Annotated in this window: 50 protein-coding genes (1 of these 50 running past the window's edge); 28 read left to right on the forward strand and 22 right to left on the reverse strand. The window is 64.9% G+C overall.

The features are described from left to right. Nucleotides 1-436: 436 nt before the first annotated feature. Nucleotides 437-643, reverse strand: coding sequence for a hypothetical protein (locus tag ACESNG_RS05330; RefSeq protein ID WP_373065254.1), 207 nt, complete (start codon nt 641-643; stop codon nt 437-439). 141 nt (nt 644-784) lie between these two features. Between ACESNG_RS05330 and hemH the strand changes: the two genes are divergently transcribed. Both hemH and ACESNG_RS05340 read left to right on the forward strand, forming a co-directional pair. Continuing rightward, the gene (hemH, locus tag ACESNG_RS05335; RefSeq protein ID WP_373068098.1) at nt 785-1,990 is read left to right on the forward strand and encodes a ferrochelatase; all 1,206 of its coding nucleotides are present in this window, start codon (nt 785-787) and stop codon (nt 1,988-1,990) included. A gap of 1 nt (nt 1,991) precedes the next feature. Next, nucleotides 1,992-3,197, forward strand: a complete 1,206-nt coding sequence (locus ACESNG_RS05340; RefSeq protein WP_373068100.1) for a hypothetical protein — start codon at nt 1,992-1,994, stop codon at nt 3,195-3,197. Between the two features lie 151 nt (nt 3,198-3,348). Here the strand turns inward: ACESNG_RS05340 and ACESNG_RS05345 are convergent, their stop codons facing one another. Continuing rightward, nucleotides 3,349-5,013 carry a GNAT family N-acetyltransferase gene (locus ACESNG_RS05345; protein ID WP_373068102.1) on the reverse strand — a complete coding sequence of 555 codons (1,665 nt, stop codon included), beginning with the start codon at nt 5,011-5,013 and terminating at the stop codon, nt 3,349-3,351. 113 nt (nt 5,014-5,126) lie between these two features. Beyond that, a complete protein-coding gene (gene lon / locus ACESNG_RS05350; protein WP_373065262.1) occupies nt 5,127-7,694 on the reverse strand; it encodes an endopeptidase La in 2,568 nt (855 codons plus the stop codon). Between the two features lie 345 nt (nt 7,695-8,039). Between lon and ACESNG_RS05355 the strand changes: the two genes are divergently transcribed. After that, nucleotides 8,040-10,145, forward strand: a complete 2,106-nt coding sequence (locus ACESNG_RS05355; RefSeq protein ID WP_373068104.1) for a serine/threonine-protein kinase — start codon at nt 8,040-8,042, stop codon at nt 10,143-10,145. A 12-nt stretch (nt 10,146-10,157) separates the two neighbouring features. After that, nucleotides 10,158-12,530, forward strand: coding sequence for a protein kinase domain-containing protein (locus tag ACESNG_RS05360; RefSeq protein ID WP_373065266.1), 2,373 nt, complete (start codon nt 10,158-10,160; stop codon nt 12,528-12,530). A gap of 251 nt (nt 12,531-12,781) precedes the next feature. Here the strand turns inward: ACESNG_RS05360 and ACESNG_RS05365 are convergent, their stop codons facing one another. The 3 genes from ACESNG_RS05365 to ACESNG_RS05375 form a co-directional block, all read right to left on the reverse strand. Next, nucleotides 12,782-13,063 carry a hypothetical protein gene (locus ACESNG_RS05365; protein WP_373068106.1) on the reverse strand — a complete coding sequence of 94 codons (282 nt, stop codon included), beginning with the start codon at nt 13,061-13,063 and terminating at the stop codon, nt 12,782-12,784. Nucleotides 13,064-13,156: 93 nt separating this feature from the next. Continuing rightward, nucleotides 13,157-14,011, reverse strand: coding sequence for an alpha/beta fold hydrolase (locus tag ACESNG_RS05370; protein ID WP_373065270.1), 855 nt, complete (start codon nt 14,009-14,011; stop codon nt 13,157-13,159). Nucleotides 14,012-14,188: 177 nt separating this feature from the next. After that, the gene (locus ACESNG_RS05375; RefSeq protein ID WP_373065272.1) at nt 14,189-14,587 is read right to left on the reverse strand and encodes a hypothetical protein; all 399 of its coding nucleotides are present in this window, start codon (nt 14,585-14,587) and stop codon (nt 14,189-14,191) included. A 329-nt stretch (nt 14,588-14,916) separates the two neighbouring features. Between ACESNG_RS05375 and ACESNG_RS05380 the strand changes: the two genes are divergently transcribed. Beyond that, on the forward strand, nt 14,917-15,978 hold the full coding sequence (locus tag ACESNG_RS05380) for a hypothetical protein (RefSeq protein WP_373065274.1): 1,062 nt from the start codon (nt 14,917-14,919) through the stop codon (nt 15,976-15,978). A 41-nt stretch (nt 15,979-16,019) separates the two neighbouring features. Beyond that, nucleotides 16,020-17,180 (forward strand): DEAD/DEAH box helicase, encoded by a 1,161-nt coding sequence (locus tag ACESNG_RS05385; RefSeq protein WP_373065276.1) that lies wholly within the window; start codon nt 16,020-16,022, stop codon nt 17,178-17,180. 15 nt (nt 17,181-17,195) lie between these two features. Here the strand turns inward: ACESNG_RS05385 and ACESNG_RS05390 are convergent, their stop codons facing one another. Further along, complete coding sequence (locus tag ACESNG_RS05390) at nt 17,196-17,627, reverse strand: Tfp pilus assembly protein FimT/FimU (RefSeq protein ID WP_373065278.1); 432 nt, start codon at nt 17,625-17,627, stop codon at nt 17,196-17,198. A gap of 305 nt (nt 17,628-17,932) precedes the next feature. Here ACESNG_RS05390 and ACESNG_RS05395 point away from each other — a divergent pair, with 305 nt between their 5' ends. Then, nucleotides 17,933-19,012, forward strand: coding sequence for a 6-phosphofructokinase (locus tag ACESNG_RS05395; RefSeq protein WP_373065280.1), 1,080 nt, complete (start codon nt 17,933-17,935; stop codon nt 19,010-19,012). A 327-nt stretch (nt 19,013-19,339) separates the two neighbouring features. Next, a complete protein-coding gene (locus ACESNG_RS05400) occupies nt 19,340-20,329 on the forward strand; it encodes a hypothetical protein (protein ID WP_373065283.1) in 990 nt (329 codons plus the stop codon). Between the two features lie 8 nt (nt 20,330-20,337). Here ACESNG_RS05400 and ACESNG_RS05405 read toward each other — a convergent pair whose 3' ends face one another. After that, nucleotides 20,338-20,910, reverse strand: coding sequence for a DNA-3-methyladenine glycosylase I (locus ACESNG_RS05405; protein WP_373065285.1), 573 nt, complete (start codon nt 20,908-20,910; stop codon nt 20,338-20,340). A 67-nt stretch (nt 20,911-20,977) separates the two neighbouring features. On the opposite strand from ACESNG_RS05405, the gene ACESNG_RS05410 reads away from it, so the two are divergent. Further along, nucleotides 20,978-23,662, forward strand: a complete 2,685-nt coding sequence (locus tag ACESNG_RS05410) for a DEAD/DEAH box helicase (protein WP_373068108.1) — start codon at nt 20,978-20,980, stop codon at nt 23,660-23,662. Between the two features lie 18 nt (nt 23,663-23,680). Here ACESNG_RS05410 and ACESNG_RS05415 read toward each other — a convergent pair whose 3' ends face one another. The 3 genes from ACESNG_RS05415 to ACESNG_RS05425 all read right to left on the reverse strand — a co-directional run bounded on the left by ACESNG_RS05415 (nt 23,681) and on the right by ACESNG_RS05425 (nt 27,760). Further along, nucleotides 23,681-25,939 (reverse strand): putative bifunctional diguanylate cyclase/phosphodiesterase, encoded by a 2,259-nt coding sequence (locus ACESNG_RS05415; RefSeq protein ID WP_373068110.1) that lies wholly within the window; start codon nt 25,937-25,939, stop codon nt 23,681-23,683. 2 nt (nt 25,940-25,941) lie between these two features. Beyond that, nucleotides 25,942-27,087 (reverse strand): FIST signal transduction protein, encoded by a 1,146-nt coding sequence (locus ACESNG_RS05420; protein ID WP_373068112.1) that lies wholly within the window; start codon nt 27,085-27,087, stop codon nt 25,942-25,944. A 70-nt stretch (nt 27,088-27,157) separates the two neighbouring features. After that, nucleotides 27,158-27,760 (reverse strand): GNAT family N-acetyltransferase, encoded by a 603-nt coding sequence (locus tag ACESNG_RS05425; RefSeq protein ID WP_373068114.1) that lies wholly within the window; start codon nt 27,758-27,760, stop codon nt 27,158-27,160. A 106-nt stretch (nt 27,761-27,866) separates the two neighbouring features. Here ACESNG_RS05425 and ACESNG_RS05430 point away from each other — a divergent pair, with 106 nt between their 5' ends. Together ACESNG_RS05430 and ACESNG_RS05435 are read left to right on the forward strand one after the other, a co-directional pair. Continuing rightward, nucleotides 27,867-28,484, forward strand: coding sequence for a TetR/AcrR family transcriptional regulator (locus ACESNG_RS05430; protein ID WP_373065295.1), 618 nt, complete (start codon nt 27,867-27,869; stop codon nt 28,482-28,484). A 103-nt stretch (nt 28,485-28,587) separates the two neighbouring features. Continuing rightward, a complete protein-coding gene (locus ACESNG_RS05435) occupies nt 28,588-29,262 on the forward strand; it encodes a sigma-70 family RNA polymerase sigma factor (protein WP_373065297.1) in 675 nt (224 codons plus the stop codon). A 24-nt stretch (nt 29,263-29,286) separates the two neighbouring features. On the opposite strand, the gene ACESNG_RS05440 is transcribed toward ACESNG_RS05435, so the two are convergent. Continuing rightward, nucleotides 29,287-29,946: a hypothetical protein gene (locus ACESNG_RS05440; RefSeq protein WP_373065299.1), complete on the reverse strand. Its 660-nt coding sequence runs from the start codon at nt 29,944-29,946 to the stop codon at nt 29,287-29,289. After that, complete coding sequence (locus ACESNG_RS05445; RefSeq protein WP_373065301.1) at nt 29,943-30,596, reverse strand: CGNR zinc finger domain-containing protein; 654 nt, start codon at nt 30,594-30,596, stop codon at nt 29,943-29,945. The genes ACESNG_RS05440 and ACESNG_RS05445 overlap by 4 nt, the downstream gene beginning before the upstream one ends. 96 nt (nt 30,597-30,692) lie before the next feature. Between ACESNG_RS05445 and yjjX the strand changes: the two genes are divergently transcribed. Next, nucleotides 30,693-31,265, forward strand: a complete 573-nt coding sequence (yjjX, locus tag ACESNG_RS05450) for an inosine/xanthosine triphosphatase (protein WP_373065303.1) — start codon at nt 30,693-30,695, stop codon at nt 31,263-31,265. Here yjjX and ACESNG_RS05455 read toward each other — a convergent pair. Then, nucleotides 31,250-32,155 carry a universal stress protein gene (locus ACESNG_RS05455; protein WP_373068116.1) on the reverse strand — a complete coding sequence of 302 codons (906 nt, stop codon included), beginning with the start codon at nt 32,153-32,155 and terminating at the stop codon, nt 31,250-31,252. The two genes, yjjX and ACESNG_RS05455, sit on opposite strands and share 16 nt — an antisense overlap. Nucleotides 32,156-32,234: 79 nt before the next feature. Between ACESNG_RS05455 and ACESNG_RS05460 the strand changes: the two genes are divergently transcribed. The 7 genes from ACESNG_RS05460 to ACESNG_RS05490 all read left to right on the forward strand — a co-directional run bounded on the left by ACESNG_RS05460 (nt 32,235) and on the right by ACESNG_RS05490 (nt 39,116). After that, entirely contained in the window at nt 32,235-32,696 is a 462-nt protein-coding gene (locus ACESNG_RS05460) for an acyl-CoA thioesterase (protein WP_373060618.1), read from the forward strand. Between the two features lie 9 nt (nt 32,697-32,705). Continuing rightward, a complete protein-coding gene (locus ACESNG_RS05465; RefSeq protein WP_373060617.1) occupies nt 32,706-33,941 on the forward strand; it encodes a 4-hydroxy-3-methylbut-2-enyl diphosphate reductase in 1,236 nt (411 codons plus the stop codon). Between the two features lie 88 nt (nt 33,942-34,029). Beyond that, on the forward strand, nt 34,030-34,398 hold the full coding sequence (locus tag ACESNG_RS05470; RefSeq protein ID WP_373060616.1) for a dienelactone hydrolase family protein: 369 nt from the start codon (nt 34,030-34,032) through the stop codon (nt 34,396-34,398). An 8-nt stretch (nt 34,399-34,406) separates the two neighbouring features. Next, nucleotides 34,407-35,963: a bifunctional UDP-sugar hydrolase/5'-nucleotidase gene (locus ACESNG_RS05475; protein WP_373060615.1), complete on the forward strand. Its 1,557-nt coding sequence runs from the start codon at nt 34,407-34,409 to the stop codon at nt 35,961-35,963. A gap of 7 nt (nt 35,964-35,970) precedes the next feature. Beyond that, nucleotides 35,971-36,798 (forward strand): SDR family NAD(P)-dependent oxidoreductase, encoded by an 828-nt coding sequence (locus tag ACESNG_RS05480; protein WP_373068118.1) that lies wholly within the window; start codon nt 35,971-35,973, stop codon nt 36,796-36,798. Then, nucleotides 36,795-38,021 (forward strand): acyl-CoA dehydrogenase family protein, encoded by a 1,227-nt coding sequence (locus ACESNG_RS05485; protein ID WP_373060613.1) that lies wholly within the window; start codon nt 36,795-36,797, stop codon nt 38,019-38,021. Before ACESNG_RS05480 ends, ACESNG_RS05485 begins: the two co-directional genes overlap by 4 nt. 6 nt (nt 38,022-38,027) lie before the next feature. Then, a complete protein-coding gene (locus tag ACESNG_RS05490; RefSeq protein WP_373060612.1) occupies nt 38,028-39,116 on the forward strand; it encodes a phosphotransferase family protein in 1,089 nt (362 codons plus the stop codon). Nucleotides 39,117-39,251: 135 nt separating this feature from the next. Here the strand turns inward: ACESNG_RS05490 and ACESNG_RS05495 are convergent, their stop codons facing one another. The 3 genes from ACESNG_RS05495 to ACESNG_RS05505 form a co-directional block, all read right to left on the reverse strand. After that, nucleotides 39,252-40,418: an acetyl-CoA C-acyltransferase gene (locus ACESNG_RS05495; protein WP_373060611.1), complete on the reverse strand. Its 1,167-nt coding sequence runs from the start codon at nt 40,416-40,418 to the stop codon at nt 39,252-39,254. Nucleotides 40,419-40,440: 22 nt separating this feature from the next. After that, nucleotides 40,441-42,753, reverse strand: a complete 2,313-nt coding sequence (locus ACESNG_RS05500; RefSeq protein WP_373068120.1) for a 3-hydroxyacyl-CoA dehydrogenase/enoyl-CoA hydratase family protein — start codon at nt 42,751-42,753, stop codon at nt 40,441-40,443. A 147-nt stretch (nt 42,754-42,900) separates the two neighbouring features. Beyond that, a complete protein-coding gene (locus tag ACESNG_RS05505) occupies nt 42,901-43,521 on the reverse strand; it encodes a lysophospholipid acyltransferase family protein (RefSeq protein WP_373068122.1) in 621 nt (206 codons plus the stop codon). Nucleotides 43,522-43,537: 16 nt separating this feature from the next. On the opposite strand from ACESNG_RS05505, the gene msrB reads away from it, so the two are divergent. Then, a complete protein-coding gene (msrB, locus tag ACESNG_RS05510; protein ID WP_373060608.1) occupies nt 43,538-43,939 on the forward strand; it encodes a peptide-methionine (R)-S-oxide reductase MsrB in 402 nt (133 codons plus the stop codon). Nucleotides 43,940-43,952: 13 nt separating this feature from the next. Here the strand turns inward: msrB and ACESNG_RS05515 are convergent, their stop codons facing one another. Together ACESNG_RS05515 and ACESNG_RS05520 are read right to left on the reverse strand one after the other, a co-directional pair. Continuing rightward, nucleotides 43,953-44,867, reverse strand: a complete 915-nt coding sequence (locus tag ACESNG_RS05515; protein WP_373060607.1) for a hypothetical protein — start codon at nt 44,865-44,867, stop codon at nt 43,953-43,955. Between the two features lie 105 nt (nt 44,868-44,972). Then, nucleotides 44,973-45,521, reverse strand: a complete 549-nt coding sequence (locus ACESNG_RS05520) for an RNA polymerase sigma-70 factor (RefSeq protein WP_373060606.1) — start codon at nt 45,519-45,521, stop codon at nt 44,973-44,975. Between the two features lie 172 nt (nt 45,522-45,693). Here ACESNG_RS05520 and ACESNG_RS05525 point away from each other — a divergent pair, with 172 nt between their 5' ends. Both ACESNG_RS05525 and ACESNG_RS05530 read left to right on the forward strand, forming a co-directional pair. Further along, a complete protein-coding gene (locus ACESNG_RS05525; protein WP_373060605.1) occupies nt 45,694-46,776 on the forward strand; it encodes a FecR family protein in 1,083 nt (360 codons plus the stop codon). An 18-nt stretch (nt 46,777-46,794) separates the two neighbouring features. Continuing rightward, a complete protein-coding gene (locus ACESNG_RS05530) occupies nt 46,795-49,497 on the forward strand; it encodes a TonB-dependent receptor (protein ID WP_373068124.1) in 2,703 nt (900 codons plus the stop codon). A 97-nt stretch (nt 49,498-49,594) separates the two neighbouring features. On the opposite strand, the gene ACESNG_RS05535 is transcribed toward ACESNG_RS05530, so the two are convergent. After that, the gene (locus tag ACESNG_RS05535) at nt 49,595-51,109 is read right to left on the reverse strand and encodes a S8 family peptidase (RefSeq protein ID WP_373060603.1); all 1,515 of its coding nucleotides are present in this window, start codon (nt 51,107-51,109) and stop codon (nt 49,595-49,597) included. A 281-nt stretch (nt 51,110-51,390) separates the two neighbouring features. Here ACESNG_RS05535 and ACESNG_RS05540 point away from each other — a divergent pair, with 281 nt between their 5' ends. The 4 genes from ACESNG_RS05540 (at nt 51,391) to ACESNG_RS05555 (ending at nt 54,596) form a co-directional block, all read left to right on the forward strand. Beyond that, a complete protein-coding gene (locus ACESNG_RS05540; RefSeq protein WP_373060602.1) occupies nt 51,391-52,740 on the forward strand; it encodes an aminotransferase class V-fold PLP-dependent enzyme in 1,350 nt (449 codons plus the stop codon). A gap of 22 nt (nt 52,741-52,762) precedes the next feature. Continuing rightward, on the forward strand, nt 52,763-53,422 hold the full coding sequence (locus ACESNG_RS05545; protein ID WP_373060601.1) for a DUF4412 domain-containing protein: 660 nt from the start codon (nt 52,763-52,765) through the stop codon (nt 53,420-53,422). 151 nt (nt 53,423-53,573) lie between these two features. After that, nucleotides 53,574-53,864 carry a hypothetical protein gene (locus tag ACESNG_RS05550; protein ID WP_373063382.1) on the forward strand — a complete coding sequence of 97 codons (291 nt, stop codon included), beginning with the start codon at nt 53,574-53,576 and terminating at the stop codon, nt 53,862-53,864. 45 nt (nt 53,865-53,909) lie between these two features. Then, nucleotides 53,910-54,596, forward strand: a complete 687-nt coding sequence (locus tag ACESNG_RS05555) for a CAAX prenyl protease-related protein (RefSeq protein ID WP_373063384.1) — start codon at nt 53,910-53,912, stop codon at nt 54,594-54,596. On the opposite strand, the gene ACESNG_RS05560 is transcribed toward ACESNG_RS05555, so the two are convergent. Beyond that, complete coding sequence (locus ACESNG_RS05560; RefSeq protein ID WP_373063386.1) at nt 54,584-54,919, reverse strand: hypothetical protein; 336 nt, start codon at nt 54,917-54,919, stop codon at nt 54,584-54,586. The two genes, ACESNG_RS05555 and ACESNG_RS05560, sit on opposite strands and share 13 nt — an antisense overlap. Between ACESNG_RS05560 and ACESNG_RS05565 the strand changes: the two genes are divergently transcribed. Together ACESNG_RS05565 and ACESNG_RS05570 are read left to right on the forward strand one after the other, a co-directional pair. Next, entirely contained in the window at nt 54,918-55,730 is an 813-nt protein-coding gene (locus ACESNG_RS05565) for a DUF547 domain-containing protein (RefSeq protein WP_373063388.1), read from the forward strand. The genes ACESNG_RS05560 and ACESNG_RS05565 overlap by 2 nt on opposite strands. Before the next feature lie 71 nt (nt 55,731-55,801). Continuing rightward, entirely contained in the window at nt 55,802-55,930 is a 129-nt protein-coding gene (locus ACESNG_RS05570) for a hypothetical protein (RefSeq protein WP_373063390.1), read from the forward strand. Here ACESNG_RS05570 and ACESNG_RS05575 read toward each other — a convergent pair. Beyond that, nucleotides 55,917-57,671, reverse strand: the 3' portion of a protein-coding gene (locus ACESNG_RS05575) for an ATP-binding protein (RefSeq protein WP_373068126.1). It continues 708 nt past the right edge of the window; 1,755 of the gene's 2,463 nt are visible here — the last part of the coding sequence; the start codon falls outside the window, past its right edge; it ends in the stop codon at nt 55,917-55,919. The two genes, ACESNG_RS05570 and ACESNG_RS05575, sit on opposite strands and share 14 nt — an antisense overlap.

A 57,671-nucleotide genomic window follows, 5' to 3' on the forward strand; every position in this document is an offset into this window, starting at 1 on the left:
CAGACAAAACGACCCCATTCCCAAAGCACATCGATAACGGACGCCGTTCCAATGCCAAAACGTTGGGACGTAACTGCAGATAATCCAGAACTATTTGCTGCACTGATCAGTAAGAGCTTCAGACTGAGTGTAGTATTCAGCGTTCAGCAACGACGGTGCACAGTGTTGAGCGGGTATCAGTGGTGTCCCAACGCGTTTCAGAGGAGCACGAGTGGGATGGGCTCGACATCAGCGTCCGAATAACCAGGTGGTGGCGTAAGTAGTTGATGGAGCGGGACTTGCTCGTACAGGGCCACACAGTGATCCAGATGTGCGTCTTCACCGCGTGCTCGCTGGTCCCCACCCACTGCATGATGCGCCGGTGCGGCGTGATCCACGGGAAGCACCACTCCACCCGTGAACACGTGGGGACACCATTCATCAACTTTGCTGTTTTTCACGTGCCTTCGCGATCTTCGCGGACTTCGCGGACTTCGCGCGAACGGCAGGGCTGGCGGCTGCCACGGAGCGATCGGAGAGCCAGCTGGTTCTCGCGAAGCTCGCGAAGAGACGCGAAGCACAGCAAAATGATGGAAATGGGAATCGTGCCAACGGACAGGGCGCGGCGAACCACCGCCTCGTCGTTCACGTCGAGACCAGACAAAACGACTCCGTTCCGATGGAAAATCAACCACTGGCACCGTTCTAATCCCAAAACGTTGGGATGCTACTGAGCGGGTATACCCGCTCGATCCGTAATGCTACGGAGGGGTGAACCACGTATTCACCCCAATGGAATGCCGTCGTGCTTGCGTCGACTATTCGTCTCATGACGCCCTCCGATATTCTCCCGTTCCGTCGGCCGTCGAGCGCACACGGACACGCGCACGAACAGCCCCGCTCCGGCAACGGCACCGGCATCGTGATGATGAACCTCGGGGGGCCGGCCACGCTCGACGAAGTGGAACCGTTCCTGCTCCGGCTCTTTGCCGACAAGGAAATCATTCAGCTGCCGTGGCAGAGTGTGCTCGGCAAGTTCATCGCGACGCGACGCGCGCCGAAGGTGCGAAAGTTGTATGCCGGGATCGGTGGCGGATCGCCTATCCTGACGTGGACGACGGCGCAGGGCGAGGCCATGTGCACGCGGCTCGACGAGCTGTCGCCTGACACGGCGCCGCACAAGTTCTATGTGTCCTTCCGCTATGCTCCGCCGTTCGCGGATGATGCGCTGCAGGCGATGAAGGCTGACGGTATCACGCGTGCGGTGGCGTTCACGCAGTACCCACAGTGGTCGTGCTCGACCACGGGCTCGAGCCTGAATGACTTATGGCGTGCGCTCGATCGCACCGGTCTGCAGGATGCATTTACCTGGAGCATCATCGATCGGTGGGGGGAGCACGAGGGCTTCGTGCACGCCATGGCCAGCGCGATCGATAACGGCCTCGAACAGTATCCGGAGCGCGAGCGGGACGACGTGCTTGTGCTGTTCAGCGCGCACTCATTGCCGTTGAAGGTGATCGATCGTGGCGACGCCTATCCCTCGGAGATCGCGGCGTCGGTCAGTCGCGTCGTGCAGGCGGCCGAGCTGCGAAATCCGCACATGCTCAGCTTTCAGTCCTCAGTCGGTCCCGTGCGTTGGCTTGGGCCAAGCACCGAGACGATGATCAAGCAGTTGGCGGCGCGCGGACAGAAGAACGTGCTGGTCGTGCCGATCGCGTTCACCAGCGATCACATCGAGACGCTGTCGGAGATCGATATCGAGTACGGCGAGCTCGCACATTCCCTCGGTATGACCGGCTTCCGCCGCGCGCCGTCGCTGAATGCGCGCGCGGAGTTCCTCGACGCGCTGGCGGATATCGTGAATCGCCATCTGGCGTCCGGGCGGCCGCATAGTTCCCAGTACAAGCAGAACTGCCCAGGATGCACGAACGCCGCGTGTCGCGGTTTGCCGTCCAGGATGGCGCAGACCGCCGCCTGTGAAGTTTCCGCGGAGTCCGCGGCGCGTCACTGACGTGTTCCTCCTGCCCTTCCATGTTATCGGTTGCTCCCACCAACACAACGACATGGATGCAGTGGGGCGCTTGCGTGTTGTCCCCGCGGAGCTACCGGCGCAACTTTTGGCGCTGCGTGCGCTGGGAATTCCTGCGGTTCTGGTGAGCACGTGTCATCGCACGGAGCTCTACTGGTGGGGAGATCATGATCCCGCGGTGTGGTTCGGTGCGCTCCTTTCGGAACATGGCGTCTCGGACGTCCGGCTCGAACACAAACACGCCGATCTCGCGGTACGCCATCTGTTCGCCGTGGCAGCGGGCATGTGTTCGATACGATTCGGTGAGCCCGAAATTCTTGGACAGGTGAGACGCGCGTGGAGCACCTCGCACAAAGCGGGGGCCACCTCTCCGATGATCGACTGCGTGTTCCGGCATGCCGTTGATGCCGCGCGCCACATGCGCGCAGCGATCGGTACGCCGGCCAGCGACTCGCTTGGTATGCGCGTGCGCGACGCGCTGCATGAGCTCGTGAAAGCGCGCGTTCACGTCCCGATCGGATACGATGCGTCGGCGCCATTGCACGTCCTGCTGGTCGGCGCTGGAGAAGCGGCGCGGTCCGTGGTCCTGGCGTTGCGCGAGGGGCGGGAAGTCGGTGCCCCGGTCATCCGCGTCACGAGTCGCACCGACAGTAGAGCCGAGTCGCTGGCGAACGCGCACGGCGCAGCGCACGTGCTCTGGAGAGAACGCGAGCAGGCGATGTCCACATCGGATGTGGTGATCTTCGCCGCGCATTCCACGACGCCGATCGTCACGGCGGTGCAAGCGTGCGCGTTGCTGCGCGAGCGGGAAGCACCGACGATCTGGATCGACCTGGGTGTGCCCTCGAACGTGGGGTCTGGGGCCGAACTGCCGGCGTCCGTGCAGTACGTGGATCTTGAAGGGCTGGCCATGTACGCGGGCGAAACCCTTCACGCGGCCGATGTCGCGGCACGCGCCACCATCGCGTTGCAACGCGAACTGGCCCGATTCGCCGGTGTGATAAACCGTCGGCAGTTGGGTGCCCGACTGGCCCTGCTCGAACAACGGGCGGTTGTCGCGGCGCGCGCGGCGCTCGAGTCGCACACGCTCTCGGCTGGCACGGAGTCGAGCGCCGAGCAGGCCGCCGATGTCATGGTGCGCCGGGTGACTCGCCTGCTGCTGCGCGAGCTGACGGCGCTGTCCGCGTAGAACGCCTGGGCACGCTCGCACTTCGACGGCAACAGCAACAGACGGAACACGGATGACACGGAACGCACCGAAAGGACACGGATAAGCAGAACGGCGGCAAGAGGAAAACGAAGCGCCGTTTGCTTATCGGTGTTGTATCCGTCCATCGGTGCTATCCGTGTTCCGGCTGTTGCGAACTCGCCTCCGCGAAAGTCCGTCCACGTTGCCGTGCCGACGCCGCGGCAGCGACGCGATCGAGGGCCAGCGGGAAGGCGCGCAACGCATCTGGCGCATAGTGCCCCATCAGGCACACCTGTAGCCAGTTCCGATCCCTCAGGTAATCGCTCTCGAAGCTGACCAGCCAACCGGCAGCACGGAGTTGCTCGCCGATGGTACTCACCTGTTCGCCTGACGGGGGCAGCAACGTATGCACCGCCGGCGAAGCGTGATCGGCGGCCGCCAGTACGCGCCACCCGCGTGACTCCATTGCGCGTCGTAGCCTCGCACCGTCCTTCGCGATTCGCTGGAAGCGTGCAGGCCAATCGATCTCGGTCAGCGACGTGCCAAGTGCATCGAGTAAATTCGACGACTGCGTGAACGGAACGCCCTGCTGTTCCACCGCGAAGCCGAGATCGAGATAGCGCGGAATGTGGTTGCTGGCTGAACACGTCTGACTATCGTGAAATACGATAGCGATGCCGGAGAACGCCGAGAGGGCTTTCCCACTCACTGCGCTGGCCATCCACACGTCGCGCAACGAGAGCGGTACCGTGCCGAGACTACTGATGACGTCCAACGCCATCCTGGCGTCGTGGATCTGCGCGATCGACGTGAGCGCGGTGAGGTCGTTGATGACGCCCGTTGATGTCTCGCCATGCACAGCCCAGAGCCAGCGTGCCCGCGTGCTATGCATCGCTCGCGTGATCGCGCCGTAGTCCAGTGCGTCACCCCATGGTGCGCGCACGACAGTGTGCGGGAGCCGCATGCGCGTAGCATGATCGACGAGACGGTCACCGAACTCGCCGTTGCTGGCGATCACCCCGGGCGCGTCGAGCAGCGAGAGCTGGGCGGCCACGACGTCGTTGGCGAGCGTGCCGGACCCCATGAGCATCGTCGCGTGACGCGCCTGCGCCAGGTCGCACAGCTGTTGCTGTACCGCGCGGTATTGGGAACGGAACGACTCCGTGCGATGCGACATCGCGCTACGCTGCATGGCGCGTTGAACGGCGATGCTGATGCCGACCGGCCCGGGCAGAAAATTCGCACCGGCGCTTGGCGCTTCGGCACCGTTGTTGAGCGCCTTCGGCCAGGTGAACACTTCCTCCGCCGTGATGTACATCGGCTGGTACGACGCCTGCTCGGTACCGATGAGCGGACCGAACGCGTGGAAGCCGAGGTGCCGGTAGAGACGCAGTTGACGCGTGGTACCCGACATGATGCCCAAGTCGAAGCCGTTGGCCAGAAAGTGCCGCGTAATGAAGCCGACAAGCTGCGCAAAGACGCGACTGGCTCGAAATTCCGGCTCGACGGCCAGCAAGCGGATCTCGACCGGCGTGCGCCCGGCAGGAAGGTAGTCATCGACGCTGCCCAGCTTCTGGTCAAGCGAGAAAGGCCGCTGTGTCCGTCCGCTCACCATGCCGACGATTCGGCCGCTCAGTTCGTAGACCGCATACACGTTCTCTTCGTGGAAGCGATCGACATGACGCCGTCGGGCATTGGGCGCATGCTGGGGAATCTCTTCGACGAAGGTCCGGTAGTTCAACGCATGGATCGCATCGTCGTCCGCCTCGGTGGCCAGACGGACGGTGCCGCGCATGGACTGGTGGGGCGTAGTCATAAAATCAACCTGCGCCCTCGACCACGGGAAGGGAATAAGTCACATGACCCAACACGGGGGCGACAGGCCAACCCGGCCCACCGCCCCCCCACTCCGTACTCCCTACTTCATTTTTAGACGCCGACGAGCTCTTCCACCGCTTCCGCCGCCATACGCCCCTGATCCACCAGCGCGATGGCGAGCACTTCGCGCATCGTCTCTACGGGGTGGAAGATGAGTTGCTGTCGCACTTCGTCCGGCACGTCCTCGAGGTCCGCTTCATTGGTTTTCGGGATGATCACTTCCTTGATGCCGGCCCGATGGGCGCCGAGCACTTTTTCCTTCAGGCCACCGATCGGCAACACGCGACCACGTAGCGTGATCTCACCGGTCATCGAGACATCGCGTCGCACCTTGCGGTTCGACATTTCGCTGACGAGCGCCAGCGCAATCGCGATGCCGGCACTGGGACCGTCCTTCGGGATCGCGCCTGCCGGGACGTGAATGTGTGCCTCGCTGGCCGACGCCACACGGTTGGCCGGAATCCCCAGCAACGCCGCGTTGTTCGTGGCGTAGGTCAACGCGGCTCGCGCGCTCTCCTTCATCACGTCGCCCAATTGACCGGTCAGAATCAGCGAGATCGGACCCACGCGCATGACTTCGCCGCCATCGTCGCTTCTGGTCGATGCGGACGCACCACGACGAATGCTCGCCTCCACGAACATGATGTCACCACCCATCGGCGTGTAGTACATACCCGTTGTAATACCGACCTCGTCGTGCTCGGCCACATGTTCCGGGTGCACCTTTGGACGTCCCAGCAGCTCGCGCACTTCCTCGCTGCTGATCACTTTGTCGTCGATCGTGGCCGTATCACCCATCGCGACCCGGCGCGCGACCTTGCGCGCCACGGCCCCGAGCTGACGCTCCAGCTGACGCACACCGCTTTCGCGTGTGTACTCGCTGATGACCTTCGCGACGGCATCGTCGGTGAATTTGAGATCTCGCTGACCCAGTCCCGATTCCTCGAGCTGACGCGGTATCAGATACGTCTTCGCGATTTCCGACTTTTCGCGCTCAGTGTAGCCGCTGAAGTCCACGACTTCCATACGGTCCAGTAACGGACCAGGGATGTTCTGGATGGAATTCGACGTGGCGATGAACAACACTTCGCTCAGGTCGAACGGCACGCCGAGATAGTGGTCCGTGAACGAGTCGTTCTGCGCCGGGTCGAGCACTTCCAGCAGTGCGCTCGAGGGATCGCCCTGATACGACGTGCCCAGTTTGTCCACTTCGTCGAGGAGAAATACGGGGTTCTTGCTGCCTGCCTGCTTCATGCCCTGAATGATCCGGCCCGGCATTGCGCCCACGTAGGTACGCCGGTGTCCACGGATATCGGCTTCGTCGCGCGCACCACCGAGCGCTACGCGAACGTACTCACGGCCCAGGGCGCGTGCGATGGACTTGGCGATACTCGTCTTGCCTACGCCCGGCGGACCGTTGAAGAGCAGGATCGGGCCCTTGGCCATGGCACGAGCCTTGGCCTCCTTTGCATCCGTGATCTGCCGGTCGCCGTTGCCGTTCCCACTGCCGAGGGTGGCGTTCGCGTCGCTGGTGTCTCCCTTGATCTTCGACACCGGAAATTCACCCGTATTCGCGACCTCGGCGGCGATCTGCTGCGCGCGGAGCTGGCGTACGGCCAGGAATTCGAGTACGCGATCCTTCACGTCCGTGAGACCGTAGTGATCCTCCTCGAGAATTTCGCCGGCGCGCGCGAGTTCGAGGTGATCATCGGAGCGATTGCTCCACGGCAACTCGGCGATCCACTCCAGATACGTGCGGATCACCTGCGCTTCCATGGACTCGCGACCCGCGCGTTCGAGCCGACCCAATTCGCGCTCCGTTTCCGCGCGTGCTTCCTTCGGCAGTACGAGCTTGGTCAACTTCTCGCGCAGCTCGGTGATCTCCTTCGACTGATCGTCGTCGCCGAGTTCCTTCTGAATCGCCTTGAGCTGCTCGCGCAGGAACATCTCGCGCTGTCGCTCGCCCAGTTCCTCCTGGACCTGCGACTTGATGTCTTCCTGTGCTTCGAGCAAGCCGATCTGGCGCTGCACGTGCACGAGCACGCGACGCAGGCGCTCTTCCACTGAGAGCGTCTCGAGGAGCCCCTGCTTCTCGGGTACGGTAAGTTCGATGTAGCCGGCCACGAGGTCGGAGAACTTGCCGGCATCGTCGACCGAGTCGAGGACCTGATGCACGACTTCCTCAGGAAGACCGCGCTTCTCGCCCAATTCGGCGGCGCGCTCTCGCGCTTCTTTGTGGAGTGCCTCGAAGGCGGCGTTCTTGAGGTCGAGTGGCATCATCTCCTCGGCGGGGACGATCACCGCTTGGAGGTACCCGTCTACCTCGGCGTACTGCAATGCCGTGGCGCGCTGCTCGCCTTGCAACAGAAGCTGAACACCGCCCAGTCCACGCTGGATCTGGCCGATGCGGGCGATGACGCCCGTGGTGAAGAGAATGTCCGACGTCGGCTCTTCCGTGTTGTCGCGCTGGGCGACGGCAAAGACAAGCCGATCTCCCTTGAGCGCCGTTTCGATGGCTCTCAAGGTGCCGGGGCGGCCCGCCGCGATTGGTGCGGTGATGCCGGGGAACATGACCGTCCCGCGAAGCGGCAGGACGGGAAGCGTTTGGCGCTGGCCCATGACGTACGATCCTGTTGAAGAGGGATACCGTCCGCCGTAGCGCAGGTTTCACACCATCGGGATTACGTCATCGCGGCAGGGTTTGCAAGCAGACTGGGGCAGCCGTGCCGAGTTGACAGCCCACATGGGTCGGCGATCCGCCGATTTGTCGGTCTTTGGATCCGGAGGGACTCTGCAGTCAGGTTGACCGATATGCCGTTTTGTCCACAACGGGTGCGAGCCGCGTTGCAACTCCGGGCGACCTCGGGCCGTACGGCCAGTGACGAAGAGACCGAGGGATGCTGTTGCCGGTTTCTTTCCGGTGCTACACTAGACGCACCACGTGATTTCCCCGATCCCACACGAGTGCCTGATTCCGTAGTCCCATCCACCGAAGATGCTGAACTGCGCGCCCATGTGGAGCAGGCGCTCAGTGCCACCTACGAAGTGGACCAGGAAATCGGTCGCGGTGGGATGGGCATCGTGTATCGGGCCCGCGACAAGCGCCTCAAGCGGTTCGTAGCAATCAAGTTGCTTCCGCCGGAGCTGTCGTTCCGGCGCGATATCCGTACGCGCTTTTTGCGCGAGGCGGAGACGGCGGCGCAGCTGAGTCATCCGAACATCGTCCCGATTTATTCGGTTGACGAGGTCGGGAATCTCGTGTTCTTCGTGATGGCCTGCATCGACGGCGACAATCTCGCCACCATGTTGCAGAAGCGTGGTCCGCTCCCCATCGACCAGGTTCGTCGCTGGCTGCACGAAGTAGCTGACGCGCTGGCATTCGCCCACGCGCGCGGTGTCATTCATCGGGATATCAAGCCCGACAACATTTTGCTGGACAGCATCGACGGCCGAGCGCTGGTCACCGACTTCGGGATCGCGCGCGCCGCGAGTGACAGCGGCGAGACGTCGCGTCTCACTGCCACGGGCATGGCGATCGGTACTCCGGCGTACATGTCGCCGGAGCAGGCCTCCGGTGATCGCGACCTCGACGCGCGCAGCGATCTGTACTCGCTGGGCATCGTGGCGTATCAGATGCTGGCGGGCGAGCCGCCGTTCACCGGCGGTACGACACCGGCCTTGCTGGTGAAGCATCTGGCCGAGGTGCCGGTGCCGGTGTCGTTGCGCCGCCCGGATACGCCCGACGATTTGTCTCAGATCGTCATGCGTTTGCTGGAGAAGAACCCGGAGCATCGCTTCCAGAGCGCTGGCGAGATGGTCACGGCGTTGAAGACGGGTGTGGTGCCGCCGCCGACCAATCCGGCCGCGCCGCAGCAGCGCACCGGCGCACCAGTGCGATTCACTGGTGCGCCGATCGGTGGCATGGCGATGGGTGGTACGCGGTCGCCCAATCCTGCGGCGCCATCGGTGCCGTACACGCCGGCGCCGTACACGCCACCGGCCTATCAGTCGCCCACGTATCAGTCACGCACGGCGGCGACACCGCAGGCGCCGCCGTATCCGCTGTACCAGCAGCAGCCGTCGGGCGACGATGTGTACGTGGCCACGGCGGAAGACGAGGCACGCTGGTTCGCCCCGCCCGTGGTGGCGTTCCGCCGCAAGCTGGCTCCATATCTGTTCGTGAACGGCGCGATCCTTGTGATCAGTATCTTCACCGGCGGCGACATGCTGGGACTGACCACGCTCTGGACGGTCTACATCGCGTGGAAGTACGCCAAGCTCTGGGCTGACGGCTTCGATTGGACCGATGTGCTCAAGCAACCCAAGCACCGGATGCTCGGCGAGGTCCTCTCCGATCTTGGCGACAAGTTCATGGCGACGTTCAGCCGGAAGAAGCGCGAAGAATTGCGCGCGCAGGGCCGTCTGCGGAATCGTCTTGATGGTGTGTTGTCGTCGGCGCCGTCGGCGCCCGTCAGGTTTCACCGTGGCGCGGCGTCGCCCAATGCGCCGGCGCGCGATGAAGAGCTTGGCGAGTTCGTCGCACTCGTGAAAGCGGCGCGCGCCGATCGCGAAGAGATCGGCCGACTCCTGGGAACGCTGCCGGCCGACGAGCGCGGGCGGATTCCCGATGTTGCGCGCACGGCCATCGATTTGGTGAACAAGGTCGAGATGATCGCCCGCGATATCACGCGGGTGGATCGCGAACAGGGGCCCGATGCCGCGCGGCGCATCGACGCCGAAATCGGGGTGCTCGAGGCCGAGGCGAATCCGCTCGATACGCAGCGCAGCGAAGGACGCGTGCGCCGGTTGGCGCAGCTTCGGCGTGATCGTCGGGCTGTTTTCGATATGGTGGCCAAGCGCGAGTTGCGTCGCGGCCAGCTCGATAGCTGCCGTATCGCCCTCGAGAATGTACGTCTCGATCTCGTGCGCCTCCGCACCGGTAACAGCTCGGTGCAAAGCGTGACGCTGGTGGCGGAACAGGCTATGCAGCTCGCGCGCGATGTCGATATCGCGGTGCAGGCCGCCAACGAAGTGCGCGAGGCGACATCGCCGCGCCCCGGTTCGGCGTAAGGCGATCGAACGATGCCCGACGGTCAGCGAGCGGCCCTGAGGGCGGCGGAGGCAGAGGCCGAATCGAATCTGCTGCGCGACCGCGTCACAGCGGCCGTCGGCGACTTGTATCTTATCGAGCAGGAAGTCGGTCGTGGTGGCATGGCCGTGGTCTATGCCGCCGAGGACGTGCGCTTGCAGCGACCGGTCGCGCTCAAGGTGTTGCCCCCGGAGCTCGCGTTTCGTGGTGATGTGCGCGAGCGCTTCGTACGCGAAGCGCAGACTGCGGCGCGGCTGAATCATCCGCATATCGTGCCGATTTATGCCGTACACGAGGTAGGCGGGTTGGTGTGCTTCGCGATGGCGCTGGTGAAGGGTGAGAGTCTGGCGGCGCGCCTCGTACGCGAACCGCGACCGTCCTTCGAGTACATCGCGCATACGCTCGAGCAGGTGGCTGACGCCCTGGCGTATGCGCATGCTTGTGGCGTGGTGCATCGCGACGTGAAACCGGACAATGTGTTGGGCGACAAGGATTCCGGTCGCGCGATGGTCACGGACTTCGGGATCGCCCGGGCGGCGGAAAGCGGATCACGGCTTACACAGACCGGAGTCGCCGTGGGAACGCCGGCGTTCATGAGCCCTGAGCAGGCCACCGGCGACCGCGAGATTGATGGACGCAGCGACATCTACTCGCTGGGTGTCGTCGGATATCTCATGCTGGCCGGTCGACTGCCGTTCGAGGCGACCACGACGCCAGCGATGCTGATGAAGCACGTGAGCGAAACGCCAATGCCGATTCGCGCGGTGCGTCCCGATGCCCCGTTCGCGCTGGTGGAGATTCTCGAGCGTTGCCTGGCCAAGCGGCCGCAGGATCGCTGGGACAATGCGATGCAACTGCGTGATGCGCTGCGGAAAGCACAGCGTGACGGCTCACTGCAGACCGGTGCGCACCGGGGCAGTGCACCGCCGCCGCAGGTAACGGCGCCGGTGAGCTACAACGCGCCGCAGAGTGGCCGCAGCGCGGAGCCTCGTGCGCCGGACCCTCGTGAAGACGCGCGCTATGGATATCGGTCGGAGGACTGGGCGCCGCGAGCTGTCGTGGCCCCGGCGCCGGCACCACGTTCGTATCCCGCACCCGGCGCGCTGCCGCCGATGCCGGCATTGCCGCCGCTTCCTCCCGGTGCGCCGCGCGAACAGATGAAAGCGTGGAATCGTGCGCAGAAGGACGCGATGCAGGATTGGCGCGTGGCCATACGACAGCAACGCCGCGACGTGCAGTCGCAGTGGAACGATCAGTACGGTGACGCCACCGCCGCGTGGCGGAGCGACGACGACGTGATCGAGCGATTCAAAGGGCAGATGCTCACGACCGCGGGGTTGATCGTGTTCCTCAGCGTGATCAATGCGACGACCAGCCCGGGCTTTCCGTGGGCTATTTTCCCGGCGATGGGCATGGGGATGGGGGTGCTCGGCCGCTACACCAGACTCCGTCGTCGTGGTATTACGTGGGGACGCATCTTCGGGGACGACACCACGCCGAAGTCCGATAGCGATCCGCGCAGCAAGCCGGCGCGTATCGCGGAGGCGTCGCGGGCGTTCGTGAAGCACGCGAAGTGGCTCATGGGCTCGGCCGTCGCGTCGCTGGGCAGCCTCGTGATCGGCGCGTCGCTCGAAATCAGTCCGATGGTGATTCCCATGGTAGCCGCCGGTCTCGCTGCACTGGCCAGCGTGCAGCTGCTCGCGCGCGATTACATGCGCCTGCGCCGACTCGGCGTGTCGGCAGGCGACGCGTGGAACGGCTCGTGGGAAGCCATCGCCGAGCGTTCCGACGACCGTCCGTACGAGGTGAGGATGCGCGAGCAACTCGCGCTGGTGGCCGGCGATCAGCTGCTGGCGTCGGCGTATGGCGAGTTACTCCGCAATGCGGTGGATGATCGGCTCACGATCAAAGACGTCACGTCGAAGCTGAGCGACGCCGACGGGTCGCTGGTGCCCGACGTCGAGCCCACCGCCGATGCATTACTGGAGCGTATCAGCGCGCTCGCCAACGGACTCGAACGACTGCAACGCGATCTGCCCACCGATGCGCTCACGCAACTCGAAACCCGGGTGGCGTCGGTGCAGGCAGAACCGGAACAAGCCCCCGACCGGGAGCGCCGGCTCACGCTGCTCACCCGGCAGCTTTCGTCGTTGGAGGAGCTCGTCGCGCGACGCGAAACGATGCAGCGCCAACTCGAGAGTGCGTCGATGGCGCTGCGGTCATTGCGTCTCGATATCGTGAAGCTGCGCACAATGGGCGTCGGCTCGGCGATCGACGATGTCACGAACGCGACGCAGGAAGCGAGAGCGCTGTCGAGAGACCTGGGGCACGTGATCAGCGCGGTGGACGAAATGCGGAGGCTGTGACTGCGCATCGGTTTCAGTCCAGCGCTCATTCGCCAGCGTCAGCGATCCGACTTTTAATAGTGTTCAGAACTCAGCAACGATAGTGCACCGTTTCGAGTGATTTGATGGTGCGTGACCGCGCACGTCGCGATGAGTGCCAAACCGCTCGGCACTGTGCACTATGGTTGCTCGTGTCTGAACACTATACAAAGTCTGATGTCTGTCTCTGATCATGCTGAGTTCTGCACTCTGAATCCGTACCTGATCCGCGCTCAGTATTCCCGTTCCTCGAATTCCGACACCAGCGTCGCGTGCCCATGTCGCGTCGCGGCGTCCGTACCTTTTTCGCACGCAGCGCGTGCTTCGTCGCCGCGGCCGAGCGCGTGCAGCGTATCGGCGTACCGCAGCCAGCCGTTGCCTTCATCATCGTGTATTGCCAGATACGCGCCCAACTCCACTTCGGCCTCGTCCAGCAGGCCGGCCTTGAGCAGTTCGTTGGCGAGACCGAAGCGGGCGAGCGGATTGGACGGCTGTTTGGCGGCCATGGCGCGCATAGTGGCGAGGCGATCTGTCATGAAAATCGGGCGGTTGGAGGGGTGTGAACTGACCGAGGCGGAACATCTTTGTCGATCTCCTCCCCCTACAGATCAGCGGGTCAGGAGTTCCGCGACGAGCGCGCCGAGTCGGTCGGGCGCTTCTTCGGGCGCGACGTGCGCGACGCCGGGTAGTTCGCGCCGTTCGACACCTTTGGGCGCAGCAAGGAGAAGTGCTTCGCCGAGCTCGAGCGCTCGGGCTGCCGGGACGAAGGGATCGCTTGATGCGGTGGCGAACAGTACGGGGCAGGCGATCGCTCCCGGCATGAGGGCCTCCGTCGTATCGCCGCGCGACGCCGCGAGGGCCGCGAGCTGTGCGCACGCTGACTCGCGTCCGTCCCGGGTGCGAAAACTTTTCAGGTAGAGATCCAGTGAGCGCGCGCCGACGTCGCGGTGCGCGTAACACGGCAGCAAGGCTGTGTGAAGCGCCGACGCCAGCCACCCCGACGACAGGCGGCGCCAGAGTGGAAGGAACGGCACCAGTCGCGCCACACGGCGACTCAACGCCACGTCGCCGGGCCGGCACCCGATCATCGTGGGATTCACGAGGAGCAGATGCGCGACGCGCTCCGGGTGCTCGTGGGCCACAACGGTCGCGATGGCGGCACCCATGCCGTGTCCCACCAGCGACGCCCGATGAACGCCAAGCACCTTGAGGAGTGCGGCCACGCGCATGGCGTGTGCGGCCACCGTCATGGAGTGGGTCCCGGGCGGGTCGCTGCGTCCGTGTCCAAGGAGGTCGAGCACCAGGACCCGGTGTCCTTTCGGCAGACGCGGGAGCACGTCCTGCCACAGATGGGACGAGGTGAACGCCCCATGGATCAGCACGATCGGCTCGCCGGCGCCGCGTTCGCCGAAGGCGTAGCAATAAAGGCGCACGCCTCCCAGATCGACGAACTCGCCGCGCATCAGTACCGCGTGCGGGAGTACGGCGGTCGCGCCACACGGAGTGGCGAACGGAGGCGAAAGCGCGCAGACATGAGTCGCGGTTAATCTCGACGGAACGGCGCGGTGGAACAAGCGATCCAGCAAAGCGGGGGCTACCGATTGGCACCCCCCGCTGTGTGCTACATGCTGCGGTGTCGGTCAGAAACCGCCGCGACGACCCTGCGGCATGGCTGCGATGTTCTCGTCGAACTTCTTCTTCTGTTCGTCGGTCAGCCCGGCCTTCAGCGCCCCGTTGCGTTCGGCGTTCATTTTCTGCATCGACTCGCGCATGGCAGCCATGTCGCCACCACCGTTGCGGGCCGCCATCATGGCTTCCTGCTGCTTCTTGCCGGCTTCGAGCATGACCGTATCGATCGTGGCCGACTGCGCGGCCGTGAGCGTGATATCCTTGAACAGCATTTCCTTTTGGCGCGTCATGCGCTCGGCGGGTGACATCTGCATGCCACCAGCACCACCACCGCCGCCACCCTGGGCATAAGCGGGCACAGCGATCGCGAGGGCAGCCGCAGCGACGAACAGGCGGATCGTGTTCTTCATGATCAGGGAGTCTCGGTGGGTCGTTCGGCACGGTCCATGGCGCGGTCGCGCCGCTGACGTACCTCACACGCTAGACGCAAAAGCGTGCAGGAGTGTTAAGACGCCAGGGACGAGATAGATGAGGCCGTCTTTAAAACGGTGCAGTTCGTCCTTCACCCTCTGGCGGAACGTGTTTCAAGGGGTACAATTGCAGAATTGTGACCCTCCCGCCCCCGATCTCGCCGCTACCAGTGCCTGATTCGCAGCCGGTCCCTCCGGATGTGCGCCTCTCGCTGTACCAGCCGCTGCCGGCTCCACCGCCGCCAACGCGGGGACCCGTGACGGTGCCCATGAGTTGGCTGCTCCGCACCGCGTCCTCGTCGGTACAGGTTCGCGCTACGAGGGCGTTCTGGCCCAAGGCGGCCGCGGAACCCGGCTGGGCCACGATGCCTTACGCCAGTCGGCAGGGCTGGCACCTGTTACTCATGCAGGATGGGGACGGACAGTGGCCGGGGGGCATGCTCACGGTGCCGGCGGGGTTGTCTCTCGAGGGCATCGGGACTATTCCCGCCTATCGCCGGCTGCTGGAGCTGGGCTGGGATCCCGAGAGCCTCGCCCTCAGCTCCACCAAACGGTTGCTGTTCCGTCTCTTGGCCGAGGATGACGACCCGTCGTTTCTGGCCGAGCTGATGCCGACGGAATGGGATGGCGACCTGATTCAGCGGGGGCGTCTGTTGCTGCGCGAGGCCGCGGCGGCGGCGTTGGCGCAGGCGGGTTACGAGAGCGATCCGCGGCTCCGCGGTGCGGCCCGCCGCTTGGTCGACCGGGTCATGACGTTCCTCAGGTCTCCGTTGGCGCAGAAGCCGTGGATGCGCCTGGGCAACCAGCATGTACTCCCGGCGGAGGTTACGGCGCCGTCGTACCATCTGCTGGTGATGCTGGCCTACATGCCGCTTTTCCGGAGCGAGCACTACGAGTTCATGGACCGGCTTTTCACGTACCTGACGCAACCCTGGCCCCGCCAGCAGCCCGTGCAGCAGGTGGGTCCGCATCTACTCGAGCAACCGCATCTCGTGTTGGGAGACCTGCTACCCACCCGGAATGCGATGGATGCCGACATGGCGTCGTCGCTGGGGTGGCTCGAGATCATGGCGCGCCTCGGCTACCTGAAGAAGCATGACGGCTGGTGCAAGCTCCTCGATCGCTTGCTCGACGACCGCGACCGGAAGCACGTGTGGACCCCACCGCGCTCGGTCGTGATGCCGGAACGCGTGCCCGCGTGGTCCTGGCCACTGCTTCCGCTCTCTGATCCGACCTTCGGCGAATCCGTAGATTCGGCTTTTTCGGCCGACGTCACCTTCCGGCTCGCCCTCATCGCCCAGCTGTGCGGTCGAGAGATTGAGCTGGTCTAGGCTTCCACGACGGCTTGACCGATTAGCTTTCCGGTCAACACATGACTGCAATCGACCCTGACACGCTGATCGACGATATTACGTTCGCCGATCTGGGCCTCGCCCAACCCCTGCTCGCCGCACTCTCTGATGCCGGCTATGAGCGTCCCACGCCTATTCAACGCGATGCCATTCCGGTCGCGCTGAAAGGGCGCGACTTGATCGGTCTTGCTCAGACGGGCACCGGCAAGACGGCCAGCTTTACGCTGCCGATGGTGCATCGACTGTTGGGCGGACCACGCCGGACGCGCGTACTGGTACTCACCCCGACCCGTGAGCTCTGTCTCCAGGTCGAAGAGAGTGTGCGCAAGTACTCCAAGTACGCGCCGGTGGATGTGATTCCGGTATTCGGCGGCGTCGGCTACGAACCACAGGAACGCGCGCTGCGGGCCGGCGTCGATGTGGTCGTCGCCACGCCGGGACGTCTCCTCGATCACCTCGAGAAACGCAACGTCGACTTCTCGTATCTCGAGACGCTGGTGCTCGACGAAGCGGACCGCATGCTCGACATGGGATTCGCGCCGCAGCTCAATCGCATTGTCGAGCAGGTGCCGCGTTATCGGCAGACGTTGCTCTTCAGCGCGACGATGCCGCCCGAAGTCGAGGCGCTCGCGCGGAAGTATCTCCGCAAGCCCGTCGTGGTACAGGTCGGTCGGCGTTCGTCAGCCGCGACCACGGTGACGCACGCGGTGTACCCGGTGCCGCGTCATCGCAAGAACGATCTCCTCGTGCATCTGCTCACCAAGGAATCGCACGATTCGGTGTTGGTGTTCACGCGCACGAAGAGTGGCGCGGATCGCGTGGTGCAGGATCTCGAGAAGGCGGGCGTGAAGGCCGGCGCGATGCACGCCGACAAGTCGCAGCGCGAACGCCTGGCGGCGCTCGAAGACTTCAAGTCAGGGAAGTTGCGGGTGCTCGTGGCCACCGACATCGCACAGCGCGGTCTCGATATCTCGGGGATCACACACGTCATCAACTACGACGTGCCGCAGCAGCCGGAAGACTACGTGCACCGCATCGGTCGCACCGGCCGCGCGGCGAGCACGGGCGACGCGTACACGTTCATGTCGGCCGAAGAGATCGGAATGGTGCGCACGATCGAGCGCACGATCGGTCAGGAAATTCCGCGCGTGAGCGTGCCGGGGTTCGATTTCGGCACCTGAGTCCGCTCGACGGCGTCATCGTCGTTGCACGCGCCCGAGCCTCGATACCGTAATGGTGTCGGCTCGGGCGCTTCGTGTAAGCACGAGTCGCAGATTCGCGGCGCCGACGCCGAGGCCCGAGGGGGCGTAGCTGAGCGAATCGCGGGTGGCCTCGAGGGTGAGACCACTGCCCTGAAAGTCACCGACGGCGATCGTATCGCGTCCCACGTGCACGACGACGCGCGTGGCCGCGACATCGAAGCGCACGGCGGTGCGGTCGCCGGTGGCGATGGCGTGATCGCGCGCGAGCGCGAGCAGGTCAACCGTTGCCTGCGCCGCCATCGCGACGTCGAGCGCGGCAAACAGCGTACCTCCGGAGGTCACGGCGAGCGCGGCCAAACCGCCGGTGAGCACGAGCAGCCACAGCTGCTCCACGAGCGTCGCGCCGCGGCGCGGACGCCATTGCACGGCTGCGGCCTGTGGTGTGGAACGGCGTCGGTGATGGGCCACGTGATGGGCCGCAGGTAGGTGTGAGGGGGTGTGGGGCGCTGGTGTCGGTGACATGTGGGCAGGGTGTCGTGGAGGGGCGCGGTGTCTGAATCCTTGAGCATCGAGACACTCACCGCGTTGGATCACACAATCAGTCCGCGGCCGTCGAACACTGTCATCCGAACTACGCCGCCATCATCCTCGCATCGCCCAACGCCCTGGATCCGTGACGACGCGATAGATTATCGCGATCACTCCCAACTCCACGACCCATCTCTTCTGACATGCGGATTGCGATTTCCACCGGCGGCGGTGACGCCCCGGGACTCAACGCCGTCATTCGGGCCGCGGTGCTCTCCGCGCGTACCCGCGGCTGGGACGTGCTTGGCATCAAGCGCGGATACGCCGGACTCCTCGGCGAGGACGAGATCGTCCCGCTTACCGAAGACAGCGTGCGCGGGATCGCCAATCAGGGCGGTACGATCATCAAGACGACGAATCGTGGCAGTCCATTCGCGTATCCGATTCTTCAATCCGATGGGACGTGGAAAAACGTCGATCGCTCTGACGAACTCGTGGAGAATGCCCGCAACCTCGGCATCGAAGCGATCATCTCGATCGGCGGGGACGGCTCGCTGAAGATCGCGGCGCAGCTGGTGGCCAAGGGCATGCGCGTGATCAGCGTGCCGAAGACGATCGACAATGACGTCCCCGGCACCGTGACGACCTTCGGTTTCGACACGGCGGTGAACACGGCCATGGAAGCCATCGACAAACTGCACACCACGGCAGAGTCGCACGACCGCGTCATGGTGCTGGAAGTCATGGGACGCGATGCGGGATTCATCGCGCTGCACGCCGGTGTGGCCGGCACCGCCGATGTGATCCTGATTCCCGAGATTGCGTGGGACATCGAGAAGGTCTGTGAGAAGATCATGGACCGCGACGCGGCGGGTCGTCGCTTCAGCATCGTCGTGGTCGCTGAAGGCTCGAAGCCCAAGGGGGGCATGGAGTCCATCATCGGCGCGTCGTTGCCAGGACAGGATCGTCGTTTAGGTGGTATCGCCGATCGGCTGGGCTATGACATTCAGCGGATCACGGGCAAAGAGACCCGCTCGATGGTCCTCGGGCACCTGCAGCGCGGCGGATCACCAACAGGCTATGATCGACTCCTCGCCACGCGCTTCGGCGCGGCCGCGGTGCAGGCGGTGGCCGACAAGAAATGGGGTCACATGGTGGCGCTGCAGTCGCCGAACCTCGTGACCATCCCGATCGACGACGTGCTCAAGGAAACGAAGCGCGTCGACCCTGCCCACGATGTCGTGCAGGCCGCGAGGATGCTGGGAATCTCGTTTGGGGACTGATGGCGTAACGGCGAAGTAGGGGGTCGGGGGTAGGGAGACCGGCCATCCTTACGCCCGACTCCGTACCCCGTACTCTACCCCATTCCCCCGACCCCGTACTCCATACTTCTTCGAGTGGACACTCGATTGTCCTCTTCTACGGACGCTGGCTGTGACCTTCAGAAGGCGCCCCTGTCCTTAGAGTACCGTGGTGCCGATACTTACACCGCAGCAGCACGCTAGCCGGCGGTCGGGTCCGACTTGGCACGGACCCTGCCCTTGAGACGCGTCGGGACGTCCGATTGCTCTCCGTGGTGGACGGCGCGCGAGGTCCTGCAGGAGGAAAGCATGTTTCAGATGAACTGGCGAATTCTTGCTACGACTGTCGTACTGAGCCTCGCGCTCGGTGTGGGGCGCGCTCACGCGCAAGGTCGCAGCGAGAACAACGATAAGCACGACAAGGCGGACATCCCGAAGGGGTATCGCCCGCCTGCCGGCATGTGCCGCGTATGGGTGGAGGGCGTGCCAGCGGCGCAGCAGCCGGCGCCAACCGACTGTGCCAGCGCGGTGCGGAACAAAGCGGCCAACGGCCGCGTGATTTACGGTGACGATGTGGTGAAGGCCAGAAAGCCGGATCTGCCGATCAAGAGTTTCGCGAAGCCGGGGGATAAGAAGGGCGCTCCATTGATCCCGCCTGATCTCTCGCAGGCGGATCCGCGAGTGCGGGACGCTTGGGAGGCGAAAAAGATCACGGATGCGCAGTTGCATGGCGATCAGCCGGCGAATGCTTCGCCGGCTTCGTCGTATCCGGGTGGGGTGGTGTCACCGCAGGGGCCCGCAGGGTCATATGGCGGGTATGTGACGCCAAGCGGCGTTGTCTTGCCGGGGGCGGTGAACGATCCGCGCTATTTCAACCAGACGCCGGGCGTGCGTCCGCCAGGATTGGGCTCGGCGACCTGTCTCGATCGCGATGGTGACGGCTGGTGCGATGACCTGCGCTATGGTCCGCCGGTCTGCACCGACACAGACAAGGACGGCCGCTGCGATGACCTGCCGGAGTTCGCGTCTCGCGCGTATCCCCAGGTGCTCCCGCCCATGCGATCCGTGACCGACGTGCTGCAGGGGCGCCCCAGCACCGACATCATGCAATGGCTGGGCACGAACGAGTTCACCGTGCGGGTGCCCGACCAGGGACGAGGCGGCGTGCCTTGGCGCGCGATCTTCCTCGATCAGAGCAACGAGCTCCTGCAGGTGTGGACCGACGTGAATCGCGATGGTCGCGCCGACCGGATCGAGATTTTCAAGAACGGCCAGCGCGTGAAGTTGATTCAGCGCTAGGGCTGCACTCAGCGCGTGGCGAGTTGATCATGCCGGAAGCACGACATCAGGTGATCGTTCACGAGCCCGACCGCCTGCAGGTAGGCATAGCAGATCGTGCTGCCTACAAAGCGAAATCCGCGCGCCGTCAGATCTTTCGAGATAGCATCGGAAAGTACGGTCTGCGTAGGCCTCAGGTGTGCGCCCGTGAGTCGCTGATTGATCGGCGCGCCGTCCACAAAGCGCCAGAGGTAGGCATCGAAGCTCCCGAACGCCGCCTGCACCCCGAGGAACGCGCGCGCGTTACCGATGGTGCTTTCGAGCTTCTGGCGATGACGCACCAACCCCGCGTTCTGCATCAGGGCGCCGATCTGTGAGGGTGTGAATGCGGCAATGGCTGCCACGTCCCATTGGTGAAAGGCGGCGCGATAGTGCTCACGCTTGGCCAGTACCGTGGACCAGCTCAGCCCCGCCTGCGCCCCTTCGAGAGTGATGAACTCGAGGAGCTTCCGCTCGTCGTGCACCGGCACGCCCCACTCTACATCGTGATACGCCACATCGAGCGGTTTGACGGGCCAGGTGCAGCGAACCGGAGCCTTCATGCTGAAATATGGACTGTGCGCACCCGATTGATTCAATTGCCACGCGCCTGAGCAGTAGATTTGACGGGTGCGCACTCCACGAGATCGTAACCTACCCCCCGACCGCGACGCCTTTGTCGCGGCCAAGCCGCCGACCGGGCGCGTTATCGTCATCGCGCCGACGCGTGCGGCGTGCGAGACCATCGAGCTCGCCGTTGGCCTGCATATCGACACGTTTCTCGAGCGCACGCGTGGCGAGGATCTGCGGCGCCTGGCCTTGAGTGGCCAGGGCTTCGGCATCGTGGCCGGCACCGGATCGGGCAAGACACTGGCGATCCGTCCGATCGCCGAAACGATTCTCGGTACGACCGCACTCAAGGCCGGCGTCGTCAATCGCGAACGCGAAGCGACGCCGGAAACGCCGTCGTGGAATGTGGTCGTGATCACGACCGGCATTGCGCGCCGGTGGTTTCAGGACGGTGACATTCAGCCCACCGACACGCTGGTCGTGGATGAGATCCACCAGACGAGCGCCGAACTGGAGTTGTGTCTCGCGCTCGGCAAGCGCGTCGGCTGTCGCTTCATCTGGCTGTCGGCGACGGTCGACCCGACGTTCTACGCGCGCTATCTCGAAAGCGCCGAGGTGCTGCACGTGTCGGCGTTCGATGCCACCAAGGCCGCCAAGGTCGAAGTCGAGCGCAAGCAGCCGCTGAATTTTCTCGACGACAAGTTTCTGCAGAAGTTGTCCAAATCCGAGCGCGGTGTCGCGATTTTTTTGCCCACGCGCGCGTCGGTCGAAGAAGCGGCGGAGTGGGTGCGTCTGCGCTACCCACGCATCACGGCCGCGCACTATCACGGCGGTGAGCCGATTCGCGTGATCCGCCCGTTTCTCGAGGGTGTCGTGCCCAAGCCGTTCTTCCTGGCCATGACGGCCGCCGGACAGAGTGCGCTGAACGTACCGGGGCTCGACACAGTCATCATCGACGACACCCGATTCACCAACGTGATCGACCGTGGACGCAATGTGCTCACGCGCGTGCACCTGGGCTCGAACGAAATTCTGCAGATGGCCGGGCGCGTGCATGGCCGCGTGGAGAATGGCCGGGTGTTCATTCTCAGCGACCGTGACATCCGCTTCGAATCATTGAAGCCCACCGCACCCGACTTTCAGTTGGCGGGTGATTCCGAACGCGTGGCACTCACGTGTGCCGACCTCGGCGTGCAGGCGGATGCACTCGACTTGCCGGTGCCGCTCGATCGCGTGGCGTATCGCAAGGCGATCGCGCATCTCGAGTCGCGCGGACTGATCGAGCACGGTCGACTGACGACTTACGGCAAGGCAGTCGAAGCGTTGCCGGTGGATCGGGCGTGGGGGGAGCTGATCGTGAACGGCGACGACGAATTGCTCCCGATGCTGGCGGTCATGAGCGGCATCGACTCGTTGCATCGCATGTCGCGTGAAGGACGCGATCTGGAAGGGCTGGTGGTGCGCGGCAGCGATCACCTCACGGCCTACAACGTGTACGCTGACGGCTTCCGCGCCGCCGGCTACATCGGCGAGGTATTCGGGTTGCCGCGGCACATGTTCGACGCCGAGCGCATCGCGCACTGGGCCGAGCAGCGTGGTATCCTCGTGAAGGCGCTCGAGGACGCGGCGCTGGCGATGGCGAGCGTGTACCGCTCGGTGGGTATGCCGCTGCCGACCACGCTCCCACTGGTGCGGCACGAGCTCCACAAGCGTTTCTGCGATCTGCTCGCGCGTTTCATGCCGTTCGATCTCGTGATCGAGGAGCAGACGACGGATGGGCAGGAAGCGCGCGTGTCGAAGACGAGCGTGTGCGGTAGCTGGGGTGCGGTGGCGGGATCATTGCGTTACTTCGCCGATCGCTTCGGCGTGCCGCGGGCCGGTATCGAAGGCACGCAGCTCCCGATCGAACTGATCAAGCAGTACGCGCAGCGACTTCCACCTGAGCTGGCGGTCGATCTCGATCGCAAGCAGGCACCGGTGCTCTTGCGCAGACGGCTCACCTATTTCGGATTCGAGCTGGCGCGCGAGAGCGAAGGGCTCGATGAATTCCCCGCAGAGCATGCCCAGGCGGCGCGGCATCTGCTGGCCGAAGCGGCGGCGCGCAATGAATTGCGGCACGCATCGGTGCGTCGCAACCAGCCGCTGGTCGAGGAGATCCGCGAAGTGTGGCGTCGGCTGGGCGGCATCACACCGCGGCTCGGACAGACGGAGCTCACGGCGTGGTACGAAGCGCAGATGGGCACGGCCACCAATTGGGAGACCATCCGCAATGCGCCGATGTTGATGGACCGACGCGATTTCGTCAGTCACGAGCAGGTGGCCGAGGCGCGCGCCATGCCGGGCGCGGTGGAGATTCGCGACCGTACCGTGCCGATGGACTATGACGTGGAAGAGCACGACGGTCGTCTGGTGCCGGTCGTTCGATTGCGCGTGCCGGAGAAGTTGGCGCGCACGATGGTGCAGGAGGAAGTGCCGTCGCTCGACCGTCCGGTGCGGTTTGTCGTGCCGCGTGGACAGCGCGGGTCGGTGCGCGCAGATACGCTCCACGACCTGCAGCATAAGCTCGACTTGCCGTTCACCGATGACGAACGCGCGCGTAGCACGGAAGCAAGTGCAGGGCGCACTGGCGCGGACCGTGCGGGTACGCGAAAGGGGGCCGATCGCGAACGCGGTGGAGAACGCGGTGGCGGGTCGCGCGGTCCTGGCGGCCACCGTTACCCGGGCAAGGAGCGACGGCGGCGCTGACCATCGTCGTTACGCGGGTTACTTCGTCGAGGCCGCGAGCATCGGGAGCACGAGCGCTGAGTGTGTTACGAAGGCCTCGACCTCATTCGTGGGCAGTGGGCGGCTATACAGGTATCCCTGCCCGAAATCGCACCCGATGGAGTAAAGGAACTGCTGCTGTTCTGCTTCCTCGACACCTTCGGCGACCACATCGACGTTCATCGATTTGGCGAGCGAGACAATCGTGCGTACGAAGGCGGATTCGCGGTCGCCATCTCGGATGCGTGCCACGAACGACCGGTCGATCTTGAGCTCGTCCACTGGAAAATATTGCAGGTGGCTGAGCGATGAGTAACCAGTGCCGAAGTCGTCGATCGCGAGCTTGACGCCAAGAGCCTTAAGCGCCTTCAGTTTCTCCAAGGCGAGTTCCGGTGTGCGCATTATGTCGCTCTCGGTAATCTCGAGAATCAATCGACGTGGATCGAGCTTGGAGATTTGTAGCGCCGCGAGGGTGTCCTCGATGAGTGTGTCGGCGTCGAGCTGCTTCGCCGCCACGTTCACACTGACCGAGGGCGCCTCATCGGAGAACTGCGTCCACCGCGCCGCCTGCATGCACGCTTCCATCAGCACCCACCGACCGATCGGTATGATCAGCCCAGTTTCTTCGGCGATCGGGATAAACAGTCCCGGCCTGACATCCCCACGCTCGGGATGTTGCCAGCGAATCAACGCTTCGAAGCCCTTCACGCGGCCGCTGTCGATGCGTATCAGCGGCTGGAATAAGAGAAAGAACTCGTGACGGTCCACGCCCATGCGCAAGTCCGACTCGAGCTCCAGCCACTCCATCGCTTCGCGGCGCATCGCCGGATCGAAGCGACGTACACAGGCTTTTCCCGATGATTTCGCGGCGTACATCGCGGTGTCTGCGTTTCGCAGCAGGGTCTCTTCGTCGTCCGTCGGGTCGGCGATCGCAATGCCGATGCTAACGCCAACGACGACTTCCCGTCCTCCTATACGCATCGGCATGCGCAGCAGCCTCAGCAAGCGCTCGGCGAGTTTGTCTGGATCGTCAGTTTGCTCGAACGCATCGAGGACCACGGAGAATTCGTCGCCACCTAGACGCGCGACTGTTTCGCCGGAGCGAACCGTGCTGGCGATGCGGCGCCCGACGATCTGTAGCAGCTCGTCGCCGACGGCATGACCGAGCGAGTCATTAACACGCTTGAAACCGTCGAGGTCGAGCACAAGGACCGCGACACGGCTGTTAGCACGGCTGCGCCGGTCGAGCGCAAGACGCAGACGATCGCGGAAGAGCGCACGATTTGCCAGCCCGGTCAGGTCGTCCTGAAAGGCCTGTTTTATCAGTTGGCCTTCCATGTTCTTGCGCTGGGTGATGTCCTGAATCATGCCGATCATGCATGCGTCGACGCCGTGGGTCACGCGGGAGACGGTGAGCTGTCCCCACACGATGTGCCCTTCTTTATGAAAGAAGCGGCGTTCGACGGTGACGGAGTCGCGCATTCCCGTGCGGAGCTCCTGACCAAGCTCGCGGCCGCTCTCGATATCTTCCTCGGGCGAGAGTGACACCGCTGGCCGTCCCACCACTTCACTCGGCGGATAGCCGAGGAGGTCCTGTGATGCGGGGTTGGCCTCGAGAATGATGCCGTCGAAGGACAGCACGTGGATGGCGATTCCGGCGGACTCGAAGAACGCGCGGAACCGGGCCTCGCTTTCGGCGCGTGCGCGAATGGATGCACGTTCTACGGTGACATCGCGCACGTGCACGATCACCGCGTCGTGCTCCTTCAGGACCACGGTGTGGAACATGACTTCCGCGTCGAGCTCGCGCCCGTTAAGCGTGTACATCGTGGCTTCCGTCGGCACCCCGCACTTGGGGAGCGGCACGTTCGCCGCGATCATGGGCGTGAGCTGACAATAGGCGGCGCCGAACAACTCCAGACGCTCGACCGGCAAATTCAGGACGTCCTTCTCGACATGCCCGAACGTCGTTTCGGCGGCGTGGTTCCACGCGATAATGCGGCGGTCGTCACGCGTAATAGCGAACATCGCCATCGGGCTTTCAGCAAAGAGCAACCGATAGCGCTGTTCGCTCTGCTGCATGCCCTCGTAGCGCGACTCCAGCTCGCGTGACAGCTCCATCATGGCGGCGGCGCTCAGCTCGCGTTCGCGGTCGACGTCATGAAGCAGCGCGCTGACCGATGTGAGGATCGGCTGCAGTGCGTCCGACATCTCGGTGGCGCCATGTCGTCGAAGCTGTCGCAGCACGTACGGGTGCATTCTCAGATCTCCGCGATCGTGGTGACGGTCATCGTCTGGTTGTGCAACACGGCGGTGGCGAACTCGCGGCCGTCGGTGGGGGGCGCGATCTCCCCGTTGCTGTAGAATCCGACGACGGTGGACGAGCCGCTGAGGCGGACGACTTCTTCGATCTCCTCCTCGACGCGGCTACGCATCACGGCACGCCGTCCGATGCACGAGATGCAGAGGGTGAGCGAGGAGCCATCGTCCGCGATGTCCTCGTGAGCCAACTCGGCGGCGTTCACGGCGCCGTCGATGAGCTTGTCGGTCGTGGTGCGCATGAGCCGCACGATGCTACCGGTCGGGATGTCGCCGGCAAAGCGCATGGAGCCTTCGGCCTCGTCGATGGCAAGCAGCGTGCGAACGATGACCGGTCCCCCTTTGTAGGCGCGCACCGCGAGCGGAAAGAGCAGGCCACTGCCCGGCAATTCCGCGGCGAAGCTACCGAGGTAGCGCTTGTACACGTCCAGGGCGCGCTCGCCGTCGAGTTCGAAGACGTTGGCCACGGTGGAGCGCGTCACGATGCGTTCCGGCCCGAAGCAGTCCCAACCGCCGACGGAGCCGGTGCCGATGCGCAGGGAATCGCCGATCAAACCGAGGGCGACGACACGGCCGGTGGTCGGGGTGTCGTTGAGGCCAATCACCGAGCGCGTGAGCTGAATGCCGTTCGAGGCCAGCCCGCCGGTGACCTTGACGCGAAGGGGCAGCATCGGATTGAGACCGTCAAGGAAGCCGGCGGCGTTCATGCCGATGCCTTCGGCGAAGATCAGTACATGGCGAAGGCCGGCGATCGCGGCCAGTTCCGTGCCGATCTCGGCGCCCATCGCGCGACTGTTGTCGACGTCGACGCCATTCCGGATGACGGGGCGGACCGTGGCGTGCTGGAAGGAGACGGTGGTAACGACGGTGTGGGCGTCGTTGACCGCGCCACCGGCGATCTGGCCGCCTCCAGAGGCATAGACGTGCTGGGCGGCCGGGTACCGGTTGGCGATGGTCGCGAACCACGCGCTGTCGGGCGGGTCGACCGGTCCGAAGCTCAGGACCAGTTGCACCGTCGCGTCGGGTGCTTCGGGACGAGCTACGGACCAGCCAGCGGTCGGCGTCCAGAGCGACGAGCGTACACGCATGATCTCGGGGGAAAGGGCGACTGCCGAGCTTACAATATGCAAAATAAGCACGACCGGGCGGATAATTCAATTACCTCACTCGTGCTGAATAAGTCTCGGCACGTGTGACCAAAAATCCACGGGCGAGGTAGTTCGGCAGCGCGGCCGGCGCGTCGAGGGTGCAGGTGTGCAACCACACGCGCACGGCGCCCCAGGCGAAGGCCGCCCGCACGGCTTCGGACACGAGCCAGGCACCGAGCCGACGTCGCAGTACGTGTTGATCGAGTCCGATGTAGGCGATCTCCACCGATCCATCGGTGTGTTGTTCGAGCTCCAGAAAGCCAACCGCGTCAGTCGAGTCCTCGCCGAGCTCTGCCGTCATGCGGTAGATCCGAATCTCGGGACGGGCGAGATGCGCTGCTATGGCGTTTTGGTCCCAGGCGTCGCGGTCGTTCCAGTGCCACGGTGCACCGATACGCCGGTACAGCCCGCGCCACGTCTCGACTGGGCAGGGATCGATCCGTTCAAGGGCGGCCGGTACGCTGGGCTGTTGCCCAGGCACCAACTGCTGCGGGGAGGACAGCTCGAGAAACGTTCTCGTGACGTCGCACTGTTTTGCGCCCGGGGAGGATGGTTCAATGTTCGGACTCACGAGTCCAAGTTTTTCGGCATACCCGAACGCCTTTTCGTTCATAGTGAAAGCTTCTTTGCAGGCATAAGTGTTTGTGGAATAATAGTTTATGATAATTTTAGTGGGGGGCTTGCGAATAGGACCGTACGGTCCTAATTTCCCCTTCACGATGTCAGACCGCCGAACGCAAATCCTGGACGCAGCCGCGACGTTGATCTCTGAGCGAGGGTTCACCTCGACCTCAGTGGACGACGTCATCAAAGGCGCGAAACTCAGTGGCAAGAGCCACTTCTATCACTACTTCAAGTCGAAAGAAGAACTCGGCTATGAGGTGCTGAACCGTCAGTTCGAGCGATTTGCCGAGCGAGGTCTCGCCATTCTGCGCGAACCGATGATCGATCCGCTCGAGCGGCTGAATCTGTTTATCGACGCCGTGGTGGCGCTGCAGTCGGAGAGCGGCGGACGTCACGGATCGCCGTTCGGTAATCTGGCGGCCGAGCTGGCCGATGCCCATGAGGGATTCCGGGTGCGGATCGAGGCGGTGTTCGAGCGGTGGGCCAGTCAGATCCGCTCGCTGTTGTGGGAAGCGCGTCCACAGCTGCACGATGATGTCGACGCGGTGCGGTTGTCCCGCTTCATCATCGCGGCGCTGGAAGGGGCGGTGTTGATGACGCGAGTGAAGCGCGATCTCTCGGTGCTCGAAGGAATCGCCGCCGATCTGAAGCGGTTCATCGCCATGCATGTGCGCGACGGTGCGGCATTGCAGTTGCACCGGAATCACGAGTAGGCAGGATCCTTGCTGCACGGCATTGCGGGAAGCATGTGGGTTCCTTCAATGGTAGGACGACGGCGACTGCTGCGCACGGCGCAGATCACGGAGATCAAAGATCATGGTTCGCATAGACGACAAGGCAGTGCTGCTGGCGACGGTTCCGCGCGACGCGAGCGACGCCGCCGAACGAAGCGGCGATCGGGTTGCACGCCGGGCGCAGTTCGAGCGCGAGGCGCTCGTGCATTTGGATGCGCTGTACTCGTTCGCGCTGAAACTGGCTCGCTCACGGGACGACGCCGAGGATTTGGTGTCGGACACACTGCTGCGTGCGCTGGAGCGGTGGGAGCAGTACCATCTCGGCACGAACATCCGCGCGTGGCTCTTCACGATCCTGTATCACGTGTTCGTGAGCCGGAAGCGGCGCATCGATGCGCGTGAAGTACAGCAGCCCGAGGATACGGAGGGTTGGGCGCTGTTCGAAGCGGTGGGTGAGGCCGATCCCGAGGGACGTTTTTACGACTCGTTTCTCGACGACGAAATCACGCGGGCGATCCGCTCGCTTCCCGAAGAGTATCGGTCGGCGGTCGTGCTGAGCGATCTGCAGGGACTGCGATACGCCGAGATCGCGACGGCGCTGGGCGTGCCCGAGGGCACAGTAAAATCGCGCCTGTTTCGCGGGCGTCGCCTGCTGCAGCGTAAGCTGGCGAACTATGCGGTGGAGATGGGCTACTTGAAGGAGTCCATCGTGCGTGCGGTGGTGGCGCCCAACGTGATGTCGGTGGTGGGCGCGTAGGGAGCAGGGAGTAGGGAGTGGCGCCTACGCTTCGCGGGCGAGTGAGCCGGCGGCGCCGGCGAGTTCATGCAGGGCGCGTTCCACGGTGCCACTCCACCGCCGCAACTTTTCCCGAACGGCCGCCAGTTCAGCACGACTGTCGGCCGCGTCGTGTGCGGCATCGTCGTGCAGGGCGCTGAGTTCCATCACGCGCGCTTTCATGACATCGAGGGCACCGGTGAGTGAGTCACGCTCACGCTCCGCGTCCTCGAGGAGTTCGTGTACGCGGGCGCGCGTCCGCGTGAGCAGGGTGCACATGGCGCGCCACGCATCGCGTTCGAGCGTGAGCTGTCGGCGCGACGCGGTGTCTTCAGCAAGCCGTTCGCGAAGACGCGCGAGGCGTTGTACCAGCGATCCGTTGCCGTTGATCGCGGTGCCGGGGCCCAGGACGGCCAGCGCGGCCTGCAGCTCTTTGTCGAGCTCCTGGGCTCGGTACTCGAACTCGTCGCGCGCCGCGCGCGTCTCATCGAGCGCCGCCAGCGCTTCGTGGAGCGCGCGTAATTCGACGGCGATGCGTCGCACGCCTCGGGCATCGCCCTCGGATACGAGCCACCGCAACGACGCAACGAATCCACGCTCCAGCGTGAGGTCCGGATCGGACTCAGGGCGCGGGATGGCGTGGAAGGCACGCGGCGTATCGCTCAACGACGCGTCACCGAGTTCGCGCGATGACGGGCGGCTTTGGCGCGATTACCGCATGTCCCCATGTCGCACCAGCGTCGCAGTCCATTCTTAGTGCCGTCGAGAAACACGCGATGGCAGCGCGGATCGGCGCAGCGCCGCACGCGCGCCAGCTCTTGGTCGACCAGCGTGTCGGCGGCCGATTCGACGATCGGAATCATGAGGCCGGCGAACGCATCGCCGGTGGGCACGAAAGCACGCGCGTAGCCGCCGTCGATGCGTGGGTCGAGCCGGCGCGTGCCGGCGCTGCGGCCGAGCACGCGATTGATTTCCACGACGGCGTCGTCACGCACGCGTTCGGTGACATGTCCTTTTTCGGCGAGCACGCGCATGGCGGCGCGTACCCGTCGAGCGTCGACCAGCGTGGCCGCGGCGGCTGCCGGCTGGAGGACCGCACGGCGGCGAATGCCGGCGGCGCGTTCATCGTCGACCGCTCCCTGCTGCTGAACCCAGACCAGCAGTGCCTCGAAGTCTCGCAACAAATCGCCCCCGGGCAATTGCGCGGCGGCGTCGGTGTTGACGAAGTCAAGCCAGAGTCTCGTGCGAGGGGGCACGGTTCCGGGTGGACGATCGCGCGAGTCGGCCCGTCGCGCGTCGGAGAGGGAGACTGGCATATCGTGAAGTCAGAAGAGCTAGGTTACTTCGATACGTGGCTGCGAGCAAGCGCCGCGTGCCAACCTCACCCCTTTTCTGCGGCGATTCGGCCAAATATGAGCTTCCCCTTTGCGCGCGTCGCCGTCGGTTCCCGCAATCCGGTCAAGCTCGCCGCGGTGCGTGCCGTTCTCGAGCGTGTCCAGCCCGCGCTGCAGCTGGAGGGCGTCGAGGTCGCGAGCGGCGTGCCCGATCAGCCGATGGGCGACGAGGAGACACAGCGTGGCGCGCGGAATCGGGCGATCGCGGCGCTCCAGCTCACCGGAGCGGAGCTGGCGGTTGGTTTGGAGGGCGGAGTCGTGGCCTTGGCCGACGGTCGAATGCGCAGCTGTGCGTGGGCCGTGGTGGTCGACCGGGATGGTCTGGAAGGGATGGGCGGCTCGTTGTCGATGCCGCTGCCGGACATGGTGTCGGCACGGATCCGCGCCGGGGAAGAGTTGGGGCACGCGATGGACGCCGTCGCCAACGCCGTGGGCACCAAGCATGGACGCGGTGCCGTGGGCATCCTCACGGCGGGATTGATCGATCGACAGCGGGCGTACGAGCCGATGGTCGCCTACGCGTTGGCGCCGTGGTTGGCGCCCGCGTTCTTCTCGCCAACAGATCGCGTCAACGATCAGGACGGTCGGTAAACGAGCACCGGGCTGTGGGCGTGACGGAGAACTTCGTCGGCCACACTACCAAGCATCATACGCTTGAGTCCGCCGCGTCCGTGCGTCGCGAGCGCGAGCGCGCCAGCCGAAAGCCTGGTTGCCTCCTCGACGATCGCGCGCGTGACGCTCATGTCGGTGACCGTGTGCACGGTGGTCCCCGCCGGGCACAGCGCCGCGATCCGCACGAGGTAATCACGGCGTCCGGCCTCCTCGAGTTCGAGCGCGCTGTCGTCGACCAGCAGTGTTTCGGCCCCGAAGGGGGCCATCGGCATCGCGTGCGGCACCGCGACTGAGAGCAGCGCCATGGTGAGCCCGGTCGCGTGGGCAAACGTCGTCGCGTGCGGGATGATGGCTTCGGCAAACGGGGAGCCGTCGAGCGTGCAAAGCAGGGTGCCGACGGGGAGTTCGGGAGGTGCGTCAGTGCCCGCGCCGCGCACCAAGTACACTGGCGCTGTCGCGCGCGTGAGGTACGCGGTGGCCACACTGCCGAGGCGCAGCGGGGCGAAGCCGCTGCGCCCGTGCGTGGTCATCACGGTCAGGTCGACACCGGCCGATTGCGCATGCTCGACCAGAGCCTCGACGATCGTACCGTCGAGCAGCACCCCAGACGCTGACACGCCCTGCGCCGTGAGTTCGGCCACGGTGGCGTCGAGTGCGGCCTGATCTTGCATCCGGTGTTCGCGGACCAGTTCCGCGTCGTACACCGGGATGGCCACCTCACCCGGCACGAACGGGATGTAGGCGCTCGGATCATGGACCAGCGCGAGTTGCAACCTGGCCCCTGTTCGACCTGCCAGCGCCACGGCGACGGGTATGGCCCGGGCGCTGAGCGCCGAGCCATCGAACGGCACGAGAATGGTCTTGTACATTCCACCATGTTGCGCGCCACGGAGCGATCCTGCCAGAGGGGATCCCCCGAAAGTTTGTCACCGTTCTGCCACGGGTCACATGACGGCATCGCGTCCCTTTGTCACACACGAGCGCGTCCGCTGGGCGGATGTGGACCTCGTGTCGATCATGCGCTTCAGCGCCTTCACGCGGCTCGTGGAAGTGGCGGAGCAAGAGCTGCTGCGGGCGGCGGGTCTGCCCTACGCGACGCTGTTCGACCATCCCCGCATCTGGATGCCGCGCCGCCGTCTCGAAATCGACTATTTCGCGCCGGCCCGCATCGACGATGAACTCGCGCTCGTCACGTACGTGTCGCGCATGGGCGACACCTCGCTCACGATGCAGGTGGACGTCCGTCACGCGACGCGCCATACCCTCATCGCCGCCGCTACGATGGTCGTGGTCTGCGTCACGGTAGACGGATTTGCCAAGCGCCCGCTGCCGCGCATCGCCCGCGACTCCCTGGCACCGTTCGTGATGACGGTCGAAGAAGCCCGCGCCGGCGCGCCCGAAACCCGCTAGATTACGGCCATGTCAGACATGACGTACGTACGCAAAGGCTTCGGCCTCAAGGCCGAGGTGCAGGACACCCTCGCGGCCGACTACACCGGTCAGCTGGTGGATATGCTTCGCGCGAACGATTACACGTTGCACGCGGGTCAGACCACGGTGCGCCTCGCCAAGGAATTCGGTTTTTGTTACGGCGTGGAGCGCGCCGTGGACTACGCGTATCAGACGCGACGCAAGTTTCCTGAGAAGCAGATCTTCCTGGCGGGTGAAATCATCCACAATCCTCACGTCAACGCGAAGTTGCGGGAGATGGGCGTCGTGTTTCTCTCGGCCAGCGGAAAAGGGTTCGATTACGCGCTGGTGAAGTCGGCCGATGTCGTGATCCTGCCGGCCTTCGGTGTCACGATCCAGGACTTCCAGACGCTGCGCGAACTCGGGTGCGTGGTGGTCGACACGACGTGCGGATCGGTGCTGAATGTGTGGAAGCGCGTAGAGGTGTATGCGCGCGACGGATTCACTTCCCTGATTCACGGCAAGTTCTACCACGAAGAAACGCGTGCGACGGCTTCGCAGGTGGAGAAGTACTCGGGCGGCCAGTACATCGTGGTGCGTGACATGCTCGAAGCGGATCTCGTGACGGACTATATCGAAGCGAGGGTCGGCAACCCGACGTCGCGGCCGCCACTGACGCGAGCGGAGTTCCTGGAGAAGTTCGCGAAGGCCGCATCGGATCATTTCGATCCGGATCTGCATCTCGATCGTATCGGCGTGGCCAATCAGACCACGATGCTGGCGCGTGAATCGCTGGCCATCGGTGCGGCCGTGGGCGACGCGATGGCGCGGACCTACGGTGATACACATCGCGCGGACCACTTCCGCACGTTCGACACGATCTGCAGCGCCACGCAGGACCGGCAGGACGCGGTCGTCGAATTGCTGGCGGAGCCGCTCGACCTCATGGTGGTCGTAGGCGGCTACAACTCCAGCAACACGATTTCCTTGGCGGCGCTGTGTGCCGAGCAGGTGCCGACGTTCCATATCGCCGATCCCGATGAGATCGACGTCGAGGGCAACGCCGTACGCGTCCGTCGCGTGGGGCCGCATCATCACGAAGACGAAGTGGCCGACTGGCTGCCGACCACGGGTGTGCTGCGTATCGGCATCACGGCTGGCGCCAGCACGCCGAACAACAAGATCGGACAGGCGGTGGCGCGCGTGTTCGCCATTCGTGGCGAACACGTCGACACGAGTCTCTGAGGGCGTCACCCGGTACACTCAGTCGGAGATCGCCACCTATGAATGGCACGATGATGGAGTTCCGCGCGAATGGCGGCCCGGCCGCCGGGTGTCGCTCGCTGCCGCCGGCTTCGTGGCGTTGGCGCCCGATCTGTACCGCGACGAACAAGCGACGACCCCCGATAACGCGCAGCGGTTGCTGATGGCGCTCGACATGTCGCAGACGGCCAGCGTATTGCGCGACGGCGCGGAGTGCCGGCGCGGATTCGATGCGGTCGTGGACTTTTACGGCATTTTCAATCCGCACGTGCCCGTCCTGATAGCCGACGTGGCGGCCACCGGCGTGCGCGCCGAGACGTACTTCTACGACGCCGGCCACGCCTTCTTCAACGACACGTGTGCGGTGGTATACGACCCGGACGCGGCATCGTTGGCGTGGACGCGTGCGCTCGAGTTCCCGCAGCAGTCGCCGGCGTGATACGCGCCATGCGGTCCGGGCGTCCCGTCCTGCAGGGTGTGCTGCTGGCCGCCACTGTCGCCAGCGCGGCCTGTCGCGTGCCATCGGCCACCGCCGTGGCACCGGCGCTGCGTGGTTCGACGCAGGTCGTGCGCATGCTGCTCGTGAACGATGTGTATGTCACCGATACGTTGCGTGACGGCCGCGGTGGACTGGCGCGCGTGGCGGGTTTGCGCGACTCGCTCGAACGGGCGAATGGCGACAGGGTGCTGTTCGTGCTCGCGGGCGACGTGCTGAGTCCGAGCGTGCTCGGCAAGTGGTACGGCGGTGCGCAGGTGGTCGACGCGTTCAACGCAGCGCGGCTCGACCTCGCGACGATGGGCAATCACGAATTCGATGGATCGCGCACGAATCTCGTGGCCCGACTGCGTGAATCGCGTTTTTTGTGGTTGTCCGCGAACTGCGGTGAGGCGAACGGTGTGCCGTTCCCGGGGGTGCGCAGCTGGGACACGCTGCGGGTGGACGGCGTGAAAGTCGGCGTTCTCGGAACGACCGTGGTGCGTGAGTACGCCCCCTACGTGTCGTGCCGAGATGCCGATAGCGCGACCACGGCCACCGTCGACACACTACTGGGGCAGGGTGCTGAACTGGTCATTGCGCTCACGCACCGATTCCTGCGGGAAGATGAGGCCACCCTCGAGAGGGAGCCGCGCATTACGGCGATTCTTGGCGGCCACGATCATGACGGACGCCGGGCCGTGCGCGACGGCCGTCTGCTGGTGAAGGCCGCATCGAATTCGCGGACGGCGATTCTGGTCACGTTCACGCGTGACGGCGCATCGCCGTGGCGTGTGACTGACCGCCGCTTCGACATCGGTCCGGGAATGCGCGATGACCCTGCCACTTTGGCCGTCGTGCAACGGTGGCGCGACACACTGACGCGGCGCATCGGTCCCGATCGTGTCCTCGGTACGGCACCCGAGCCGATCAACGCGATCGATTCGATCTCGAAACGCGAAAGCCCATTCGGCAACATGATCGCCGACGCGATGCGCCTGGGCACGAAGGTCGACGTGGCGCTGATCAACTCCGGCGCCCTGCGCTACGACGACATGATGCCGGCCGGCCCCATCACGCGGCACATGATCGAGGGCGTTTTTTTGTTCGCCGACGAAACGCGCGTCGTTTCGTTTCGTATGAGTGGAGCGCGATTGCGCGAACTGCTCGAGGTCAGTGTCGGACGCGACGGTCTTGGCAACGGGCCGTATCTACAGCTCAGCGGCGTGCGCTTTCGTTTCGACGCCACGCTGCCCAGCGGCGCACGGGTTGTCGGTGATCTTCGGCGCGATGATGGACGTACCATCGGCGCGACGGACACGCTGCAGCTGTCCATGGTGACATATCCGGCGTGTCGGAGCGGCGACGGGTATCGCATTCCCGAAGCGGCCGACGCCTGCCGTGCGCTCGCCGCTGCGCCCGACTCGCGCCCACGCACGGCCGATCTGGTACTGCAACATCTGGAGCGGATGAACGGCCGAATCGTCCCGCCGCCGATCGGCCGGGTGACTCGTCTTGATCAGCGTTGACCACGGCATGCTCCCGATTCCCTTCAACAGGCCTACTGCCATGCATGAGCCCATTACCCCGCGCACGGCCGACGCGATCTCGCGTCTGCGCCTCGATGGTAAAGTCGCGATCGTCACCGGAGGTACCCGCGGCATCGGGCTCGCGATCGCGACCACGCTGGCGCGGGCCGGCGCTCAGGTCGCGGTCTCGAGCCGTAAGGCAGAGCATGTGGACGCGGTCGTGAAGGTCCTGCGTAATGAAGGGCTGGAGGTCGTGGGGATTCCGGCGAACATGGGGAAGGCAGCCGATGCGTACGAGTTGGCGGCACGCACCGTCGAACACTTCGACGGCATCGACATCATCGTCAACAATGCCGCCACGAACCCGATCTTCGGACCACTGCAGCAGGCGACCGACGAGGCGTTCGAGAAAATCTTCTCCGTGAACGTGAAGGGGCCGCTCGAACTCTGTCGGGCGGCACACACGGTGATGGCGCAGCGCGGCGGCGGCGCCATCGTGAACGTGGCGAGCATCGGCGGTGTCTCTCCGGAAGCCGGCCTCGGTCTGTACAGTGTGAGCAAAGCCGCACTGGTGTCCCTCACCAAGGTGATGGCGCAGGAGTGGGGTGCCGATGGCATCCGCGCGAACGTGATCTGTCCGGGTCTCATCAAGACGCGCTTCTCGCAGGCGCTCTGGCAGGACAAGGACATCTCGAATCAGGTGCTCGGTCATCAGCCTATCCGCCGCATCGGCCAGCCTGATGACGTGGCCGGGCTCGCGCTCTTCCTCGCATCCGATGCGTCGGCGTATTGCACCGGGAGTGTTTACATGGTCGACGGCGGGTATCTCACATGATGCACAACGCCGTGGCGCCGCGCGCCGCCGAGTTGGAAGCGTTACTCGCCACGGCGCGCGCGTTCGTCCGTGAGGCGCTGGTGCCGCTCGAGTCACAGCTGTTGCATGGTAACTGGGCGAAGAACGAACCGGTGTTGTCGCAGCTGCGCGAGCAGGCGCGCGCGCTCGGTCTCTGGGCACCGTTCCTCCCGGCGTCGCTTGGTGGACGCGACCTCCCGCTCGACGCGTACGCGCGCTTGAGCGAGGTGCTTGGCTGGACACCGTTCGGCCACTACGTGTGCAACTGCCAGGCGCCGGATGTCGGCAATATGGAGCTGCTGCTGCAGTTCGGCACCGACGAACAGAAGGCGCAGTTTCTCGAACCGCTGGCACGCGGCGAGATCCGCAGTTGCTTCGCGATGACGGAGCCGGAACACGCCGGATCGAATCCCGTCATCATGTCGACGCAGGCAGTGCGTGAGGGTCATGAGTTCGTCATCACCGGTCACAAGTGGTTCACGAGCAGCGCCGACGGCGCGTCGTTCGCGGTGGTGATGGCGGTGACCGATCCGGATGAAGCGCGCAAGCATTTTCGCGCCAGTCAGATTCTGGTGCCGCTGCCCGCCGCTGGGTACTCGCTGGTCCGCAACATCGCGGTGATGGGTGAGAGTGGCGGTGGATGGGCCAGTCACGCCGAAGTGCGCTTTGATGCCGTGCGCGTTCCGGTCACCAATGTGCTTGGACGGCAGGGCCATGGATTCGCGCTGGCGCAAGAGCGGCTGGGACCGGGACGCATCCATCACTGCATGCGCTGGATCGGCATCTGCGAGCGTGCCTTCGACCTCATGTGCCGTCGTGCCGCGGAGCGCGAGTTGGCGCCCGGCGACGTGCTGGCGAACAGGCAACAGGTGCAGTTCTGGATCGCGGACTCGCGTATCGAGATTCATGCCGCGCGGCTGATGGTGATGGATGCCGCCACGCGTATGGCCCGTGAGGGCCAGGAGGCGGCGCGTGAAGAGATCGCGTACATCAAGGTGTTCGTGGCCAACACGCTGCAGCGCGTGCTCGATCGCGCGCTGCAGGCACACGGTGCACTGGGTATGACCGACGACACTCCGCTGGCATGGTGGTACCGGCACGAGCGGGCCGCGCGCATCTATGACGGTGCCGACGAAGTGCATCGCACGGTGATTGCCCGCCGCGCGCTCAAGCCCTATCTCCCGCCCCGCACGCCGCGTGAGTAATCGCCTATGAGTGACGGAACGATCGCGCTGCGCGAGGGAGAAGAGGTCGACGCCGTGGCCCTGCTCGCCTGGCTTGCGCAGGCGGTACCACAGATGGTGCCGGCCGGCGCTCGCTTGCGCATTCGGCAGTACCCCGCAGGATTTTCGAATCTCACGTATCTGGTCACGATGGAGCACGAGCATGGTGAACGCGCACTGGTGCTGCGCCGTCCCCCACGTGGAGTGAAGGCAGGGATCGCGCACGACGTGGGTCGTGAACACGGTATTCTGGAGGCATTACACGCGCGGGGCGTTCCGGTACCCAAGCCGGTGACGCGCTGCGATGACGCTGCCGTGATCGGCGCGCCGTTCTACCTCATGGAGCATGTGGACGGCGTGATCCTGCGTGGGACGCCGCCGGAATCGCTCACCGACGACGCGGCCGCGATGCCGGCGAAGCTTGCGGCGCTCTCGCAGACGTTCGTGCAGACGCTCGTGCAGCTGCACGCCGTGGACGTCTCGACCGAACCCCTTGCCTCGCTGGGGCGCCCCGATGGCTACGTACTGCGGCAAGTGCAGGGGTGGACCAAACGATGGGGCGCTTCACGCACGGGCGATGTGCTGGAGCTCGACTGGACCGCCCAGTGGCTGGAGGCGCACCGTCCACCCGATCGCGCGACCACGCTGGTGCACAACGACTTCAAGCTCGACAATCTCGTGCTCGAGCCGGATCTGTCACGGGTGCGGGCGATTCTTGACTGGGAAATGGCAACGATCGGTGATCCGCTCATGGACCTCGGCACCAGTCTCGCGTATTGGGTGGAAGCGGGTGATGCACCGATCTTTCGCGCACTCGGACTCGGTATCACGGCACTGCCCGGCAACATGACGCGGCGCGAGCTGGTACAGGCGTACGGCGCGCACCGCGGCATCGACGTAAGCGATGCACCGTTCTATTACGCGTTCGGTCTGTTCAAGGTGGCGGTCATCGCGCAGCAGATATACGCACGGTATGTGAAGGGACTCACGAGTGACCCGCGCTTCGGCGTGTTGGGGGAGGTCGTGAAGGCGCTGGGGGTTGCGGCGAAAGCTGCGGCGGAGACGGGACGGGTGTAGCGCGCGCAGTTGACCCACGACCCAGCACCCATGGCCTCAAACGCCAAGCCTCGAGCCCACCCTGTTGCTGATGGCGGTGGGCTCGAGGCTTGGCGTTTGAGGCCGTGGGTATTGGGTATTGGGTAATGGGTTTCCCTACGCGTAGACCTCGAAGATTCCGGCGGCGCCCATGCCGCCGCCGATGCACATTGTGACCATGCCGTAACCGCCGCCGCGGCGCTTGAGTTCGTGCACGAGCTGCGTCGTGAGCTTGGCGCCGGTCGCGCCCAATGGATGTCCGAGCGCGATAGCCCCGCCGTTCACATTGATGATGCTGGTGTCCATCCCGAGTTCCTTGATCACGGCCAGCGCCTGCGCCGCGAAGGCCTCGTTGAATTCGATGAGCTTGAGATCGGCGAGCGTGAGGCCGGCGCGCGCGAGCGCCTTCGGCACCGCCTTGATCGGTCCGACACCCATGATATCGGGGTCCACGCCGCCCACAGCGAAGCTTACGAAGCGCGCGAGCGGGGGGATGCCGAGTTCCTTGGCCTTCGCTGCGCTCATCACGAGCACGGCGGCGGCACCGTCGGAATACGGGCTGGCACTACCCGCCGTGACGGTGCCCGTGGGAGAAAAGGCCGGACGGAGCTTGGCGAGCCCTTCGAGCGTGGTTTCGGCGCGCGGGCACTCGTCGATGGAGAAGATGATATCCGTTACCGTTTTCTCGGCCCCCTTCCACGTGTAGCGCTGCGTGTGAATCGGCACGATCTCGTCGGTGAATACGCCGCGCTGAATGGCCGACACGGCCTTCTGCTGACTCTCGAACGCGAACTGATCCTGTGCCGCCCGCGAGATCTCCCAACGCTTCGCGACGCGCTCGGCGGTGAAGCCCATGCCGATGTAGCTCTCGGTGATCGCCGGAGAGAGTCGGGCGTTGTAGCCCGACATCGGCACTTGCGACATCATCTCGATGCCACCGGCCATCACGGCATCACCCTGACCCGCGATGATGGCCTGCGACGCGTACGCCACCGACTGCAGCCCGGATGAGCAGAAACGATTCACGGTAGCCGCCGCCGTTTCCACCGGGAAGCCGCCGCGTAGCCACGCCAGGCGCGCGTGATTGAGACCCTGCGAGGCCTCGGGCATCGCACAGCCCCACTGCACGTCTTCGATGATCGCGGGATCGATACCCGCGCGATCGATTGCCGCCTTCATTACGGTGGACGACAAATCCACCGGATGTACGCCGGCGAGTGCACCATCTGCCTTGCCGCGCGCTACCGCGCTGCGGGCGGCACTGACGATCACGACCTCGGTCATCTCTATCTCTCCTGCCGCGCGCTCAATTGCGCAGCGGCTTGCCGGTCTTGAGGGTGTACGCGATGCGCTCCTGCGTTTCCTTGGTGCCGAGAAGGCTGAGGAACTGTTCGCGCTCGAGGTCGAGCAGATCCTGCTCGGTGACATCACGTGCCGTGCCGTCGCCGCCGCACAACACATACGCGATGGCGCGACCGACGCGGACATCATGGGCCGACGCCTGACCCGCCTCCTTCGCCGCCCAGATGGCGTACTCGAGATTGCCCATCCCTTCACGACCGAGCGCGCGCACGGTGCGCTCGAGGGGCGGGAGGTAGCCGCGGGCGAGATCGAGCACGCGAGCCTTCGCGTCGGCAATCTGGTGATCGCGATTCATGCTGATGCGATCGCTCTCGCGCAGGAAGCCCAACGCCTTCGCCTCGTACGCCGAGGTTGTCGTGGTCGCGAAGGCGATCAACTTGAACGCGCGCTTCACGGCGCCGAACAGATCGACCTCTTCATAGTTCTGGAGTTCGGCGGTGAAGCGCATGAGCAACTCCTTCGTCCCGCCGCCGCCCGGCAACAGACCGACGCCGGCCTCCACCAGCCCCATGTACGTCTCGGCGTGCGCCTGCACGGCATCGGCGTGCAGCGTGAACTCCGCGCCGCCGCCGAGCGTCATACCCGCCGGTGCGACGATCACCGGGAATGGTGCGCGGCGAATCGACATCACGCTGTCCTGGAACGCCTTGCAGGAGACTGCGATGTCATCCCAGGCACCGGCGGATACCGCGAACGAGACCAGCGACAAATCGGCGCCGACGCTGAAGGCACGTGCGTCTTCGTTGCCGATCACCATGCCGTTGAAACCGAGCTTCTCGACTTTGCTGAGCGCGCTTTCAAGGCCCTTGAGGACGCCGTCGCCGAGGCTGTTCATCTTCGAACGGAACTCGAAGCAGGCTACGCCGTCGCCCAGATCGATCAGGCGGGAGAGGCCATTGTCGTCGAGTACACGACCATGCTTCGCGAGGCTCGCGAGCGCCAAACGGCCGGGGATTCCCGGAATGGGTTCGTACGTGCCGTCGAAGGTGAGATACTCACCATTTTTGTAGAACGACCCCGTCGCCATCTCCAGCAGCGGCGGGATGCTCTTGCCCTGCGCGCGGAACTCTCCGCGCAGCCATTCGATGCCCAGCGCGTCCATGATCTGGAAGGGGCCCGCTTCCCAGCCGTAGCCCCACTCCATGGCGCGGTCGACCGCCACGATGTCGAACGCCAGTTGAGAGGCGAGCGTGAGCGTGTAGTGCGCGGCGTCGGCGAGATGGTCGCGCAGAAACGCACCCTGCACGCCAGTCATCGCGATGGCCGCCGGCAGGCGCTGCGCGATCGGCATACGGATCGCCTGACCGATCTCTCCACCTTCGAGCCGCTGCTGCGGCACATAGCTCTTGGTCTTCCAGTCGAAGGTCTGTGTGCCGTCCTTCGTCTTTGTGTAGAAGCCGCCGCCGGTCTTGTCGCCAAGCTTCCCCTTGGCCACCAGTTCTTCGAGCATCCACGACGGAAGCGCGAAGTCTTCGTTAGTTGCGCCACCGATACCCTTGGTCACGTGCGCGAGCACGTCGAGGCCCGAGAGGTCGCCGGTGCGGAACGTCGCAGTCCGCGCGCGGCCGATCAACGAGCCGGTGAGCCCGTCCACTTCATCGATGGTGAGTCCGTGCTGCTCCATGCGTCGCATGGTGCCGACCATACCGTACACGCCCAGCCGGTTGGCGATGAAGCCCGGCACGTCTTTGGCGATGACGATGCCCTTGCCGAGCGTGCGCTCGGCGAACTCGCGCGTGGCCCCAATCACCGCCGGATCCGTGTCCGGTGTCGGAATGATCTCGAGCAGGTGCATGTAGCGCGGCGGATTGAAGAAGTGCGTGCCGAGGAAGCGACGACGGAATTTCTCGCCACGTCCCTCGAGCAGCACCGACATCGGAATGCCCGACGTGTTCGACGAGATGATCGCCGTGGGCTTCATGAGCGCTTCGATGCGCGCGAACAGCTGCTGCTTCGGTTCCGCGAGCTCGACGATTGCTTCACAGATCCAGTCGCACTCGGCGAGGAGCTGGAGATGATCTTCGGTGTTGCCGGTACGCACCCGAGCGGCGGTCGAAGCCTCCATGAAGGAGGCCGGCTTGGACTTGATCGCTTTCTGCAGCCCGTTTTTGGCGGGTGCACTGCGGTTCGGCGATTTGGGATCGCTATCGCCGGGGATATCGAGCAACACGACACGGCAGCCCGCCGAGGCAGCGAGGGCGGCAATGCCGCTCCCCATGGCCCCGGCGCCCACCACGCCGACAGTCGTCATGCGCATTCGGCACTCTCTCCGTAAGGGACCCCCACAAACTCCCTCGTGGATCGGCCGGGCGGAAGGGGCGGGCACGAAAAACACGACGTTGGCGTCATGTTCGACCGCCGCGGGGACCGCTCGAATGTGCCGGGCGTGGATGTGATGCGAGGATCAGGTCTGCTGCGAGGGGTCGCGTCCGGCCACGTCGGCGTAATACGTCCGGATGCGGGCGATCCCCGCGGCCGGGTCATCTTCCACGGGCATCGTGGTTGGCCCGAGTCGTACCACTTTGCGTCGGTAATCGAGCGCGACGCAGCAGATAGGGACATTGGCCCCCTTGGCGACGTGCCAGAAGCCACTACGCCATGCCGTCACCTTTTTACGGGTGCCCTCAGGAGCGAGGGCGAGCGCGAATCGCTCGTGTGTCCGGAACGCGTCGATGGTGCGCTCCACGGCCTTGTGGGAATTCTTGCGATCCACCGGAATGCCGCCATTGGCGCGCATGAACCAACCCATCGGCGGAACGAACAGCGTGTGCTTGCCCCACCAGTGGGCGTCGAAACCGAGGGCCCACTTGGCCGCCAGGCCGATCGGGAAATCCCAGTTCGATGTGTGCGGGGCAATGATGGCGACGAAGCGCGGGACGTTGGGCATCTGCCCTTCGAAGTGCCAGCCGGCTCGAAACAGGAGCGTGCGGCCAAGCACACGCAGCCACCGGCGATGCGATTGCGGGATATCGGGACCGAGCGGCCAGTCGTCCGGCGCGTGCGCGCTGGCGGGGTGTTGCGTCATGCCGTTCATTTGACTGATGGCAGACAAAATCCGCAAGAGCGAACTGGAGTGGCGGACGATTCTTTCGACCGAACAGTTCCGAGTGCTACGCTCGTACGGTACCGAACGGGCGTTCGCCGGCTGCTACTGGGATCACCATGATGACGGACAGTACATCTGTGCCGGCTGTGGCCAGCCCTTGTTCTCGTCCAGCGCGAAGTTCGACTCGGGCACCGGTTGGCCGAGCTTCACCGAGCCGCTGACCGACGTCGCCATCGAGACGAGCACCGATCGGCGGTGGTTCATCGTGAGTGTGGAAGTGCACTGCGCGTCGTGCGATGGGCATCTGGGGCATGTTTTCGACGACGGTCCGACGCCCGGCGGCATGCGCTACCGCATCAACTCCGCATCGCTCGATTTCAGCGCTTGCGACGACTAGTCCCGCATCAGGCTCACGAGCAGGTCGGGCGACCGCGCGGGAGCGTCACGGTGCAGTTCTTCGTGGTGCCGTCTTCGGTGATCTGCAGCTTGGCCGTCGTCGTCCCGTCATACGTAAGCAGTTCGCGACGTTCTCTGGTGGAGCTCGTACCGTCGATCGTCGTGATCACCTTCATGCGGCGAATTACGGTGCCGGCGGTCGGATAGGTCTGCGTCGTGGCGGATACCGGAATGACGAGTGCCCTGGTGGTGTCCGAGGAGGTGCGCACCGATGAGAAAGTTTTGCTTTCACGGTTCGTGCCGGTGGCCGTCTCGCTGCCCCGCGACGTGCCGTTCACGGTACGTTGCGTGCTGCCGACCGCGAGTCCCGTGACGGTGCGATCGCCGCTGTTGTTCACGGTGGCCGTGACGTTGCCATCGCGGCTGCGAGAGGCGGTACCGACAACCGTCGTGCGTACCTGCACCGAGTTCGTGGTCAGACTGTCGATCACCGACTGCGCGGTGCCGGCGGCATTCTTGATCGTGTAGATCGCCGTTACCGTGAGGCCGTTTGTAACGGTCGGTCCGCAGGTCAGATCGCCAGTGCCGGCCGCGAAGACGCAGCTGGCGTCGATCCGCATACCAAACGGTCCGCCGTGCGGTCCACGACCGGGCGCCGCGCCGCCGACGAAGGCATCGCCGAGTCCGCCCCCCATGAAGCCGCTCATGCCGGGGCCGCCGCCACGTCCGCGGCCGGGTCCACCCCAAGGCATACTGCTGGTCTCGGACGGCGCGTAACTGCTGGACACGAGGTCGAGTCCGGCGGGCGCCGTGCTGAACGCCAGATCGGACATGAAGGCGTTCGGGCCGTTGCTGTTGTCGAAGCTGCAGGCCGCCGCACCAACCAGCGTCGCGGTTGCAGTCAGCGTGAGAAAGCGGGATCGTGCCATGATGAACCTCTCGGAGGGGGCGGCCTTCGACGCTCGCGGCTGTCGCGATGGCATCGTTGAGGCGTTTGCAGGAGAAAACACACGGCCGCCAGCATACCCTATGTGCTACTCACCGTCTCTCGACAGGAATGGGGACAGCTTCTCGCGTAACTGTCGCAAGGCACGACTCATGTTGGCTTCCACGGCCTTCACCGTCACGCCGAGTTGCTCGGCGATTTCACTGTAACGCAGGTTGCGCTCGCGGCTCATCAGAAACACTTCGCGCGTGCGCGGCGGCAGTGCGTCGAGGGCGTCCCGAATTGCGTTCTGCAGCTCGCCCGCGTGCGTATTCGCGTCGGCATGTTCGGCGGGCTCGCTGAGCGCCTCTACATAGACGGCGGACTTCCTCTGCACGTGCAGATGGCGCAAATGATTGAGCGAACGATTGCGCACCGCTTGCATCAGATAGCCGGCCACGCTGCTGTCCGGGGCCAATGTTTCGCGTCGGCGCCAGAGTTCCAGAAAGACATCCTGCGAAAGTTCTTCGGCCACCCCCGGGTCGTGCAGCACGCGATTGGCCGAGCGCACCACGGGCTCGTACCACTGCCGGAAGATCGCATCGAACGCCGCGTGATCCCCGCCTCGAAGGCGGGCCAGCAAGTCAGCGTCGGACACGAGGGGCGTGGGGTCGGGAAATGATTGGGATAGGATACGGTCGACGCGACTCCTCGGAGTCCTGTCGGCCTCGGTTGCAGCGTATACTACATCGAATCACGGCGATTTTGCGCCAGGGCCCGCCGGGAAAGCGGGTACGTAGGGTATCGTCATCCACTCGTGTCTCTTGGGCATGTCCGACCCAATCCGTCCATCTGCCGCATCCGCTTCCGAAGCCGACTGGGACGCGATCTCCCGCTTCGTGGCGGGAGAGAGCGACGCGGTCGAGTCGGCTGCCGTTACTCAGTGGCTGGCCACGCATCCGGAAGACGCTGCGGTGGCGGCCCTCGTTAAGGCGCGTGCAGAACGCGCGACGGTGCGGTCGGAGGTCTCGGTCGATACGGAGCGGGCGCTGGCGGCTGTGCGCAGCCGTATGGCGGAAGCCCCGTCGCTGACGGTCCATCATGGTGGCGCGACGACGCACCCCATCGCCGCGCGCTCGGCGAGTGGTTGGCGTGGACCCGCGTTTGCGGCCGCGGCTGCGCTCGCTGCCATGGTGGGCTTCGCGCAGTGGCGCAGCGGCAACGCGGCCACTGAGCGCGGGGCTGCCCAAAAGGTGTACGCCACGCAGGTGGGGCAGCGCGACTCCGTGAAGCTGCCCGACGGCAGCACGGTCGTACTCGCTCCCGGCAGCCGACTCACGGTTGCCGCGGGATTCAATGGCGGTAATCGCGAAGTCCTGCTGGAAGGTGCGGCGTTCTTCGATGTGAAGCATGACGGTGCGCATCCGTTCGTGGTGCATTCGCGTGGCGCGGAAATTCGCGACATCGGTACCGTTTTTTCGGTGAAGACTGATGCGAATGGTCGCGTCTCGGTGGCCGTGACGCACGGCATCGTGGCGCTGCGCGATGCGAGTGCGGGCAGTGCGGCGCCAGTGGAATTGCGGGCGGGTGATCGTGGCGTGCTGCAGGCGGGTACGGTGGTGGTGGCGCGTGGCACGGTGACTGAAGAAGACATGGCGTGGACACGCGGACAGCTGGCCTATCGGGACGCGCCGCTGGCCGAGGTGCAGGCGGATTTGCGTCGGTGGTACGGCATCGAGTTGCAGGTCGCGGACGCGGAGCTTGCACGGCGCACGTTGACGGCGTCGTTCCGTGGCGACTCGGCGGCGCAGGTGCTACAGATGATCGCGCTGGCCCTTGGAGCCGATGTGGTGCAGCGTGGCGACACAATATTTCTTCAGCCGCAGGGACCGGGTTCAACGCCGAATCCCTGAACGAGGCGATCGACGCGCATGTGGCGGTGGCAGGTGGTACGACGTGGGGTGACGCTGGGCGCGATCGCGGTCTCGATCGCGCCCCTTGCTGTCGTTCGCGCCGCGCGCGGACCTGATCCGGTTTGCGCTGTCCGACTCGGGTCGCAGGAGCGCTCGTCGATCTGGGCACCGCCGCTGGACCGCGTCGTGAACCTGCACGTGCCCGATGTCCCGATTCGCGAAGCGCTCGATCGCCTTGCCGTCGTCGCCAGGATCGAACTGTCGTACAGCGTCGAGCTGCTGCCGGCCGGGAAGCGGGTGTGTCTCACGCTCGATCGCGTGCCTGTTGGTGCCGTGCTGGAATCACTGTTGTCCGGTACGTCGTTGCGATCGATCGTGCTTGGCACCACGCAGGTCGTGCTGGCCCCGACACGCGCCGGTGTGGTGGCGGACGTCGGCACGGGCGCTGTTTCTGCGGGCGGCTTGGCGAGTACCGCGTCGAGCTCTGCGAATTCGCGACGGGCCAGTGTGCTCGATCGCGTGGTGGTGACGGGATCCCCCGATGGCGCTCCGCAGCGCGGATCGCCGTTCGCGCTCGATGTCATCGACGGGGAGACGCTCGCCCGCCATGGTGTAGGCACACTCGGTGAGGCATTGGACCTCGCCGTTCCCGGGGTGTGGTCGTGGACGGCAAGTGCCGGCACACTGTCGGCGCGCTACGGCAGCATTCGCGGGGCCAGTTCGTTCGGCGTCAGTGCGCCGAAGATTTATCTGGACGGCATCGAGGTCGCCAATCCGCTGCTGGTCACGCAGCTCGATCCGGCGCGTGTGGAGCGCGTGGAAGTCATTCGCGGACCACAGGGCGCGGCGTTGTACGGCGCCGATGCGATCAGCGGCGTCGTGAACATTCTCACGCGACACGATGGGACACCTACCGGCGCGCCCGAGGTCCAGCTGTCCACCACGGCAGGATTGTCGGCCACGGCGTACGCGCCGCGCGATGCCTTCGTGCAGGATCATGCGCTGTCCTTTCGGAGCGGCAGCAGCTCCCGCAGCCTCGGGCTCGGACTGAACATCGGCACGGTGGGCGCGTACGTGCCGGGTGCCTCGGAGCAGCGCCTGCTGGCCGATGCCGACGTGCGGGTCGTGCATGCGAACGCCGTGTTCACCGGCACCGCGCGCTTCTCGGCGCAGCGCGCCAACGCCAGCACGAGCCTCATCTTTGGTGGTTCCACGACGCCGTCGCTCACGGCGAGCGCGGACGCATCGGCCTCGCCCGTGGGTCCGTCACGCCTGCGTGCGACGGCGAGCGGGCTCGGTGCCGCGCTACCGGATTCGAGCGGGAATCGACCGCCATTCGACCCCACGGCGCGGGTGCCGTTTGCCGGTGATAGTGCGACGGGCCAGTCGTTGTCGCAGTACACGGTCGGCGGTACGATGGCGGTGATGCCGAATCTGCATTGGACGCATACCGTGATCGCCGGTGTCGATGGCTATCGATTGCGGGGCCTTTCCACTGCGTCGCTGCCGACACCCGTATCGTCCACGAGTGCATTGGGCGAGGGACAAGGCGCGGCCGATCGCGGCACGCTCCGGTTGCGCACGGTTGGTCGCTTCGATCTGGCCGAGGGTACGTTGCTGGCAGTGACCTTCGCCGCAGAGCAGGCGCTGACGCGTGATGTGTCGTCGGCGCTGATCGAAGCGCCGGGATATCGCCCCGGCGGCGGCGCACTCACGCCGGTCATTGCGCCATCGCCCACTGTATTGCGATTCGCGCAGAGCTGGATCAACAACGCCGGTCTATCGGCGCAGGCCATGCTGTCCTGGCACGACCGGTGGTACTTCTCGGCCGGTGGTCGCGCCGAACGCACCAGCGGAGCGACGGCGACCGTGCAGCACGCGCTGCTGCCGATGGTCGGCGCGGCCTACGTGCGCGAGTACGGGCCGGCGGTGTTGAAGCTCCGCAGTGCATTCGGTACGGGGATTCGGCCGGCGCGAACATTGGCGCGCGGCACGTCGTGGATGGGGCGCGGTGGTGCATCGGAGGGACTTGAGCCGGAGCAGCAGACTGGCCTCGAAGCGGGAGCCGATCTGGTGTTTGCGCATGGGGTATCGGTGCACGTCACGCGGTTCGATCAGGAAGCGTCCGGGCTGATCCAGCCGGTCGGATCGATGACGACGGCAGTTGGCACGAACGGCCGCATCGTCCGCAACCTGTCGTATACGCTGCAGAACGTCGGTGCGATCACGAACCGGGGCTGGGAGCTCCAAGCCACGGCGCGTCGAAGCAGTCTGCAGCTGGCCGGTGCCTTGTCTCTCGTGGACAGCCGTGTGGCCCGTACGGCCAACGGCTACCGCGGTGAGCTGCGCGTCGGCGATCGCATGCTCGACGTGCCGGCATCGACGGTGAGTCTGTCGGCCGCGTGGGCCGCTCGTCGGTGGAGTCTCAGCTCGACCGCCACGCGGGCGGCGGACTGGATCGGCTACGATCGCAACGCCATCGGTGAAGCACTCGCCAATACCACGAGGGAGTACGACGTCGGTGGGCCGCTGTTGCGTCGCTACTGGCTGAACTACAGCGGCGTGACGCGCTGGCGGGCCAATGCGAGCTATAAGCTGCGCGGCGACTTGTCGGTGCTGATCGGCGGCGAGAATCTCTTGAACGTGCAACGCGGCGCTCCTGACAATGCGACCGTGACCGCTGGCCGCACGTTGAGCTTCGGACTTCGGTCGCTGTTCTGAGCGACCGGCATAACGGGACAACGAAGAAGCGCCCGACGGCTGACGGCCGTCGGGCGCTTCTCGCACTGCTGTCGTGTTCCGGCGTCTTACACGATAATCAGAAGACCACCGTGACATCGGGCGAGCAGATCGTGGTGCCGGCATTACAGACCTTGTAGGTCCAGGTGCCCCTCGCGATCCTCGAGTCGTTGTACGAGCCGTCGTTCGCCGTCGTCACAAATCGGGCGGCGTTGCGATACAGATCGACGTTGGTCGTTGTCGCGCCGCTCCAGGTAAGCCTCGAGGTGTTCTGGTTCTTCGTGACCTGCTTGGTGATCGAGAGCGAGATCACCGTCGGCGACGGCGGCGGCGGTGGTGGCGGCGTGGTGACCGTATCCGTCGGCGGGGTCACGGAGGCGGTGAACATGTTCGTGAGCAAGACGTTCGGTGATCCGTTACCCGGGTTTACCACGATGTTCGCGGTGCCGCCGGCGAGCATGGTGCTGCGCACCTGCGCCGCCGTGTACGTGGGATAACTACCGAGAATCAGCGCGGCCACGCCGGCTACGTGCGGCGAAGCCATCGACGTGCCACTGAGCGTGCCGTACGCGCTGGTCGAGCCGATGTACGCCGAGTAAATGCCGCTGCCCGGGGCGAAGAGGTCGAGGCAGCTGCCGAAGTTCGAGTAACTGGCGCGGTTGTCGTTCGACTCGGTGGCACCGACGGTCAGTGCGTTCGGCGTGCTGGCCGGCGACGTGCTGCAGGCGTCGGCGTTTTCATTGCCGGCAGCCACGGCGAAGGTCACGCCGGCGGCGATCGCCTTGCTGACGGCATCGTTCAGGGAAGCGCTGAAGCCGCCGCCCAGGCTCATGTTCGCGGCCATCGGGATCGACCTGTTGGCCGTCTTCTGACCGGTCACCCAGTCGATACCGGCGATGACGCCACTCCAGGTGCCGCTGCCGCTGCAGTCGAGCACGCGAACGGGCACCACGTTGGCGCCGCGCGCCACACCGGTCGAGCTGCCTCCGATCGTGCCGGCGACATGCGTACCGTGACCGTTGCAGTCTTGTGGGTTGTTGTCGCCGAAGGCCGAGAAGCCGGCCAGCGCGCGGCCTGTGAACTGCTCATGCGAGGTGAGGATGCCCGTGTCGACGATGTAGACCCGGACGCCCGCACCATTGCCGGCGAAGCTATACTGGCCGTCGAGGGGCAGGGGGCGCTGGTCGAGGCGGTCGAGACCCCACGACGAGGCGCTGACCGTCTCGCGGATGGAGACTTTGCCGTCTCGTTCAACGCGGAGAATACCGCTGGCAGTCTCCAGTCGTTTGGCCGCGGCCGGCGTGAGCGTGGCCGAGAAGCCCTTCAGGGCAAACTTGTATTCGCGCTTGAGCAGACCCTTCTGCTGGGCGATCAGGGCACGGGCGCGGCCCTTGGGGTCCGATTCGCTGTCATCGAAGGTCACGATGTAATCGATCTGCGTACTGTCGTCTTCGGCCGCGCGGGAAGCAGCGGCGGCAGCCAAGCGGGCGGCGGGACCGGCAGGACTCGTCACCTCGGTGGCATCCGAGCAGGCCGTCAAGGAGACGACCGCGAACAACAGTGAGCCAGCGGAGACGCGCGAAAAGAGTGGCATCGATGGGTTCGGTTCGAAAAGGTAAGACCGCCCTCGGCGCCTGGTGCGTCGTGCGGTCGAGCTCGTGACGGATGACGATGCTTGATCGGCACGGCGCAACACGCAGTTTGTGTGACACAGGTCCCGCATGGTGACAGGCTTAATCGAAACGCCATGAAATGCGGACTCAAGCGGGGTGATTCGCGTCGAAATCGGGCTCTTGGTGATGAGACCCTGTCCCTCGCGGCCTGCGGGATTGGGCGGCATGTTCTGATATGGACCGCCGACTCTTTGTTTCAGCCGTGGCCGGGGCGACCGCCCTGCCCAGTCTCGCCGCCGCGCTCTCGCCGAGTTTCTCGCCGCGATTTTCGCCGCACGCGATCCGGCGTCTGCTCGATGCCGCCGATGTCGCGAAAGATCGCGGCGTCGCCCTCTTCGACCCGTCTGCACCCGCCTGGCGCGGCGACGCGGCACAGGCCGAGGCGTTCGCCTCCGACGAGGATTTCTGGGAGCCGATCCAGCGCGCGTTCGATCTCGACCGCACGTGGATCAACCTGAACAACGGCGGCTGCTCACCGGCGCCCTCGCACGTCATGGCGCAGCTCGAGCGCGATCTGCGCTTTTCAAATGAGCTGCCGGTGATTCACATGTGGCAGACGCTCGAGCCGCGCATCGAGATCGTGCGCCGCGAACTGGCGATCGAGTTCGGCTGCGACACGAACGAAATGGCGATCACGCGCAATGCGTCGGAATCGCTCGAGACGCTCATCTTCGGCATCGACCTCGAGCGCGGCGACGAAGTCGTCGTGAGCAACCAGAACTACGGGCGCATGCTGAACGCGTGGAAGCAGCGCGCACGTCGTGATGGCATCGTCGTGAAGGAGGTGTCGTTCCCGGTGCCGTGCACCGAGCCGCAACAGATCGTGGACGCATTCGCCGCCGCAATGACGTCGCGCACACGAGTGATGGAGATCACGCACATCACGAACCTGACCGGGCAGATTCTCCCCGTGAAGGAGCTGATCGCGATGGCGCGCGCGAAGGGTGTGGCCACGTTCGTGGACGGGGCACACGCGTTCGCGCAGTTCCCGTTCACGCGCGATGAGCTCGACGTGGACTACTACGGCACCAGCTTGCACAAATGGCTCTTGGCGCCGATCGGTACGGGCTTCCTGTACGTGCGTAAGGACAAGATCGAACCGATGTGGCCGTTGATGGCGGGCAACCCAGGGCAGGAAGCCGACATCCGCAAGTACGAGGAGATCGGCACGCATCCGGCGGCGAATCACAACGCGATTTCGGTGTCGCTGGCGTTTCATCGTGCGATCGGCGTGGCGCGCAAGCAGGCGCGTCTCAAGTTCCTGCGTGACCGGTGGGCCAAGCGGCTGCTGGCCGAGGGAAAGGGACGGGTGAAAGTGCTGACGCCGCTCGATTCCAAGTGGGGCGGCGGCATCGGCTTCTTCAATGTGGACGGGCTCGATCCCGTGAAGCTCGGAAGCTGGCTGGTGTCGCAGCATCGCGTCGTGCAGACGCCGATTGTGCACGCGGAGTTCAGCGGGATCCGCGTCACCCCCAACGTGTATACCACGTTGGACGAGATCGACCGGTTCTCCGAGCTCGTACTCAAGGCAATGCGAAACGGTATTGCCTGATGTCCCATACCCGAGTGTGCTGATGTTTCGAGTGTCTCCGATCACCATCGCTGCCGTGACGGTTTCGATGTTCACGGTCGTGTTGCCCGTCGTCGTCGCCGCGCAGCCGTTCGAAGGTGCGGTCACGATGCGCCTGTCGGCGCAGGGCGCGAATGGTCCGCAGCGGCAGGAGATCGAGTATCTGGTGCGCAACGGCAAGGTGCGTGTATCGATGGGAGGACCGGCCGGCGCAATGTCGTTGTTGTCGGTGCCGCAGGAGCAGAAGGTGTACGTGCTCATGGCCGCGCAGAACGCGTACATGGAAATGCCGATCGCGGACGCGGCGTCGAGTGTCGCCGCGAGGACGCCGGCCGACGCGAAGGTCACGCGAACCGGCCGCATGGAAACCGTGGCTGGCTTTTCGTGCGAACACGTGAACGTCACGACTGTGGCGCAGACGGTCGATGTCTGCTTGGCGAAGGGACTTGGTGGCTACGTGAACCCGTTGAGCGCGATGCAACGCAGCAGCGAGCCGGCGTGGCAACGTATGCTCACGGCCGATGGCGGCTTCCCGCTCAAGGTCACGATGCCCGACGGGAGCGTTCCACTCGAGGTCGTGAAGATCGAGAAGAAGCGATTGGCCAACGACCTGTTCTCGGTGCCGCTCAACTACACCAAGATGGAGATGCCACGCCGTCGTTGAGACCCTGGCAGCGAAGTCGTGGCAGATCGACACGACGGGACGGGGCTGAAACCTCCGTCCCGCGGTCGCGTTAGGGAAGTAGGGGGCGGACGGACGCACGACGCCAAGAGCTGTGCCATGCGCTCCGTTCCCGATTACTCAGGAGGTTTCCGTGTTTTTTCTCATCTCGTTCGTCATCGCCAGCATCCTGGCCGTCGTGCTTTATGGCACCACGCGCCGCTTTGTCCGCAATCGGCTGCGGTACGTCGACTCGGTGCAGAAGGGCATCGCACCGTGGGCCGCCGGTGGGGCGGCATTTCTGCTGGGCGCGGTGTTGGTGCCGTTCCTGCCGCTCGTGGGTCTCGGCACTGCCTTGACCGCGGGCCTGGCGGTCGGTTCCGGAGTCGCTGCGGGCGCCCGGGACATCAAACAGGGCATCTCGCCGGTCGTGTACGGACCGTGATCGTGGGAGGGGCCATGTTGGCCCCCGAGTCGATACAATTGGTGCATGTCAGAACCTTCATTGATACGGCAGTACCCGTCGCTCCCCTGGATTGCGCCGTTCGCGGTGTTCATGATCCTGCTGGCGATCGGGCCCTCTGTTCCTATACCGCAGCCTTGGGAATCGATTCTCCGCGTCGGGGTGCTGGTCGTGGTGCTGCTGACGATTTCGCGAGACGTGGTGCTGTCCCTTCGCGTGCGCCACGCGCTGCCGAGTGTGTTGCTCGGGTTAGCGGTCTGCGCCATGTGGGTCGCTCCCGATCAGCTCTTTCCGGGGTGGCGCGATCACTGGCTCTTTCAGAACAGCATCACCGGGACCGTGACCACCACGATCCCGCCGTCGGAGCTGGCGGATCCTCTCGTTGTGATCCTGCGCGTGGTCCGCGCCGCGTTGCTGGTGCCGATTCTCGAGGAGCTTTTCTGGCGCGGCTGGCTGCCCCGGTGGATCGTGAACAACGATTGGCAGCAGGTGCCGCTGGGCACGTTCAACGTGATGGCGTTCGTGGGCACGGCGGTGTTGTTTGCGAGCGAGCACGGGCCCTTCTGGGAAGTCGGGCTACTGTGCGGCTTGATCTACAACTGGTGGATGTGGAAGACGAAGTCGCTGGGAGACCTCGTGCTGGTGCACGCCGTTACGAACGCCGCGCTGTCCGGCTTCGTGATGGTGACGAAACAGTACGCCTACTGGATGTAGCGTTCGGGGTGCTCGACTTCGCGCACGAGTATCGCCTGCGCGCCGCCGAAGTCGAGCAGCAACAAGTCGCCGACGCCGTGCTCGATACGAACGCTCATACTGTGCGGCGCCGCCGGATTATCGGTATGCAGTACTTCCCCGTCGACGCGATAGACGAGATCGACGACCTGATCCTGTCCGCCGACGTCCACGTGGTAGCGGAGCACACCGTCGATGAGAAATTCCATGCGCACACCCGGGGCGAAGTCGAGTGACGCGTCGGCGCGCATGAGGCGCCAGATGCCCAAGAGCCAGTCGGTACTCATCGTGGTACTATACACCATGTTTTTCTCGCTGCGCAGGGCCTCGGACGTGGCACGCCGGTGGGTGTGGGTCGCGCTGATCTTCGCGACTTCACTTGCCGCTCAACCGGCCCCCAGCCTGCCAGCCGCAAGCGTGACGGTCGACCACTCCCCGTTCGACACGTTATTGCGTACTCACGTGACCGATGGGCTGGTGGACTATGACGCTTTTCGGGACGCGGTCGCGTTCCGACGCTATCTGACGTCGCTCGAGCGCGCCTCGCTGGCCGGTGTCGACGAGGACGAGCGTTTGGCGTTCTGGATCAACGTGTACAACGCGTACACCATTCAATTGATCGTCACACACGGGGAGCGCGAGAGTATCCGGAACATCGACCGCACACTCGGGCTGCTGCGGCTCAAGGGGCCGTGGAGCGAGCCGATCGTGCGTGCCGCCGGACGCACCCTGTCGCTCGACGAAGTGGAGCATCGGATCATCCGCAAGGATTTCCACGATCCGCGTATTCACTTTGCGCTGGTCTCGGCGGCCAAGGGGAGCCCGCCATTGCGGTCGGAGGCGTACACGGGCGCCGCGCTCGATCGGCAACTGTTCGATCAGGGGACACGGTTTCTGAAAGACAGCACCAAGAACCAGATCGAGACGCGTTTTCCCCGCCTGAGCCCCATCTTCACGTACTACCGGCTCGACTTCGGTAACTCGCGCACGGAAATCGGCGCCTTTCTCGCCACCTGGTTCGACGGTGAGACCAAGACGCGCCTGGAATCCGGACGCTTCGGGATGCGGGAACTCCCGTTCGACTGGTCGCTGAACGCGAAGCCGCGGCCACGCTGAGTCGCCGGGGGCTGTTACCCCAGGCCTGCTTCCGACGTCGGAATACACATGCCCTCTTTCCGGAGCCGCCCATGCACCGTCCCGTTTCCCCGCATCTTACGCGCTCCCGCTCGATTCGATTCGACCGGCAGTCGCTCGCCGAGGGCGGACTCGCGTTGCTGATTGCCTACGCGGTCGCGTACGCGTTCAGCGCGTTCTGACCGGTCGGTCGGCCGCGTCGCGGTGGAAGGGCACCCACACCAGTGCCACGATATGGACCCGCACGTCGCCGCTCTTGGCCTTGATCGGGACAACTTCGAGCGCATCCTGCTGCGCGTCGTAGGTCGCTCCCAGCGCGTCGATGTCTTGTTGCAGCGCCGCCTCCAGGTTGGCGTACTGCGCCTGTAGCGCCTGCACGCTTTCGTTGGCGCGCGTCACATCGCCCTGCTGCTGCGCCGCCCGTCCGGCGCCGCGGGCCGCCGTTCCGACTTTACCGAGCGCGCCAGCGGAAATCTTGCCACGCCCGAAGATCGCACCGAGGATCGCGCCACCCACGGAAATCGCGCTGTCCATCTTCGCCTGTGAGGCCTGGGCCTGCTCGCGCTGCACGGCCTGCTCGGCGCGACGAACGCGCTCCTGCAACGATGCGAGCTTGGTGGCGTACTTGCCGCGCAGTGTCTCGATCTGATTGTCGCGCGCCTCCCGCGCCATCAGCTGCAGACGAATCCGGAAATCACGTTCCGCTTCGCCCGCATTCGATGTCTGCTTAAAGGCGGCGCTGCGGAGCAATGACACGCTCTCGTTGGTGACGATCCATTTCTGTAGCGCCTTGCTCCACGCCGGATAGCTCTTCGCGTTGGTCGCAGCCTTGGGCAATGCACCGTACGCCGCCCCGTTGGTCGGGCTGCGCTCGAGCGCCGAGGGATCGAGGTCGATCCGCTCCGCGTTGTCCCATTCGAGCGTGATCGGACCGTCGTCCATGGTGGCCAGCAGGGACACGCGTCGCTGCTCCGTCACGCCATGTTTGACACTGGCAAAGGACACGTCGGCCACTCCCAACACGGCTGGGTGGTAACTGATCGGGCCCCCGCTCGAATGCACGGGTAGGAAGTACTGCGGCACGTCGGCCGGCAAGACCGGCGCTTGCGCCGATGCCGACGGATCGAGCGATGACATACTGCCGCCTCCGCTCCCCCCCGTGATCCCGGCGGTGTTGTTCGTTCGCATCGCGGCGTCGGCGGCTGCGGTTGCCGTCATCCCATTGCCGGTGCGCGCGCTCAACGACTTGATCTGCTCGCGGGTCATCGGGCCGGCCAGGTACGACATGGTCCAGCGAGTTTCGAAGGTGATCGGCGCCGACTCGTGGACGCTGTGCATGAGAAACACGCGTTTGCCGAGTCCGGCGATCGTCTGCTCCATGGCCGCCTTGTCGAACGGCTGTCCGCCCGACGCCCCCTCGAGACCGTCCATCAGGCGCATCTTGTCGCGTTCGGTTTGCAGACGTCCGATAAACCAGGTGCCCGTGTTCGACAGTCCGCGGTAATCGAGGTCCACCGGGTTCTGCGTGGCGAGCACGACGCCGAGTCCGTAGGCGCGCGCCTGCTTGAGCAGCGTAAGCAGCAGCACCTTCGAGGGCGGATTCGCAACTGGCGGCATGTAGCCGAACAGTTCGTCGATGTACAGAATCGCGCGCAGTGAGCCGGTGCCGGGCTGCGTGCGCACCCACGCGAGAACGTCGGCGAGCAGGAGCGTCATGAAGAACATGCGCTCGGCGTCGCCAAGATGCGCGATCGAGACGATGGAGCACTTCGGCTTGCCGCTGGCGTCGTACAACAGCGTCGCCGTATCGAGCGGCTCGCCCTGCATCCACGTCTGAAATCCCGGCGCCGCCAACAAGTTGTTGAGCTTCATCGCGAGCTCCGTGCGATCCTTCGGCGGGAACACCGTGTCGAGCGGCATCAC

The sequence above is a fragment of the Gemmatimonas sp. genome (assembly GCF_041689975.1).
Classification (GTDB): Bacteria; Gemmatimonadota; Gemmatimonadetes; order Gemmatimonadales; family Gemmatimonadaceae; genus Gemmatimonas.

Coding starts and splice junctions, on each gene's coding strand:
- ACESNG_RS05345 (WP_373068102.1), bottom strand. CDS start 5,013: ATGACTACGCCCCACCAGTCCATGCGCGGCACCGTCCGTCTGGCCACC.
- lon (WP_373065262.1), bottom strand. CDS start 7,694: ATGGGCCAGCGCCAAACGCTTCCCGTCCTGCCGCTTCGCGGGACGGTC.
- ACESNG_RS05360 (WP_373065266.1), top strand. CDS start 10,158: ATGCCCGACGGTCAGCGAGCGGCCCTGAGGGCGGCGGAGGCAGAGGCC.
- ACESNG_RS05365 (WP_373068106.1), bottom strand. CDS start 13,063: ATGCGCGCCATGGCCGCCAAACAGCCGTCCAATCCGCTCGCCCGCTTC.
- ACESNG_RS05370 (WP_373065270.1), bottom strand. CDS start 14,011: ATGCGCGGCGAGTTCGTCGATCTGGGAGGCGTGCGCCTTTATTGCTAC.
- ACESNG_RS05375 (WP_373065272.1), bottom strand. CDS start 14,587: ATGAAGAACACGATCCGCCTGTTCGTCGCTGCGGCTGCCCTCGCGATC.
- ACESNG_RS05380 (WP_373065274.1), top strand. CDS start 14,917: ATGAGTTGGCTGCTCCGCACCGCGTCCTCGTCGGTACAGGTTCGCGCT.
- ACESNG_RS05385 (WP_373065276.1), top strand. CDS start 16,020: ATGACTGCAATCGACCCTGACACGCTGATCGACGATATTACGTTCGCC.
- ACESNG_RS05395 (WP_373065280.1), top strand. CDS start 17,933: ATGCGGATTGCGATTTCCACCGGCGGCGGTGACGCCCCGGGACTCAAC.
- ACESNG_RS05400 (WP_373065283.1), top strand. CDS start 19,340: ATGTTTCAGATGAACTGGCGAATTCTTGCTACGACTGTCGTACTGAGC.
- ACESNG_RS05405 (WP_373065285.1), bottom strand. CDS start 20,910: ATGAAGGCTCCGGTTCGCTGCACCTGGCCCGTCAAACCGCTCGATGTG.
- ACESNG_RS05415 (WP_373068110.1), bottom strand. CDS start 25,939: ATGCACCCGTACGTGCTGCGACAGCTTCGACGACATGGCGCCACCGAG.
- ACESNG_RS05420 (WP_373068112.1), bottom strand. CDS start 27,087: ATGCGTGTACGCTCGTCGCTCTGGACGCCGACCGCTGGCTGGTCCGTA.
- ACESNG_RS05425 (WP_373068114.1), bottom strand. CDS start 27,760: ATGAACGAAAAGGCGTTCGGGTATGCCGAAAAACTTGGACTCGTGAGT.
- ACESNG_RS05430 (WP_373065295.1), top strand. CDS start 27,867: ATGTCAGACCGCCGAACGCAAATCCTGGACGCAGCCGCGACGTTGATC.
- ACESNG_RS05435 (WP_373065297.1), top strand. CDS start 28,588: ATGGTTCGCATAGACGACAAGGCAGTGCTGCTGGCGACGGTTCCGCGC.
- ACESNG_RS05445 (WP_373065301.1), bottom strand. CDS start 30,596: ATGCCAGTCTCCCTCTCCGACGCGCGACGGGCCGACTCGCGCGATCGT.
- yjjX (WP_373065303.1), top strand. CDS start 30,693: ATGAGCTTCCCCTTTGCGCGCGTCGCCGTCGGTTCCCGCAATCCGGTC.
- ACESNG_RS05455 (WP_373068116.1), bottom strand. CDS start 32,155: ATGTACAAGACCATTCTCGTGCCGTTCGATGGCTCGGCGCTCAGCGCC.
- ACESNG_RS05460 (WP_373060618.1), top strand. CDS start 32,235: ATGACGGCATCGCGTCCCTTTGTCACACACGAGCGCGTCCGCTGGGCG.
- ACESNG_RS05465 (WP_373060617.1), top strand. CDS start 32,706: ATGTCAGACATGACGTACGTACGCAAAGGCTTCGGCCTCAAGGCCGAG.
- ACESNG_RS05475 (WP_373060615.1), top strand. CDS start 34,407: ATGCGGTCCGGGCGTCCCGTCCTGCAGGGTGTGCTGCTGGCCGCCACT.
- ACESNG_RS05480 (WP_373068118.1), top strand. CDS start 35,971: ATGCTCCCGATTCCCTTCAACAGGCCTACTGCCATGCATGAGCCCATT.
- ACESNG_RS05485 (WP_373060613.1), top strand. CDS start 36,795: ATGATGCACAACGCCGTGGCGCCGCGCGCCGCCGAGTTGGAAGCGTTA.
- ACESNG_RS05490 (WP_373060612.1), top strand. CDS start 38,028: ATGAGTGACGGAACGATCGCGCTGCGCGAGGGAGAAGAGGTCGACGCC.
- ACESNG_RS05495 (WP_373060611.1), bottom strand. CDS start 40,418: ATGACCGAGGTCGTGATCGTCAGTGCCGCCCGCAGCGCGGTAGCGCGC.
- ACESNG_RS05500 (WP_373068120.1), bottom strand. CDS start 42,753: ATGCGCATGACGACTGTCGGCGTGGTGGGCGCCGGGGCCATGGGGAGC.
- ACESNG_RS05505 (WP_373068122.1), bottom strand. CDS start 43,521: ATGACGCAACACCCCGCCAGCGCGCACGCGCCGGACGACTGGCCGCTC.
- msrB (WP_373060608.1), top strand. CDS start 43,538: ATGGCAGACAAAATCCGCAAGAGCGAACTGGAGTGGCGGACGATTCTT.
- ACESNG_RS05515 (WP_373060607.1), bottom strand. CDS start 44,867: ATGGCACGATCCCGCTTTCTCACGCTGACTGCAACCGCGACGCTGGTT.
- ACESNG_RS05525 (WP_373060605.1), top strand. CDS start 45,694: ATGTCCGACCCAATCCGTCCATCTGCCGCATCCGCTTCCGAAGCCGAC.
- ACESNG_RS05530 (WP_373068124.1), top strand. CDS start 46,795: ATGTGGCGGTGGCAGGTGGTACGACGTGGGGTGACGCTGGGCGCGATC.
- ACESNG_RS05535 (WP_373060603.1), bottom strand. CDS start 51,109: ATGCCACTCTTTTCGCGCGTCTCCGCTGGCTCACTGTTGTTCGCGGTC.
- ACESNG_RS05545 (WP_373060601.1), top strand. CDS start 52,763: ATGTTTCGAGTGTCTCCGATCACCATCGCTGCCGTGACGGTTTCGATG.
- ACESNG_RS05555 (WP_373063384.1), top strand. CDS start 53,910: ATGTCAGAACCTTCATTGATACGGCAGTACCCGTCGCTCCCCTGGATT.
- ACESNG_RS05565 (WP_373063388.1), top strand. CDS start 54,918: ATGTTTTTCTCGCTGCGCAGGGCCTCGGACGTGGCACGCCGGTGGGTG.
- ACESNG_RS05560 (WP_373063386.1), bottom strand. CDS start 54,919: ATGGTGTATAGTACCACGATGAGTACCGACTGGCTCTTGGGCATCTGG.
- ACESNG_RS05570 (WP_373063390.1), top strand. CDS start 55,802: ATGCACCGTCCCGTTTCCCCGCATCTTACGCGCTCCCGCTCGATTCGA.